Consider the following 56275-nt stretch of genomic DNA (forward strand, 5'->3'; position numbering starts at 1 on the left):
TACAACCTCCTCATCGCGCGCCGACGAGCCCAGGTCGAAACCACCTTCGCTACTCTCAAACGCCGCATGCGGCTGACCTGCATCCGCTACGTCGGTCTGATCAAGGCGACCGGACAAGTCCTGCTCGCCTCAATCGCCTTCAACATGAGGCGGTGGGCCACGATCGCCGCGTGAGCCGCCCTCCGAGGGCGACAACTACAGATATTGGCAGGTAATTGCCGCGACTAAGGCCTTCTCTCGTGACGTCTTCAGCCTCAAAAGCCAATAACGCAACAGGCCCACAAGGGGAGAGGGCACAGCTACGGGCCGCCGCGCGCCTCGAACGACGAGGGTGCTCTCGCTCCCCTACTCCCAATACCAGGCCGAGAAATCGCTCGCGAACTGCGGTATTTCTTGGAGATCGGCGCCCCTTCGATGTTCGCTCGCATCGGTACGCACTGAAGAATTCGCGCACTGACAGGCTGCTTCATTTTTCCCTGGGGCGCTGTGGCTTTTCCCTTCTCGCCGCCTGCGAGGTTCGGCTTGCGGGGGCCTCAAAGACCGCAATACGCCGATCGAGTTGCCATAGCTCGATGTCGTTGGCATCAACTAGCTGCGCAGCACGTTCCCGTGCTTCCTGCTCGTCGGCACACTGCAAATTGGCTACGCTTATAACGTGGTGGTGCTGATCCAAAAGGTAAGCCCTGTAGTGAGCCATCCCCACGCCTCCCAACGCCTGCGTTTATCGGATCATCACCTCAATCCTTCAATCAGCGTTCTCCAGCCGAACGCATCGTTCGCCGTCAGCAGCAAAGCGCCAAGCGTTCCCAAGTAGGACGGCAGTTCGCAATCGGGACGCGCGTTCATGTTGCCGACAAACGAGGCGACCGCCTTCTTGAGATCGCCTCGGTCCAGATGATCGAAGGCCCGTTGCTTGCAACGCTCGACATATTTATCGCGCGCCAGCTCCATTAACAGGGAACGTTCCATTTCGTCTCCCCCAAGCGATGACTGTCTTCAATCGTTGGGGAATTGGAACGGACCGAGCTTTTTCCGTCTGTTCGAAAAGCGACAAATGGATCTCTTTTGCTCGCAAGTGTGGGAATTGAGATACAGGCCGCTCGTTGATCGCAACGCAGCGGGGCGGCCTGAGCGGCCGGATGGGAGATGAAGCGGATCGTCACCTTCGACAGCTCGATCGCCGAGGCGTTGCGGTAGTCGGCCCATTTGTTGAGCGTGATCGAGGAGCCCTTGGCCCAGGCGCCGAGCTGGTACGACCCTGTCCCGACCGGCTGCGTGACATTGGTCGCCGTGCCCCTCGCTCGCGACACACCCTCGCGGGGCTATTTGCGCAGCATTAGCCCCGACGACACCGAGACACAGTGGGAAGCCGAGCATTTGAAATAAAAAGTGAAAAGAAGAGCGGGGATATTCCTCAAAGCTGACTTGATTTCTCTCTCCGCTCGCTCTCCTGGCGCAACTAATTGATGAGTAAGCAGTGATGACTGATCAGCAATTAGCCCTGGAAGCGATTAGCGACGCGCAACTCATACTGGAAGAATACCTTCAGCCCTGCCCCAAGGATAACGCGCTTATCCTTGAAAAGCTGGTGGAAGTCCTCGAACGGCCTGCCTTGATCGTTGCCGTAAGTCGATTGCAGCAACAGGCCAATTGAGCGCGCCCATGAGCAAACCGCTTCAATCGCTTGCTTTAACCGTTTGCATTGCTGCGCTCTCATCGCTCGAAATGACCAGCGTGCATGCCAAGCAACAATGCAGCACCGCAATGCCGCCAAATCCGCAAGGGCAATGGTGGTCCTATCGTCTCATCGACGGACGAAAATGCTGGTACGCGGGTAAGGCCATGCTGTCGAAAGCATTGCTGGAATGGCCTATGGAGCGCTCCCCCAAACTCAGTGCTCGCGGAGAAGCGACAGGCATTGTCATAGCTGGCAAGCCCGGTCCCCTGGATGCACGAGCGTTGGCACTGAAAGAGGGCCCTGACACTTTCGAAGTGCGATGGCGTGCCAGGATCATCTCCAGCTCAGACACAGGGCATGACTGACCGATACTAACGACCTGAGCGATCCTGCATCCCGCTTGTCGTTGGCGAGGACTTTCGAGCGCCTGTTCGCGGCCGTGCGCTTGGTTACATCATGCAATCACGCGCCTGAGTTCGTCCAGAACAACGCCCCTACGCAACTCGTGCGCAGTAGCCGTCAAATGAGAGCCTACGATCAGACCGAGCCGCCTTAAAGTCAGGAGAGCAACGGGGTCACACAGCTCGATAGAAAGCCCGGCTCCCAATATCGCAAGGGCGCGTTGCTCATCCGCATCGAGATCAGTCCACAAGATGCCTTCCATCGACGCGCTTAAAAATTGTTCCAAGGGTATCTCAGAACCCAAACGCGTGCCTGATCTGCCGCAGCATGATGATGGCCGCGTCGGTGTACCGACCGTTGGTTAGGAATTGATCCAGTTGCGCTGCGCTCATCAGCGCCACAACTGCCGTCGTAAAGCCCTTAAACATTGGGCCTCTCCTGAAAGAGACCGCCAACCGGGCGTGTTGAAATATCCAGCCGTTCTAGAATGCGCTGCCGCTTATGGCGACGAGCTATATGCAAATGGTGACACTGACGGGTAACCAGTTCCTTAACGAGCGCGATGTCTGGATGGGCCCGCCGTGGGCTGCGGCGAGGGCTCCAGAGACCGCCACTGGATGGCCGGCTCAGAATCGCGCTCTCCGCGAATTCAACTCGCGAGATTCGTGTGCGGAGACAGACCCCTCACCGGAGTGAGTCTGCGTCTACTGGCGTCGCTGCCCTCTCCCGCAGGGGGAGAGGGCACTGCAACGGGCAGCGCGCGCCTCGAACGACGAGGGTGCCCCTGCGCCCCCTACTCCCAATACCAGGTCGAGAAATCGTTCTCGAACTGCGGGACTTCCTTCCAGACGCCCTTCAGCTTCTTGTTGGTGATGGTGATGAGCTGCGGCTGGAACAGGTAGGCGGAGACGGCGTCGGTCGCCAGCATGCGCTGGGCGTCGCCGAGCAGCTTGGCGCGGGCGGCTTCATCCGGCGTGGAGACGATCTGCTTGTAGAGAGCGTTGAACGTCTCGTTGTTGTAGCCGAGGTAATAGTCCTGTTCGGTGATCTTGACGAGATCGAACGGCTCGACATGGCTGACGATGGTGAGGTCGAAATTGTGCGGACCATTGCCGGCGAATACCTGCGACAGCCATTGCGCCCATTCGACGTTCTCGATCTTGGCGACGATGCCGACCTTGGCGAGCTGGGCCGCGAGGATCTCGCCGCCCTGCCGCGCATAGGATGGCGGCGGCAGCTTGAGGGAGAGTTCGAGCGGCGTGGTGACGCCGGCTTCTGCCAGAAGCTTCTTGGCCTTCTCGGGGTCGTAGGGATTGATGCCGGTGGTATCGACATAGCCGAGCGATCCCGGCACGTAGAAACTGCCGATCGGCGTACCGAAACCATCGACGGCACCGTCGATCATGGCCTTGCGGTCGATCGCGGCGAGGATGGCACGGCGGACGCGGACGTCGTCGAGCGGCTTCTTGCGCTCGTTGATCGCGACAATGGTCTTGGCGCGGGAGCCGCCGACCTGAACGTTGAAGCGCGGATCGGCCTTGAACTGGCCGATGGTACGCTGCGCTGCGACACGCGGGAACGCGTCGACGTCGCCTGAAAGCAGCGCCGCGGTTTGCGCCGCCGGATCGGAGATGAAGCGGATCGTCACCTTCGACAGCTTGATCGCCGAGGCGTTGCGGTAGTCGGCCCATTTGGCCAGGGTCATCGAGGAACCCTTGGCCCAGGCGCCGAGCTGATACGGCCCGGTGCCGACCGGCTGCGTGACGTTGGTCGGCGCGCTCTTCGGCTCGACGATCGATCCGCTTGCCTGTCCCAGCAGGAACGGCAGGTTCGGCTCGGAATTCTTCAGCGTGATCACGACCGTGTCGGCGTCGGGCGCGGCAACGGACTCGAAGCTCTGGAACAGGCTCTTGTCCTTGTTGGTGCTGGTGGGCACCGCGTTGCGCTCGAACGAGAACTTCACCGCGGCGGAGTCGAACGGCTCGCCATTGTGGAATTTGACGCCCTTGCGCAGCTTGAAGGTGTAGGTCTTCAGGTCAGGCGATGCGGTCCAGCTCTCCGCCAGCAGCGGCGAGGTGGTGCCGTCCTCGTTGATCTTGGTCAGCGTCTCGTAGATGTTGTAGAGCGTGACCTCGGCGATCGCGGCAGCGGCTGCGTTGGTCGGATCGAGCCCCGGCGGCTCCAGCGACATCGCCATGACGACGCTGTCCTTCTTGCTCTGCGCCAGCACCGGCAGCGGCGCCGCGACGAACGCGGCAGTGAGTGCGACGATGGATAGTTTCCTGAACATGCGTAACTCCCCTGCCTTCTCAATTCCCAGTCTACGCCAATCCTGCGCCCGAGACTAACCCTCCGCGGCCGCTTGCGGCAACGCCATCACGGCCTCCGCCTTGTGACAGGCGGCGAGATGCGCCCCGCCCACCTTGCGTAGCTCAGGCAGGGCCTCGCGGCAATGCTGGTCGGCGAGCGCACATCGCGCGACATAGGGACACCCCGTGGCGGCAGCCGATTGCGAGGCGATCGCCTGCGCCCCGCGCCGGCGCCGGCCGCCGCCGGCGCGCGCCCGCGGCACCGCGTCCAGCAGCGCCCGCGTATAGGGATGGGCACAGCGCTCGAACAGATCCTCCGGCCGTCCCTGCTCGACGATCCGGCCGAGATACATCACCGCGACCTCGTCGCAGAGATAGTCGACGACGGCGAGGTCATGGCTGATCAGGACATAGCTCAGGCCGAACTGGTCCTGGAGATCCTGCATCAGGTTCAGCACCTGGGCCTGCACGGACACGTCGAGCGCGGAGACCGGCTCGTCGGCGACGATCAGCTTCGGCTGGGTGATCAGCGCGCGGGCGATCGCGATGCGCTGGCGCTGACCGCCGGAGAATTCGTGCGGATATTTGTCCATGTCGGCATCGCGCAAGCCGACCTGGCGCAGCACCGCGGCGACGCGTTCCCGGAACGTAGTGCGATCGGCGCCGTCTAGCACGGTCAAGGGTTCGGCGACGATGCGCGCGATGGTCTGGCGCGGATCGAGCGAGCCGTAGGGATCCTGGAACACCATCTGGAAGTCGCGGCGGGCGCGGCGCAGCTCATCGGCCGGGAGGCGGTTGAGATCGCGGCCGAGCAGCGCGACCTGCCCCGATGTCGGCCGCTCCAGCGCCATCACGACGCGCGCAAAAGTGGACTTGCCAGAGCCGGACTCGCCGACGATGCCGAGGCTCTTGCCGGCCTGGACCTGCACGCTGACGCCGTTGAGCGCGCGCACCTGCCCGGGCGGACGGAACAGGCTCTCGCGCGGCAGCGTGTAGCGCTGCTCGAGATCCCTGACGTCGAGAAGAGGCGCGGTGCTCATGCGGACAGCGCTCCGACGTTCTCGGCCATCGAGACATCGGTGCGCACGCAGCGCACGACGTGGCCGGGACCGACTTCGACCATCGGCGGCAGCGCCGCGCGGCACCGATCGATCACGAGCGGACATCGTTCGGAGAAGGTGCAGCCGGCTGGAAGATCGGCGAGCTCCGGCACCGTGCCCGAGATCGTCTTCAGCCGCGTCCCCTTGCGTGCGCCGAGCTTCGGACGGGCGCGGAACAGGCCCTGCGTGTAGGGATGGCCCATGCGGCGGAACACCTCGTCGGTCGGCCCGCTCTCGACGACGGTGCCGCCATACATCACCATCATCCGCTGCACGTTCTCGGCGATGACGCCGAGATCGTGCGAGATCAGGATCATCGACATGCCGCGCTCCCCGACGAGATCGGCGATGAGGTCGAGGATCTGGCCCTGGATGGTGACGTCGAGCGCGGTGGTCGGCTCGTCCGCGATCAACAGGTCGGGCTCGCAGGCGAGCGCCATCGCGATGGTGATGCGCTGGCGCTGGCCGCCGGAGAACTGGTGCGGATAGGCATCGACGCGCCGCGCCGGATCTGGCAGCCCGACGCGATCGAGCAAGGCAATCGTCTCTTTCCGCGCCTGCGACGCCGAGAAGTTCTTGTGACGCCGCAGCGGCTCGGCGACCTGGTGGCCGATCGTGTGCATCGGGTTGAGCGCGGTCATCGGCTCCTGGAAGATCATGCTGATGCGGTTGCCGCGCAGGCGGCAGTAATCCGCATCCGCAAGCCCGGCGAGCTCGCTGCCATCGAGCTTGATGCTGCCGGAGACCACGGCGCTGTCCGGCAACAGGCCCATCAGGGACATCGCGGTGACCGACTTGCCGCAGCCGGATTCGCCGACGAGCCCGAGCGTCTCACCGCGCTTGAGCGAGAAGCTGACGCCGCGCACGGCCTGCGCCGGGCCGCGGCTGGTGTTGAGGCGGACGCCGAGATTGGCAACCTCGATCAGCGGCATGGTGGAGCGCTCAGCCATCGTCATCGCTCCCGCGCCAGTCGTGGGTCGAGCAGATCGCGCAAGCCGTCGCCGAGCAAATTGAGGCCGAGCACGGCGACCGCGATTGCGGCACCGGGATAGACGGCGAGCATCGGCGACTGGAACAGCAGGGTCTGCGCATCGTTCAGCATCCGCCCCCAGGACGGCTGCGGCGGCTGCGTGCCGAGGCCGAGATAGGACAGTGCGGCCTCCGCGAGAATGGCGAGCGCGAACTGGATCGTCGCCTGCACGATCAGGATCGACAGGATGTTGGGCAGCACGTGCTCGATGGTGATGCGAAACTTGCCCTTCCCCGAGGCGCGCGCGGCCAGCACGAATTCGCGCGCCCAGATCGCGTTGGCCGAGCCGCGCGTCAGCCGGGTCAGCGTCGGGATCTGGAAAATGCCGATCGCGATGATCGAGGTCACCATGCCCGGCCCCACGACCGCGGCGAGCATGATCGCGGAGAGCACGGCCGGAAAGGCGAAGGTGAAGTCGGAGAAGCGCATGATGATCTCTTCGGTCCAGCCGCGCCGCGCCGAGGCGATGAGGCCCAGACAGACGCCGAAGGTGAGACCGATGCTGACCGCGATGATGCCGACCATGATGGTGGAGCGGGCGCCGGCGAGCAGCAGCGAGACGATGTCACGGCCAAAGGAGTCGGTGCCGAGCCAGTGCGCCGCCGATGGCGGCCGGAGCTTCGCGGCGATGTCGATCTCGTAGGGCGACCAGGGCGTCCAGACCAGCGACAGCACCGCCGAGACGAGCACCAGCAGGCTCAGCGCGCCGCCGAGGACGAAGCTGCGATGGCGCAGCGCGCGGCGCCAGAACGTGCGCGCGGGCAGCGGGCGCGTGGCGACCGGCGCATCCATCGAGGTGGTCAGGGGCGCGCTCACAGGTCGTGCACCTTGATGCGGGGATCGATGAAGGCATAGAGCACGTCGACCACGAAATTGACGATGACGACCATGGTCGCGAGCAGCATCACGCAATTGCGCACCACGATCAGGTCGCGGTTGGCGATCGACTGGAAAATCAGGCGGCCGAGGCCCGGCAGGTAGAACACGTTCTCGATCACGATGGTGCCGGCGAGCAGATTGGCGAATTGCAGGCCCATCACCGTCATCACGGGGATCATGGCGTTGCGCAGCACGTGGCGCCACAGCACCTCGCGCCTGCCGAGCCCCTTTGCGCGCGCAGTACGGACGAAATCCTCGCGCAGCACTTCGAGCACGGCCGAGCGCGTGACGCGAGCGAGGATCGCGGCCTGCACCACCGCGAGCGAGATTGCCGGCAGCAGCAGCGACTTGACCCCCAGCCAGATGCCGTCCTCCCAGCCGGCGAAGCCGCCCGCCGAGAGCCATTGCAGCCGCACCGAGAACAACAGGACCAGCAGGATCGCGAACCAGAAATTCGGCAGCGCGATGCCGACCTGCGTCAGCGACATCACGCCGACATCGCCGAGCTTGTTGTGGTTGGCCGCGGTGTAGACGCCGGCCGAGAGCGCCAGCGTCACCGTGATCGACATGGCCATGATCGCGAGCGGAATGGTCAGCACCAGCCGCTCCGCGATCAGGCTGGCGACCGGCGTGCCGTAGACATAGCTGTTGCCGAGATCGCCGACGAGCAGGCCCTTGATCCATTGCAGATAGCGAACCGCCAGCGGCTGGTCGAGCCCGAGCTTGACGGTGAGCGCGCGGACCGCGTCCGGCGACGCGTCGGCCCCCATCAGCATCTGCGCGGCATTGCCGGGAAGCGCATCCAGCACCAGGAAAATGATCAGGGATGCGCCGACCAGCGTCGCCAGCAAGGTCAAGACACGTCGGAGGACAAATACGCTCATGCGCTCACGAGCTCCGACGTCGTCCTGGCGAAGGCCAGGACCCCCGAGCGAGCGCTTCGCGCTCGTCGCGATAACCCCAGGGAGCGGTTTGGCGAAGACTGGTCGTTCGGTACTGGCACCGCCCGTCACCGATAAATTCCGCGGTATGGGTCCTGGCTTTCGCCAGGACGACACCGAGGGGGTTGCGGGCGCCATGCCGCATTGGGACAAATACGCTCATGCGCGCTCGGTTTCGGGACTCATCCGCGGCACGATCAACATGTCCGGACGGCGGACGCAAGTCCTTTGCGCGCAAGTGCCTAGCTGCATGCGCATGTCGTCATTCCGGCCAGCGGGACAGGAGGTCGGCGGAAGCCTCGAACAGCGCGCTCACACGCAGCAATTCCGCATCGCGCCGGAAGCGGCCGACGAGCTGAAGCCCGATCGGCAGGCCGTCGCGGCCGAAGCCCGAGGGAAGGCTGACGGCGGGATGCCCGGTCATGTTGAACAGCATGGTCCAGGGGAACCAGTGCGGCCGGACGCTGTCGAAATGCACGCCGTCGATCTCGATGGTGCCGAACAGATCCTGCTTGATCGGCAGCGCGGTGCGCGTGAGGGTCGGCATCGCCAGGAAGTGCCCGCGCGCAAGCAGCGATTGCACGCGGCGGAACAGCGCGGTGCGCGCGAACATCGCCTCCTGGTAGTCGACGCCGCTGACCTCGGTGGCGAGCGCGAGCTGCTTGAGGAAGGCCTCGCTCAGCTCGTCCTTGTGCTCGGCCGCGAGCTTTGCAAAGCGCGTGCGCCAGAGGGTGTGGTTGATGGCGCGCCAGATCGGCTCGATGTCGAAACCTTCGCCGGAGAATTCCTCGAGCTCGGCGCCGAGCCCTGCCAGTCGGTCGAGGCTCGCCCTGAAGCTGGCGGCGACCTCGGCGGACACCGGACGGCCCGGCGGCGTCAGGCAGTACAGGATCCTCTGCCCGCGCAGATCGCCGCGCGGGACGGCGGTGCCGACGAAATCGGGCACGGGAACACCGATCGACCAGGGATCGCAGGGGTCCTCGCCCGCCATCGCCTGCATCATCAGCGCGGTGTCGGCGACGGTGCGCGTGGTCGGCGTGACGTAGGTCTGGTTGCCGAACACATCCAGCGCCTGGCTGTGCGGGATGACGCCGTTGCTCTGCTTCAGCCCGACCACGCCGTTGCAGGCGGCCGGAATTCGCGTCGAGCCGCCGCCGTCGGTCGCGATCGCGAGCGGCGCGATGCCGCTGGCAACGGCAACCGCCGCGCCGCCGCTGGAGCCGCCCGAGGACCGGCAGGCGTCCCACGCATTTCGGGTGCGGCCGAACAGCGGCGAGTCGGTCAGGCACTTGCTGCCGAATTCCGGCGTCGTGGTCTTGCCGATCAGGATCGCGCCCTCGGCGCGCAGCCGCGCCACCGCCACCGCGTCCTCGGCCGGCACGTTGTCCTTGTAGGGAACGGCGCCGAAGGTGGTCTTCACCCCCTTGGTGTTGACGATGTCCTTGACGGTCACGGGGATGCCATGCAGCAGGCCGAGCGGCTCGCCGGCCATCATCTTGCGCTCGGCGGCGCGCGCCGCCGCCATCGCCTCGTCGCCGCAGATCGTGATGAAGCAGTTCAACTGGGGCTGGAGCGCCTCGGCGCGCGCGAGCACGGCCCGGGTGATCTCGACGGGCGAGATCCGCTGGTCGGCGATGAGGCCGCGCAGCTCGATTGCGGACAGCAGGCAGGGATCGCCGTTCATCGTCACATCACGCTCCGAAGCCGGCCCCCGTTGGCCAGCCATTGACAGCCAGAATGACAGTTTTGTTAACTCGCCGTCCAATACGATTTTGGACGTCAACCCATACGTTTTCGGTATGCCAATGGATCTTCGCCGGCTTCGCTATTTCGTCGCCGTCGCCGAGGCGCGCAGCGTCGGCAAGGCCGCCGAACGGCTGCGCATGGCGCAGCCTCCCCTCTCGATCCAGATCCGCAAGCTGGAAGCCGAGATCGGCGCGCCGCTGTTCCGCCGCGGCACGCGCGGCATGGACCTGACCGAGGCGGGCCAGGCGCTGCTGGCGCGCGCCGGCGAGGCGCTGGCGCTTGCGGCCGACGGCGCCGAAGCTGCGCGTGCGGTTGCATCCGGGCGGCGCGGCCGGCTGTCGGTCGGCTACATGTTCGTGCTGGCCAATGCGGTGCTGCCGCGCCTGATCCCGGAGCTGCGGCGGTCGATTCCCGGCGTAGACCTCGACTTCGCCGAGCTCAGCGCCTCGACGCGCGAGGCGCGGCTGCTCGACCGCAGCGTCACGGTCGCGCTATGCATGCCGGCGATCCACCACCCTGAAATCCAGGTGGCGCGGGTCGGCGCGCAACCGTTCATGCTGGCGATGCCGATCCGCTCGCCGCTCGCCCGTCTCAGCGCGGTGCCGATGGCGAAATTGCAGGGCCGCCCGCTGATCGCGCTGCCGCGGCCGGACCAGGACCCCGCCTCTTCCATGGTCGCGGCCCTGCTGCGGCGGCATCAAATCGTGATGCCGATCGCGAGCCGGGTGGAGACGGTGCATTCGGCGATGAGCCTGGTTCTCGCCGGCGAAGGTCTCGCCATCCTGCCGGCCTGCGCCAAGCTCGGCGCCCCGCACGGTATCGTGTTCCGGCCGCTGCGCGATGCGACCGACTCCATCGACATCGCGGTGTGCTGGCGGCGGGACTCGCACAGCCCGTTGATCCGCACCTTCCTCAAATGCGCCGAAAAGGTCGTCGCGCCGCTGTGACAGGCTACAAGGGCCAGGCGATCTCATGGCTCCAGGGCGGATCGGCGCCCGGGCGGGTGCAGGTGAGACCGGCGCAATTGGCGGCAAAGGACAGCGCGCGGCGGAGCTCGTCGGCACTGATCGCCTTCAGCTGCTGCCGCGCCAGGCGCCCCTGCTTGTGCAGTGCGAACAGCAGTGCCGCCTGAAAGCTGTCGCCGGCGCCGATGGTGTCGGCGACCTCGACCTTGGGCGCGGTGACCTCGATCTGCCCTGCCCCCGCGTGCCAGGCGATGGCGCCATTGTTGCCGAGGGTGATGACGACGAGGCTTGTGCCCTGCCCGAGCAGCATGTTCGCGCGTTGCTGATGGGACTCTTCGCCGAAGAGGTAGGCGAAGTCGATGTCCGACATCTTGATGAGATCGGCGCTCCTTGCGAACTCGGCCATGCGCGCGAGATAGGCCGGCTTGTCCTTGACGAGGTTGGGGCGGCAGTTCGGATCGAAGGAGATCGTCGAGGACGCGCGCGCGTCCGCGATCAGGGCTTTGGTTTCGGCCGCGCCTTGATCGTTGACCAGCGTGGTCGAGCCGACATGGAGGGCTTCAACGTCCGCGAAGGGAATCGACCCGCGCCGGTAGGTCCAGTTCCGCGTCGCCGTTTCGGCATCGTAGAAGGCGTAATGCGACTCGCCCGCGACGATGCGCACGAAGGCGAGCGTGGTCTGGTGATCGCTGCGGGTGGCAAGGCCGAGCTCGACATGCGAGGCGCTTGCGTGGTCGGCGATCATGCGGCCGAACAGGTCGGTCGAGATGCCGCCGATGAAGTCGGTCGGTGCGCCCAAGCGCGCCATGCCGATCGCGACGTTGAGGCAGGAGCCGCCAACCGCGGGCATCACCGCCTCGCGTCCTTCCGTGTTTCGCGTCGGCACGAAATCGATCAGCGCATCGCCGCAGGATATCAGCATTCGTTTCAACCTCTGGCGATGTCGCGCATCGCGGCACGGCTGCCGCGATCGAGCTCGCGCAGCAGCTTGTACACGTCGCGCTTGCGGGAATGAAACGCGGCCATGTCGGGCGCGGTCGGCTCGCTCTTGCGTCCCAGTGCCGACATCTTGGCCATGGTCTCGCCGATCGAGGCATAGGCGCCGCCGGCCACCGCCCCGAGCATCGCGGCGCCCAGCAGCACTGGCTCCCTGGTTTGCGGCAGCGCGACGGTGAGGCCCGTGGTGTCGGCCATGATCTGACGCACCAGCGGACTGCGGCTGGCGCCGCCGCCCATGATCATGATGCTGGAACGGACACCATGCGCGGCAAAGGCCTCGATCACCTCGGCAAGCCCATAGGCGAGCCCACAGAGACCGGCGACGAACAGCCGCTCCATCGAAGCGATGTCGGTGTCGAGATCAAGGCCGGCGATCACGGCGCGGGTGTCAGGATCGGCATAGGGCGAACGATTGCCGATGAATTCCGGGAGCACGTGGACGTCGCGGGCGAGCAGCGCGGCACGGCTGGCATCGCCGGCGCGTGCGACGATGCGACGCTCGAGGAACTCGATGAGGTCGAGGCCCTCGCTCCGCGCAGCCGCGCTCGCCTCGGCAAAGCCCGGATGCGACTCGAGCAGATGGTCGATCGCCGCGCCCGCGGCCGACTGCCCGCCCTCGTTGAGCCAGAAGTCCGGCACCATGCCGGAATAATAGGGACCCCACACGCCCGGCACGAAGCAGGGCTCCTTGGTCGTCGCCATGATGCAGGCCGACGTTCCCATGATGTAGGCGAGGCGGTCGCTGACATCGCTCGTCCCGCCAGACCCATCGCGGCCGCCGATCGCGCCGATGCCGCCGGCATGGGCGTCGATCAGCGAGGCACCGACCGGCGTGCCCGGCGACAGGCCGAGCTCGGCCGCGGCCGCGCCGGTGAGACCTGCGCCGAGCCGCGTGCCCGGCGCGACGATCTCGGTGCCGATGCGGGCGTATTTCTCGCTGACGAAGTCGGACAGCCCGATGCGCTTGAAGAAAGGCGCGCTCCAGCCGCCGCCGTCATGGGCGAGATAATTCCATTTGCAGGTGACGGTGCAGGTCGAGCGTTGCAGCGCGCCGGTCGCGCGCCAGGTCAGGTAGTCTGCCAGATCGAAGAAATGGCCTGCGGCGTCGAAGCTCGCGCGCAGATGCCGCTTCAGCCACAACAGTTTCGGCATCTCCATCTCGGGCGAGATCGAGCCGCCGACATAGCGCAGCACCGCATCCTCGGTCTCGTTGATCAGCCGCGCTTCGGCCGTGGCGCGATGGTCCATCCAGACGATGACGTTGCGCTGCGCCTCGCCCGAGGCGCTGACGGTGAGCGGCTCGCCCTGGAGGTCGAGCACCACGAGGGAACAGGTGGCGTCGAAGCCGATGCCGCCGACGCTGTCGGGCGCGATGGCGGCTTCCGCCATCGCCGCCCGCACGGATTTTACGCAGGCCTCCCAGATGTCCTGGGACGACTGCTCGACGATATCGCCGGCCTCGTGCCAGATCCTGATCGGGTGCCGGGCCGTCGCCAGCAGCGTGCCGGCCTCGTCAAACACCCCTGCCCGCGTGCTGGTGGTCCCCACGTCGACGCCGATATACGCTCGCGGCATTGTCGCTCCCGGTCGCTCTCGTCAGTTTTGACGCAAGCCTACCAGCAAGTGTAGCCGCCATCCACCAGCACGATGCTTCCGGTCATCAGGCTCGCGGCCTCCGAGGCGAGGAACAGCACGACGGAGGCGATCTCCTCGACCTGCCCCATCCGCGCCATCGGGGTTCCGCCGATCCAGGCGTCGTACATTCTCGGATTGCTCTTCACGAAGGCGTTGAGCGGCGTCTCGATATAGGTCGGCGCCACCGCGTTGACGCGAACCCCGCGCGCGCCCCATTCCGCGGCGAGCGACTTGGTCAGATGGTGCACGCCGGCCTTGGACGCATTGTAGAAGCACTGCTCCTGCGGCTTGTTGACGATGAAGCCGGACATCGAGCCGACATTGACGATGGCGCCGCTTTGCGCCTTCAGCATGTGCTTGCCGAACTCGCGGCAGCACCAGAAGGTGCCGTTGAGGTTGACGTCGATGACGTTGAGCCAGTGTTCGTCGGTCACGGTCTCCGCCGGCGTCTCGCTGCGGGCGATGCCGGCATTGTTGACGAGGATGTCGACCCTGCCGTGGCGGGCGACGAGGTCATTGGCCACCTCGGCGACGCGCTTGGTGTCGGTCACGTCCATGACCGCCGTCTCCACGTCGAACCCCTTCGCCTTCAGGCCGGCCTTGGCGCTGTCGGCGACCTTGCTGTCGCGGTCGCCGATCACGACCCTGGCGCCGGCCTCGGCCAGCGCCTCGGCGCAGGCGAGCCCAATGCCCTGCCCGCCGCCGGTGATGAACGCGGTCTTGCCGTTCAGCTTGAATTTTTCCAGGTACATGTTGGTTTTTCCGTCTCTTGCCGTCTCTTGCCGTCTCTTGCCGTCTCTTGCCGTTTCTTGCCGTTTCTTGCCGTTTCTTGCCGTTTCTTGCCGTTTCTTGTCAGCCGCGAAGAGCGTTGCCGCTCTCGTCGAAGCGGTGAATGCGCGCGGGCTCCGGCACCAGCGACACGTGATCGCCGGCATGCAGGCTCAATTCGCCGATGTAGCGTGCGGTCAGCATGCCAAGCGGGCCCGCATCGACATAAAGGAACGTGTCGCTGCCGAGATGCTCGGCGACCGCGATCGTCCCCTGCCAGCCGCCGGTCCCGTCGCGCTCGATCTTGAGATGCTCCGGCCGCACGCCAATGGTGGCCGCGCCCTGCTGCCTGGCGAGCTCGCCGGTGACGAAGTTCATCTTGGGCGAGCCGATGAAGCCGGCGACGAACAGGTTGGCGGGCTTCTCGTAAAGCTGCAGCGGCGAGCCATATTGCTCGATCTTGCCGCCGTTGAGCACGACGATCTTGTCGGCCATGGTCATGGCCTCGACCTGGTCATGGGTGACGTAGATCGCGGTGGTACCGAGCTGTTTCTGGAGCCGCGTCACCTCGATGCGCATCTGCACGCGGAGCGCGGCGTCGAGATTGGAGAGCGGCTCGTCGAACAGGAACGCCTTGGGCTCGCGCACGATGGCGCGGCCGATCGCGACGCGCTGGCGCTGGCCGCCGGAAAGCTCGCGCGGCTTGCGATCGAGATAGGGCGTGAGATTGAGCGTCGCGGCGGCCGCCTCGACCTTGCGGTTGGTCTCGTCCTTGGAAAGGCCCGCCATCTTCAGCCCGAAGCCGATATTGCCGCGCACGCTCATATGCGGATAGAGCGCGTAGGACTGGAACACCATCGAGAGCCCGCGCTTGGCCGGCGGCGTGTCGACGACGTTCTTGCCGTCGATCAGGATCTTGCCGCCGCTGACGTCCTCAAGCCCGGCGATCAGCCGCAGCAGCGTGGTCTTGCCGCAGCCCGACGGCCCCACGAACACCACGAACGACCCGTCCGCAATGTCGAGATCGGCACCCTTGATGATGTGCACGGGGCCGAAGGATTTCTGCACGTCCTGAAGTGTGATCTGACCCATGATCCGGCAGCCCTTCTTACTTTACCGCGCCGAAGGTGAGCCCGCGCACGAGCTGCTTCTGGCTGAACCAACCGAGGACTAGAATGGGCGCGATCGCCAGCGTCGAGGCCGCCGACAGCTTGGCCCAGAACAGCCCTTCCGGGCTCGAATAGGACGCAATGAACGTGGTGAGCGGCGCAGCGTCCGACGTCGACAAATTGAGCGTCCAGAACGCCTCGTTCCAGGCCAGGATCAGATTGAGCAGCATGGTCGATGCCAGGCCCGGGATCGCCATCGGCGTCAAGACATAGACAAGCTCGCGGCCGATGGTGGCGCCGTCCATGCGCGCGGCTTCGAGGATGTCGCGCGGGATCTCCTTGAAATAGGTGAAGAGCATCCAGATCACGATCGGCAGGTTGCCGAGGCAGAGGATGAAGACGAGCCCGATGCGGGAATCGAGCAGGCCGAAGGACTTGTAGATCAGGTAGATCGGCACGAGCACGCCGACCGGCGGCATCATCTTGGTCGAGAGCATCCAGAGCAGGATATCCTTGGTGCGCTTGGTCGGCGAGAACGCCATCGACCACGCCGCCGGGATCGCGATCAGGAGCGCGATCAGCGTCGAACCGCCGGCGATGATGATCGAGTTCATCGCATGGTGCAGATAGTCGCTGCGCTCCTGCACGGTGACGTAGTTCTCGGTGGTCCAGTGGAAGAACAGGAAGGACGGCGGAATGGCGAAGGCCTCGAGCTCGGTCTTGAAGCTTGCCAGCACCATCCAGAGGATCGGGAAGAAGATCAGGAAGCCGAAGAACCACGCCCCGATCGTCGATATCACCACCCGCTGCGTCGTTTCCTTCCTCGCCATTGTTCAAGCCTCCAGGTTGCGGCCGACGATGCGGACGAGGAAGAACGCAACGATGTTGGCGATCACGACGGCAACCAGGCCGCCCGCCGAGGCGCTGCCGACGTCGAACTGGATCAGCGCCTGCGCATAGATCAGGAACGCGATGTTGGTGGTCTGCAGGCCCGGCCCACCGCCCGTGGTGACGTAGATTTCGGCGAACACCGTCAGCAGGAAGATGGTCTCGATCAGGATCACCACCGTGATCGGACGCGCCATGTGCGGCAGCGTGATGTAGATAAAAGACGAGAGCGCGCTTGCACCGTCCATCTCGGCGGCTTCCTTCTGCTCCTCGTCGAGCGATTGCAAAGCGGTCAGCAAAATCAGCGTCGCGAACGGCAGCCATTGCCAGGCCACGATCAGGATCACCGCGAGCAGCGGCGCGTCGGTGAACCAGTCGATCGGCGTCAGCCCGACAAGCTTGGCGAGCCAGGCGAACAAGCCGGACACCGGATGCATCAACAGGTTCTTCCAGACCAGCGCGCTCACCGTCGGCATCACGAAGAACGGCGCGATCACCATCAGCCGCACGATGTTGCGGCCGATCACCGGCTGGTCCATCAACAGCGCCAGCGGAATGCCGAGCACGATGGTCAGCGCCAGCACCGAGCCGACCAGCACCAGGGTGTTCTGGAGCGAAGCCAGGAAGGCAGGATCGGTGAGGAAGTAACGGAAATTCTCAAGCCCGACGAACGCCTCGGAGCCGGGATCGAGCAGGCTGTAATGCAGCGTCGAGAAATAGAGCGTCAGCGCGAGCGGGACGATCATCCAGATGAACAGGAGCCCGACGGCCGGGGTCAGGAGCGCGCGCGCCAGAAACTGCGTCTGCCGGGTTGCCATCCCTGACTTCTCCTCTTGGGGAAGAAGGCGGCCATCCACCGGGGCTGGGCTGGTGGATGGCCGCCAGTTTGAGCTCAGGAGGGAGAGCTCGGGTTCACTTGATGTAGCCGGCGCGCTTCATCTCGCGCTCGGTCACGGATTGCGCCGCGGTGAGTGCGGCATCGACTGTCGTCGAGCCCGCGAGCGCTGCGGAGAACTGCTGGCCCACCTGGGTGCCAATGCCCTGGAATTCGGGGATCGCCGCGTATTGCACGCCGACATAGGGCACGGGTTTCACCGTCGGCTTGTTCGGATCGGCCGCGTCGATCGAGGCCAGCGTCAGCTTCGCGAACGGCGCGACCTTCAGATATTCAGGGTTCTGGTAGAGCGAGGTGCGCGTGCCTGGCGGCACATTGGCCCAGCCCTCCTTCGCCGCCACGATCTTGGTGTAGTCTTTGCTGGTCGCCCAGGCGATGAACTTCTCGGCGACGTCCGACTTCTTCGAGCCGGCAGGGATCGCGAGACTCCACGCCCACAGCCAGTTGGCGTTCTTGCCGAGCCCGGTGTTGGGCGCCAGCGCGAAGCCGACCTTGTCGGCGACCCTGGACTCCTTGGGATTGGTGACGAAGGACGCCGCGACCGTCGCGTCGATCCACATTGCGCATTTGCCGGCGTTGAACAGCGCCAGGTTCTCGTTGAAGCCGTTGGAGCTCGCGCCGGGAGGGCCGGCTTCCTTCATCAGATTGACGTAGGTCGTCAGCGTCGTCTTCCATTCCGGCGTGTTGAACTGCGGCTCCCACTTCTCGTCGAACCAGCGCGCGCCGTAGGAATTGGCCATCGCCGAGAGGAACGCCATGTTTTCGCCCCAGCCGGCCTTGCCGCGCAGGCAGATGCCGTAGGTGCCGCCGTTCTTGTCGGTGAGCTTCTTGGCCGCGTCGATCACGAAATCCCAGGTCGGCTTTTCCGGCATCTTCAGGCCGGCCTTGTCGAACAGGTCGGTGCGGTACATCACCATCGAGCTCTCGCCGTAGAAGGGCGCGGCGTAGAGCTTGCCGTCGACGGAGACCGCATCCTTGATCTTGGGCAGGAGGTCGGCGACGTCGTAATCGGCGCCGAGATTGGCGAGCGGCACCAGCCAGCCCTTCTTGGCCCAGATCGGCACCTCGTAGGTGCCGATGGTGAGCACGTCGAACTGGCCACCCTTGGTGGCGATGTCGGTGGTGACGCGCTGGCGCAGCACGTTCTCTTCCAGCGTCACCCATTTGACGGTGATGTCAGGGTTCTGCTTGGTGAATTCACCGGTCAACCCCTGCATGCGGATCATGTCGCCGTTGTTCACGGTGGCGATCGTCAGGGTGGTTTCGGCCATCGCGGGGACGGCCAGCAGCACAGACGCGCCGCAGACGGCGCCGAGGACGTATTTCACGGTGACCTCCCTCAAACTCGCGTTTTGAGCATATGCTCATGCGTTGAGCGTATGTTCACCTCACGGGCGGAGGATTGTCAAGCAGGCGCGCGGGCGTTTTGGCAACTTATGAGTGCTGCGGTGCGGGAGATGAGCCGAGCGATCGCCTCGCACTCAGTGTCATGCCCCGCGAATGCGGGGCATCCAGTACGCCATGTCGTCTATTGGTTTGCCCCAAGAGAAGCCGCGGCGTACTGGATCGTCCGCCTGCGCGGACGATGACACCGATGTAGGTGGAGAGACCATTCGCCTCGCTGACGCTGGAAGCGCTACCCCGCCTCAGCGCTCCAAAATCGCCCTTGCGGTCGCCTCGTCCGTGATCAGGCCGTTGATCAGGCCTCCGCTCAACGCCGCCGCGATCGCCGGGACCTTGGCGGCGCCGACCGCGGCGCCGATGGTCGTGGTCTTGGCCGGCACTTCCGGGGGAATGCTGGTGAGGCGCTTGTTGGTGCCGGCCTTGAGCATGCGGCCCTTGGCGTCATAGGCCCAGCCGGTGATCTCGCCGATCGCCCCCAGGCGCATCATCTCGAACAACTCGTCGCGGGTGACGAAGCCGTCGACGTGGACCTGCGCCTTCTGGTCCATCTGGCCGATGCCGACAAGGCGTAGATCGGCCTTGGCCGCGACCGCCTTCACCTTCGCGATCGGCTCGATGCGCACCATCTTGTTGCGCTCGTCCTCCGACGACATCAGGAACGGCAGCGGCATCGGGTAGTGCCGCGCGCCGGTGCGGTCGGCGAGCCGGCCGACGGTGTCGTAGAAGCTTGCCGAACCGTCGGCGGAGATGTTGCCGACCAGCGAGACGATCTGGTGATTGGGCCGGTCGATCGGCGTGACGCGCTCGACCGCTGCGCGCACCGCCCGCCCCGTGCCGAGCGCGACGATGACGGGCGTCTCCGAGCGCAGCGTGGAGTCGAGCAGATTGGCGCAGCGCTCGGCAATGCCAGCGGTCGCCTGCGGCGCGGCGGGATCTTCCGGCACCACCTCGCAATGGACGAGATCGAACCGCTGCTTCAGGCGCGCCGCCAATTCCATGCAGGCGGCGATGGGATGTTCGAGCCGGAAGGTGATGAGACGCTCGGCAAGGCAGAGCGAGACCAGCCGCTGCGCCGAGGCGCGCGAGACCTGGAGCATCTTCGCGATCTCGTCCTGGGTGTGGCCGGCGATGAAATAGAGCCAGCCGGCCCGCGCGGCGTCGTCGAGTCTCGATTTGTCGTTCTCGGCGGCCATGGCTGAAATCACGCCTCCCAGAAATCGCTCATGCGCGCGAAGACCCGATCGGCCCCGGCGGCGGACAATATAGCGCGGCCGTCGCGGCCGCGATAATGGCTGCCGCCGACAAATCCCCAGACGGTCATGCCGGCCGCCTTGCCCGCCTGCACGCCGCTGACGCTGTCCTCGATCACCAGCGCGCGCGCGGGCTCCGCGCCCATCTGCGCCGCCGCGTGGAGGAAGAGATCGGGCGCCGGCTTGCCGTGCCTGACCATCTGCGCAGTGTAGAGCCGCCCGCCGAAATGCGCCCGAAGATCGGTGACATCGAGCGAAAGCGAGACGCGGTCGATGTCGCTGGACGAGGCCACGCAGAACGGCGTGGTGAGTTTGGAGATCACCGCCCTGACCCCGGGGATCGGCTCGAGCGCGGCGGCAAACGTCTCCAGCACGCGCGACTTCAGGCGCGGCAGAAAGCCATCCGGCACGACCTGCCCGAGATCACGGTAATGCTGCTCGATCGCCTTGGTGCTGCGTCCAAGAAACAGCTCGAGCGCCTGCTCTTCGCTGAGTGCGAAGCCGAACTCGGCCAGCACCTCGGACAGGCACCGGCAGCTCAATAGCTCGCTGTCGACGAGCACGCCGTCGCAATCGAAGATGATGAGATCGGGTTTCGGCCGACTTTGGTCCATCCGGCCATTCGATCATATACCCATCAAGTGAGCAATAGCTCACCTGAGCATGGTGGCTCAGGCAGGTAATCGCATCTCTTGCGAGTGCGTGGAACATGGAAGCCTCCACATCGTCATGGCCGGGCTTAACGGCCCCCTTATGCGGTCGTGCTTGCGTCGCCGGGCTTTGCTCCGTCAATGCGCCACCTGCCGGTAAATCGCCGGCAGCGCCGCGGGCAAGCGCTTGATGTTGCCGACGATCGCATAGCCGCCGCGCCCGAACAGCGTCGGAAAGTAGGACTGCGCGGTCGCATCGACCGTCACGCCGAAGACCGCGATGCCGAGCCGGCGCGCTTCCTGCACGGATTTGCGGGTGTCCTCGACCGCAAAGCGCCCCTCATAGTGATCGACGTCGTTAGGCTTGCCGTCGGTGAGGACGAGCAGCAGCTTCTTGCGCTGCGGCTGGCGCGCAAGCTCGGCCGAGGCGTGACGCACCGCTGCGCCGATCCGCGTGTAGTAACCGGGCTTGAGCGCGCCGATGCGGCGCTCCACTGCGCCGCTCATCGACTCGCCGAACGCCTTGATCGTTTCGAGCCGCACCCAGGACCGCCGGCGCGAGGTGAAGGTGAGGATGCTGTGGTGGTCACCGCAGGCCGACAGCCCGTGCGCGAGCACGAGCAGCGCCTCCTTCTCGACGTCGATCACCCGATAGCCATCAACCCACGCGTCCGTCGAGAGCGAGACGTCGACCAGCAGGGTCACTGCGAGATCGTGCCCTTGCGGCCGCATGGCCATGTGGACGCGATCAAGACCGGCGCCATTGCCGCCAGCACGAAGATCGCACCGCGCGCGCACGAGTGCGTCAAGGTCGAGATCATGGCCATCAGCTTGCGCGCGCATCAATTCGTGACGCGGTCGCAAGATTTCGAAGCGGCGGCGCACCTGGCGGATGTGCCGGCGCATGGTCTCATCAGGCGTCCAACTCTCGCCGGTCTCGGAGGCAGCGCCGGCGAGCACGCGGCAATGATCGGGCAGATAGGAGCTGCTGCGATAATCCCATTCGGGATAGGTCAAATCCGCATTCAAGCGCGAGGCATCGAGGGCTTCCGGCGGCAAGTCGAGATCGAATTTGAAACGGCTCGCCGGCTTGCCGCTGCGGCGGCTAAGCGTGATCTCCTCGAGGTCGTCGGCCGCCTTCTGCGCATCTTCGTCCTCGCTGTCGTCGGCCGGACGGTCGACATTGACCATCTCGGCCATCGCGAGGATCTTCTCGAAGCGGTTGAGCACGAAGGGATCGCGGCGGTTGGCATTGTCCTCGCGCTCACGCTCGGCAAAGCGCTTGCGATTGTCCTTGGCCGCGGGCTCCGCGCCATCAGCGCACTCGTCCTCGCCTGCATGCGCGGGCGACAGCTCGCGGGTCCAGCAATCGCCCCAGAGCGGGCACGGCAGGATCGAACGATAGCCCGGCGGCGCTCTGTCCGGCAGCGGCTCCGTTCCCATCATCGCCGGCCACAATTTGCCCGCGGGCGCAGGTCCCGCTCCGAGCAGGGCGAGAACGATCTGCTCGACCTCCTGCTCGATGCGCGGCAAGGGACGCCGCGGCCGGGCCCCGGCGGTGGCCGCGGCAAGCCGCGCATAGTCGGCGACGAGCCCGGGAAACTGCGTGAGCACAAAGACCGCCGTCTCGGCGGCCCGGCGCAGCACCAGCAGATCGCGCCGGAGCGGGTCGGTCTCCACGATCGTCTCGATCGGTGCGACCGCGAACCATGCCGCGAGCCAGCGATAGAGAGATGCGTTCAGTTCACGGTCGGGAAAGATCGCGATGCGATCGGGCAGGAAGATGGTTGCGGCGTCGCGGCCCGGCTGCTCGAGGCGCTCGTCGCCGAGGCCGATGCGTTGCCGCCAGCCGAGCCGGTGCCCGGACTTGCGGGCGCCGGCGCTTGCGATCTGCACGCCGGCCTCGCCGCCGAGCGCACGGAACATCACCGCGATCCGGCCCCTCACCTCCGCAAGCGACACCGCGTGCTCGGCGTGAACCGGATAGCTCGCAGTGCCGCCGACCATCCGGTGCCAGGCACGGCCGACGGTCTCCTCCAGTTCGAGAAAGTCGAGCATCGGACCGGCCTCACCCGATCACGGCGCGCGCGACGTCGAGCAGCGCGGCCTTGACGTCGGCGTCGTCGGTCAAGGGCTCGATCATGCCGGCCAGCACGGCATCGGCAATCGACGCGCCTGCGGCAATCAGGGTGGCGCAATAGACGACGAGGCGGGTCGAGACGCCCTCCTCCAGATCGTGCCCCCTGAGCGCGCGCAGCCGGCCGGCAAGCGCGACCAGCGGCCGCACGCGATCCGGCGGCAGTCCGCTCTCGGCGGACACCACCGCGATTTCCTGCTCGGGCGGCAGGAAACCGAACTCGATGGCGACGAAGCGCTGCCGCGTCGAGGGCTTCAGCGCCTTGAGCAGCGTTTGGTAGCCGGGATTATAGGACACGACGAGCATGAAGCTCTTCGGTGCCGTGAGCTCCTCGCCGGTACGCTCCAGCGGCAGGATGCGGCGATCGTCGGTGAGCGGATGCAGCACCACGGTGACGTCCTTGCGGGCTTCCACCACCTCGTCGAGATAGCAGACGCCGCCCTCGCGCACCGCGCGCGTCAGCGGACCGTCGGTCCATACGGTATCGCCGCCCCTCAGGAGGTAGCGGCCGGTGAGATCGGCGGCGGTGAGATCGTCGTGGCAGGCGACGGTGTGGAGCGGCAGTCCGAGCCGCGCCGCCATATGCGCGACGAAGCGCGTCTTGCCGCAACCGGTCGGTCCCTTCAGCAGGACCGGGAGCTGATGCCGCCAGGCGTGCTCGAACAACGCGCATTCGTTGCCGGTTGCGACATAGGCCGGCAGCGCGGGCGCCGAGGTCACCGTGTGAAGGGCAGGTTTCATGATGTCTCTCCGGACTTTCCAGGAAGCAGGGGGCCGCGGCGAACCGCGGCCGCCATTTGCGTTTACTCAGCCGGCTGCAGCGCGGCAGGCATGGCCGCCTGCTTCTCGCGGCCCGGCACCAGCACGGCCCAGACGAACATCAGCGCGGAGATCGCCACGAACACGCCGGAGCCGAGCCGGACCCAGTAGAACACCGCGATCTGATCCTGCACGTCCATGTAGCCCTGGCCGAGCACGCGCTGGAGATGGACCTGGACCACGCCGGCGAAGGTCAGCGCGAAGGTCATCACCATCATGGCCGTGCACATGATCCAGAAGCTGGTCATGCTGAGCCACTGGTTGTAGGGCGCGCGTCCCTTGAGCTGCGGGATCGCATAGGCCATCACTGACAGGTTCAGCATCACATAGGCGCCGAAGAAGGCGAGATGGCCGTGCGCGGCGGTGACCTGGGTGCCATGGGTGTAGTAGTTCACCGAGGACAGCGTGTGCAGGAAGCCCCAGACGCCGGCGCCGAGGAACGCCATCACCGAGCAGCCGACCGACCACAGCAGCGCGGCGCGGTTCGGATGCTTGCGGCCGGCCTTCCAGGTCATCTGCACCGTGAAGATCACCATGGTGAAGAACGGCGCGACCTCGAGCGTGGAGAACAGCGAGCCGATCCACTGCCAGTAGCCGGGCGCACCGATCCAGTAGAAGTGATGGCCGGTGCCGAGGATGCCGGAGAACAGCGCGAGGCCGATGATGACGTAGAGCCACTTCTCCACGACTTCGCGGTCGATGCCGTTGAGCTTGATCATCAGATAGGCGAGCACGGAGGCCATGATCAGCTCCCAGACGCCCTCGACCCAGAGGTGGACGACGTACCACCAGTACATCTTGTCGACGGCGAGGTTCGCCGGATTGTAGAAGGCGAACAGGAAGAAGATCGCAACGCCCCACAGGCCGAACAGCAGGATGTTGGTGACCGTGGTCTTGCGGCCCTTGAGCGCCGTCATAGTCACGTTGAACAGGAACATCAGGCAGACCACGACGATGCCGACCTTGATGATGAAGGGCTGCTCGAGGAATTCGCGGCCCTCGTGATAGTGGAAGAGATAGCCGACCACGGCGACGCCGGCCGCGCCGAAGAACATCCAGAACTGGATCTTGGCCAGCAGCGGGCTGTACAGCTCGGTCTCGGTCTCTTCCGGGAGCAGGAAATAGGTCGCGCCCATGAAGCCGATCAGCGACCATACGATCAGCGCGTTGGTGTGGATCATCCTGACGATGTTGAACGGCAGGAGGGTCGACAAGGTGTTGGGCAGGACGTAGATGGTTCCGGCGAGCAGGCCGAACAGGACCTGGGCCAGGAACAGCGTCAGCGCGCCGTAGAAATACAGCATCGCGACTTTCTGGGTTTGGTATTTCATCTCGGGTTTCTCTCTGTCTTGAACGAGGCAAGGCTTGAAAGAGGCTGGCCTTGAAAGAGGCAGGCGCTTTAGCCCGCCTTGTTCGGCGGCCAGTCCTGGCGTTTGATCGTGCTCACCCATTGCAGGAAGTCGGCGAGATCGTTGAGCTCCTGGTCGGTCAGGTTGAACTGCGGCATCTGCCGCCGGCCCTCCGCGCCCGACGGCTGTGACTGCATCCAGGCCTTCAGCGTCTCGCGCGCAGCGGCCGGATCCTCCTTGCCGCCCCAGCGATCCCAGACATTGCCGACCTCGGGGGCGAAATAGGCGCCCTCACCGAGCAAGGTGTGGCAGTTGATGCAGGAGTTCTTCTCCCAGACATGCTTGCCGCGGGCGACCGACGACGTCAGCGTCGAAGCGTCGGTCGAGGTCGTGGCCATGTAGTAATGGCTGTGCGCCGTCAGCCCTATGAAGATGGCGAAGAAAAAAGCCGAGCCGCCGTAGAAGACGTTTCGAGCGGCCGACTTGGTCAGGCGTTCAGCCATTGCCAATCCTTTCCGGTTGATTCCTGTCGAGGTCCGATGCTGCGATTTATTGCCGCTTCGCCCGACCGGTTCTTTGTCAGGGCGCAATGAGCGCGTCAGATCAGGGCGACGATGGCCGACACGGACTAGGCAAACAGCAGGACGATGACGACCCAGGCGCTCACGAGGCCGCGCCAGAGCGCCGGCGCAGCGCGAAGATCGAGGAAATCGAGCACGATCCGGCGGCCCTTGAGCGCGGCGAAGGTCAGCAGCAGGGCGTTGCCGAGCAGCAGACGCGTCACAAGGGATGGCACCAGAACGGTCGCGAGCGCGAGGCCGATCAGCACGATCCATGTGAGGTCGAGACGATCCGGCATCATCAGCGCACCAGATACAGGATCGGAAACATGACGATCCAGAGCAGGTCGACCATGTGCCAGAAGGCGGCCCCCGTCTCGACGCCGATCACCTCCGCCCTCCGGGAAACCAGGGCCAGGATCACGATGCCGAGGCCGACATGCAGGAGATGAAAGCCGGTGAGAAGGAAGTACAGCGTGAAGAAGGGGCTGGTCTCCAGACCGTTTCCCTGCGCGATCTCGCCGCCATATTCGAACAGCTTGATCGCGATGAAGGCGCCGCCAAGGGCCATGGCACCGAACAGCCAGCCGCGCGCGGCCCGCTTGCGCCGTGCCCGTGCGGCCGCGGTCCCGCGGGCTGCGGCCCAGCCGCTGGTCACCAGGACAATTGTGTTGAGCGCGGCGAGATGCGCATCGAGCGTGGCCTGTCCGGCCGCGAACACGGCGGGATGGATGGCGCGGGCGACGATGAAGGCGCCGAGGAACAGGCCGAACGCGGCAAGCTCGCTGAAGATCAGCACCCAGATCATGGGATCACCGGGGAGATCCTCGAGGATGCCCCAGCCGGTTTCCTGTTGTTCGCAATCAGTCGCCGACATCGTCTTTCCGGATCAGGACACCGGACAGACTTAGCTCACCCGTCCCGATCCGAGTTTGTCGGCGGACAAATTACGGGACATGAGATCGCGGTAGAAAACCGCCTCAGCGTTCCAGGGAGTGGCGAACAACGATGAGCGATGCACAAATCGGGCTGATGACGGCAACGCCAATCATCATTGCGTTCGCCATTGCCCTCAGGCGAATGGGCGTGCTGTCGACGGTCGCGACCGTGTCGGCGGTAAGCCTCTCCGTCGCGATCGCGACGGTGCTATTCACGACGCAATAGCGACTGCCGATTTCGGACCGTAGCCCGGATGGAGCGTAGCGTAATCCGGGACGGTCTCACCAAACGGATAGAACCCGGATTGCGCTGCGCTCCATCCGGGCTACTGGCCCCTATCGCCGCTGGTTGTACACGTCGATGCACACGGCTCCCAGCAGCACCAGGCCCTTGATGACCTGCTGATAGTCGATGCCGATGCCGAGGATGGACATGCCGTTGTTCATCACGCCCATGATCATGGCGCCGACCACGGCGCCGCCGACGCGCCCCACTCCGCCATAGGCCGAGGCGCCGCCGATGAAGCAGGCGGCGATGACGTCGAGCTCGAAGCCGAGACCCGCCTTCGGCGTCGCGGTGTTCAGCCGCGCGGCGAAGACGAGGCCGGCGAGCGCGGCGAGCACGCCCATGTTGACGAAGGTGAAGAAGGTCAGCCGCTCGGTCTTGATGCCCGACAGGCTTGCAGCTTTCGCGTTGCCGCCGACTGCGTAGACCTGCCGGCCGATCACGGTGCGGCGGGTGACGAAGCCGTAGAGCGCGATCAGCGCGGTCATGATCACCAGCACGTTGGGCAGGCCGCGATGCGAGGCGATCAGATAGGTGAAATAGAGCACGGCGCAGGCCAGCAGAATGCTCTTGCCGAGGAAGAACGCGTAGGGCTCGACCTCGATGCCGTGCGCCTGCTCGCGCGACCGGCCCTTGGCGCTGGCATAGACGAGGCCGAGCGCCAGCAAGGCACCGATCAGCATAGAGGTCGGATGCAGCGTGCCGGCCTCGGGCAGGATCTCCGGGATGAAGCCTGAGGACAATTTCTGGAAGGTCGCCGGGAACGGCCCTAGCGACTGGCCCTGCAACACTGCAAGCGCAAGGCCCTTGAACACCAGCATGCCCGCCAGTGTCACGATGAAGGACGGGATCTTGAAATAGGCCACCCAATAGCCCTGCGCCGCGCCGATCGCCGCGCCCAGCAGCAGGCAGGCAATGAAGGCCAGCGTGTAGTCGACCTTCCAGGTCACCATCAGCACGGCGGCCACCGCGCCGACGAAGCCCGCGACCGAGCCGACCGAAAGGTCGATATGGCCGGTGACGATCACCAGCAGCATGCCGAGCGCCATGATGACGATGTAGCTGTTCTGGAGCACCAGGTTCGTCAAATTGAGCGGCTGGAGCAGCGTGCCGCCGGTCATGACCTGGAAGAACAGCATGATCGCGATCAGCGACATCAGCATGCCGTAATTGCGCAAATTGTTCTTGATGAAGCTGCCGTGCCGGCGCTCCTCGGGCAGCGAAACCGTCTTGTCGGTCATGGCTGCAATCCTCCCATCTCCGCGGCCTCAGGCACGCCGTTTCCGTTGCTTCTCTGGTTGCGCATGATGGCGCGCATGATCTTCTCCTGCGTCGCCTCGGCGCCCTTGAACTCTCCGACGAAGGCGCCGTCGTTCATGACGCAGATGCGGTCGCAGATGCCGAGCAGCTCGGGCATCTCCGAGGAGATGACCACGACACCGCGGCCGGCCTCCGCTAGCTCGTTGATGATACAGTAAATCTCGTATTTGGCACCGACGTCGATGCCCCTTGTCGGCTCGTCCAGGATCAGCACCTTGGGGTCGGTCATCAGCCATTTCGACAGGACGACCTTCTGCTGGTTGCCGCCGGAGAGCTGGCCGGTCTCCTGGTAGACGTCGGAGCAGCGGATGCGCATGCGGTTGCGATAGTCGCTGGCGACCTTCAGCTCGGCGATGTCGTCGATCACCCTCCCCGGCGCGACCTGGTCGAGGCTGGCGAGCGTGATGTTCTTGCGGACGTCGTCGGCGAGGATCAGGCCGAGCTGCTTGCGGTCCTCGGTGACATAGGCAAGGCCCGCGTCGATCGCGGCGGCGACGCTCGACAGCACGATTTCCCGGCCCTCGAGCCGGATCCGGCCGCTGATATTGGTGCCCCAGGAGCGGCCGAACAGGCTCATGGCGAATTCGGTGCGGCCGGCGCCCATCAGCCCGGCAATGCCGACGACCTCGCCGCGCTTCACGCCGAAATCGACGTTTTTGATCACCTGCCGCTCGGGATGGATGGGGTGATAGACCGACCAGTTCTCAACGTTGAGGACCGGTTCGCCGATCTTTGCGCTACGCTCCGGGAAACGGTGAGCCATATCGCGGTTGACCATGCTGCGGATGATGCGGTCTTCCTGAATCGGCTCGGCATGGCAGTCGATGCTGTCGACGGTCCGGCCGTCGCGCAGCACGGTGATGTGGTCGGCGACCTTGGCGACCTCGTTGAGCTTGTGCGAGATCAGGATCGAGCCGATGCCCTGCTCGCGGAACACCATCAGGCGTTCGAGCAGCGCGGCACTGTCGGCTTCGTTCAGGCTCGCGGTCGGCTCGTCCAGGATCAGCATCCGCACCCGCTTGGACAGCGCCTTGGCGATCTCGACCAGCTGCTGCTTGCCGACGCCGAGATCGGTGATCAGCGTGTCCGGCGATTCCTTGAGGCCGACCTGCGCCAGCAGCTCGCGCGTGCGCCGGTACACCTCGTCGCGATCGATCACGCCGAGTTTTGACGGCGGATGTGACAGAAAGATGTTCTCGGCGATCGACATCAGCGGGATCAGCGCAAGTTCTTGATGAATGATGATGATGCCGAGCGCCTCGGAATCGTTGATATCGCGGAAGTGGCGCTCCTCCCCCTCGAAGATGATGGTGCCCTCGTAGCTGCCGTGCGGATAGACGCCGCTCAGCACCTTCATCAGCGTGGACTTGCCGGCGCCGTTCTCGCCGACGAGCGCGTGGATCTGCCCGGCATGAACCGAGAAGTTGACGTCGCGCAACGCCTGGACGCCGGCAAAACTCTTGCTGACGTTGCGCATCTCCAGCATGGCGGTCATGGCTTCATATCCCATCCGTTACTTCACCTCGCCCCGCTTGCGGGGAGAGCATAGGCCGCTTTCAGCGGCCGTTTCTTAAGAACGCCGAAGCAAAGCTTCGGCTATAGAACGCCGAAGTAAAGCTTCGGCTATGCGCGAAGCGATCGGGTGAGGGGGAGTCTCCGCGAGGGCAGCAATCACCGTCCCCGTGGAGAGCCCCCCTCACCCTGACCCTCTCCCCGCGCGCGGGGAGAGGGGAAAGAGAGAATCCTACTGGAACTGCGCCTTCTTGTAGTAGCCGCTGTCAACCAGGACCTTCTCCCAATTGTCCTTGTAGACCACGACCGGCTTGAGCAGATAGGACGGCACGGTCTTGACGCCGTTCTCGTAGGTCTTGGTGTCGTTGACCGAGACCTGCTTGCCGGCGAGCGCCGCGTCGACCATGTCGGCAGTCACCTTGGCGAGGTCGCGGGTGTCCTTGAAGATGGTCGAATACTGATCGCCGCGCAGCATCGCCTTGATCGAGGGCACCTCGGCGTCCTGGCCCGAGATGACGGGCATCTTCTGGTCGGCACTGCCATAGCCCACGCCCTTCAGCGAGGAGATGATGCCGATCGACAGGCCGTCATAGGGCGACAGCACGGCGTTGACCTTCTTGTTGCCGTAGTAGGCGCTGAGCAGGTTGTCCATGCGGGCCTGCGCGGTGGCGCCGTCCCAGCGCAAGGTCGCGACCTTGTCCATCCCCATCTGGCCGGACACGACGACGAGCTTGCCGCTGTCGATGTACGGCTTCAGCACGCTCATCGCGCCGTTGTAGAAGAAGTAGGCGTTGTTGTCGTCCGGCGAGCCGCCGAACAGCTCGACGTTGAACGGACCCTTGCCGTCCTTGAGGCCGAGGCCCTGCACGAGCGACTCCGCCTGGAGCACGCCGACCTGGAAATTGTCGAAGGTCGCGTAGTAGTCGACGTTCGGCGTGCCGCGGATCAGGCGGTCATAGGCGATCACAGTGATGCCCTTGGCCTTGGCCTGCTTGAGCACGTCGGACAGCGTGGTGCCGTCGATCGCGGCGATCACAAGCGCCTTCGCGCCCTTGGTCACCATGTTCTCGACCTGCGAGAGCTGGTTCGGAATGTCGTCCTCGGCGTATTGCAGGTCGGTGTTGTAGCCGCGCTCCTTCAGCACCTTGACCATGTTGTTGCCGTCGTCGATCCAGCGCGCCGACGATTTGGTCGGCATGGCGATGCCGACGGTCGCCTTGTCCTGCGCGGAGGCGGGAACGCCTGCGGCCATCGTCGCAGCGCCGGCCAGCGCCAGCGCGAGGATTGTCGTCTTCAGTTTCAGCATGCTTCACTCCCTTAAGGTGTCAGACTGTTTCTTCGGTCGTAGCGAACGTCGGTCGAGTGCGTGGGGTCCTCCTATGCGAGCTTGACGTCGGGCTCCGCGCGACCATGCGCGGAGGCCTTCAGCAGAAAGGTGCAGCCGGCTTGCGGATCGGCGGCGCGCGCCGCCGCATCCATATCCTGCCAGGCCGAGGTAACGAGGAGACGCGACAGGTCGGGGCCGACGAAGGCCGGGCAACTCGCCTGCTTGGCCGGCACGCTCAGTGAGCGCAGCCGCTCGCCCTGCGGGCTGTAGACGTCGATACGGCTCGCGCCCCAGCAGGCATTCCAGATCTGCCCGTCGGCGTCGCACACCGAGCCGTCGAGACCGCCGATGCCGGTGTGGCGCAGCAGCACCTCCGGCTCGCCGCGCGGCAGGCCGGTAGCGGGATTGAGCGGGACGGCATAGAGCACCGCGCGCGCGGTGTCGGTGAAGTAGCCGGTGGCGCCATCCGGCGAGAAGCAGATCGAATTGGGAATGCTGATGCCCGGAAACAGCGTCGAGATCTTGCCGCGGTGAAGCGCGTAGATCGCGCCCGCGCCCCGCTCAGCCTTCTTGCCCATGGTGCCGATCCAGAACGTGCCGGACTGGTGCACGCGGCAATCATTGGAGCGCGTGGTGGGATTGTCCGCTTCGAGCGGACAGAACAGCGTCATCGCACCGTCGGCGAGTGCGCGGATGTAGAGGCCATCCTCCGCGACGACCAACTGCCGCTCGGCATCGATGCGTCCGAGCGCGCTCGCCATCCGGCCGAGCGCGTGGACGCGGATCGCGCCACTGCCGAGATGCGCCTCGAACAGGCGTCCTTCACGGATGTCGAACCACCAGGCGGTATCGGTGGTCAGATCATAGGTCGGCCCTTCGCCGAGATGACACTGCTCGGCAGAGAGAACGGTGGTCGGCACTTCTTCCATCATGACGCCCTCGCGGCAAAGCGATAGACAGTGTGATGCCGGTAGATTCCGCCGGGATCGAGACGCGGGCTCGGAAAATCCGGCCGGTTCGGCGCATCAGGCCAGATATGCGGCTCCAGGCACATGGCGTCCGATTGCCGGATCAGCTTGCCGCCCTTGCCCGAGATCGTGCCGTCGAGATAGTTGCCGGAATAGACCTGGATGCCGGGCTGATTGGTGAACAGCTCCATGATACGTCCCGAACGCGGGGCTTCCAGCCGTGCCGCAAGCGCGAGCTTGCCGTCGCGGCCGAGGCAGTAGGTGTGGTCGTAGCCCCTGCCGCTCTGCAATTGCCGATCGTTTTCGCGGATGCGCTCGCCGACGGTATGCGGGTTGCGGAAGTCGAACGGCGTGCCGGCCACCGCGCGCGGCGGCTCCGGCAACGGAATGGCGGTGGGATCGATCGCGAGGAAATGCTCGGCAGCGACCGTCAGCTTATGGTCGAGAATGGGCGTGCCTGATGTCGCGCCTTCCAGATTGAAGAAGCTGTGGTTGGTCAAATTGACGATGGTCGGCCGGTCCGTCCGCGCCTCCATCATCAGCGACAGCTCGGCCGGGCCGGTGATACGATAGGTCAGGCGCACATCGAGCCGGCCCGGATAGTTCTCCTCGCCGTGGGGGCTCGTATAGGTGAGCGTCACTGCGGGCTCGGCGCCCTCGTCGATCCCGGCGATCTCCCAGAGCTTGCGGTCGAAGCCGTCGAGGCCGCCATGCAGCGCATTCGGGCCATTGTTGACGGGGAGCTGCACCGTCTCGCCATCGAGCGAGAACCGTCCCTTGGCGATACGGTTGGCGTAGCGGCCGACGGTGGCGCCCAGGAATTTTCGTTCGGCGAGGTAGCCGGCGAAGGCATCATGCCCGAGCACGACATCGTCATAGCCGCCTTTGGCGTCCGGCGCGATCAGCGCCTGGATCACCGCGCCATGGGTGATGATGCGGGCCTCAAAGCCGCCCTCCCCGCGCAGCACGATGCGCTCGACATTGCGGCCGTCCGGCAGCGTTCCGAAAATGTCTTTTGTGATTTTCGAGCCAGCCATGTTCAGTCCACAAAAGGTTCGACGATCGTGCGCCTGCCGAGCAGGAAGGCGTCGGCGACGAGACGCAGCGGCGCCAGATCGACATCGCTTGCGCCGGTTGCCGCAAGCGCGACAAAGCGCCGGTAGAGCTCGCAATATTCCTGATCGGGCGCCTCGGCAATGGCCTTGCCGTCGACAGCCATCCGACGCCCGCCGCCGGACAAGGTCATCCGGCCCTGGTCGGTTTCCACGACGATATCCCAGCTCTGCGGCCCGGTCTGGCGGAAATCGAATTCGGCGGTGATGGGCAGGCCGTTGATGTCAGTCAGATTCAGGTTCGCGGCAATCGGCGCCTGGCAGTTGGCGGGAAAGGCAAGATCCGCCGCGGTGACGAACACCGGCTTCGGCAGGATGCGGGTCAGGATCGACAGCGCATTGATGCCTGGATCGAACACGCCGAGCCCGCCCGGCTCCCAGATCCAGGCCTGGCCGGGATGCCAGACGCGGACGTCTTCCTTCCAGTTGATGTGCACGGACTTGATCCGGCGCGTCGCCAGCCATTCGCGGGCCGGCTCGACCGCCGGCGCATGGCGCGAATGCCAGGTCGCAAACAGCGTGCACTTGGCATCGGCCGCCATGGCAATCAGCGGGTCCAGCTCGGCAACGCCGGTGCCCGGCGGCTTTTCCAGCATGACGTGCTTGCCGGCGGCGAGCGCTGCGGCGGCCTGGGCGCGCCGCACCTGCGGCGGCGTGCAGAGCGAGACCGCGTCGATCGCCGGGCCCTTCTCCAGCAGCTCCTCGATGGTCGCAAAGTGCGGCAGCTGCGGCAGCGAGGCATTGCGGCTGGCAACGGCCGCGAGCGTCGCGCCCGGTACCGCTGCGATCGCGCCGACATGCTGGTCGCGCGCGATCTTGCCGAAGCCGACGATGGCGATGCGAAGGTCGGTCACGCTTATTCTCCAGTATCCGCTGATGGCAGCGCATCGGCCGGGGCGGTCTCGATCACCGTATCCTCGTGGCGGTGCATGCCGTTGTGAATGACATAGATCATGGCCTCCGATGCCGCCTCGGCATCGCCGGCCTCGATCGCGTCGACGATCTTCTGATGCCAGAGCAGCACGGTGTCGCGGTCCTCCGGCTCGACCGGCGCGCTGAGCAGAAAGGAGGCGCGAAGAGCGGCCTCGATGACATGCCCGATCGAGCGCATGAACAGATTGCCGGAGGCCCGCGCCACGGCAACGTGGAGCGCGAGGTCGGCATCGGCAAAGCCCACCGAGTCGGAGGCTTCACGGCGCATGCGCTCCATGCTGCGCCGGAGCTCGACGAGGTCCTCCTCGGACCGCTGCTTCGCTGCGAGCTCGGCCGCGCGCGGCTCGACCGCCAGACGGATCTCGGCGAGGTCGTTGAGGAAACGCTTGTCGATGCCGGCGTCGAGATGCCAGGCCAGCACGTCGGCGTCGAACATGTTCCAGGCCGCGCGCTCGCGCACGACGGTGCCGACCCGCGCCTTGGTGGTGAGCAGGCCCTTGGCCACCAGCGTCTTCACGCTCTCCCGCAGCACCGGCCGCGACACGCCGAACATCGCGATCATCTCGGCATCACCCGGCAGGCGTGTCCCCTCCGCGTAGCGCCCGGCGATGATGTCGACGCCGATCGAGCGGGCCACTTCCGCGTGGTTGGAGTGAGCCCGGCGCGTCGGGATGACGACGATGCGCGAGGTCATGTGGCAGCTCCCGCGCGTTTGGCCACGGGCCGGCGCGCAAGCGCAACCAGCCCCTGCTGCAAGGCAATGAAGGCGAACAGCAATACGCCGGTCGCAATCTTGGTCCACCAGCTCGACAGCGTGCCGTCGAAATTGATGTAGGTCTGGATCAGGCCCTGGATCAGCACGCCAAGGAAGGTGCCGATCACAGAGCCCTGCCCGCCCGTGAGCAGCGTGCCGCCGATCACGACGGCGGCGATGGTGTCGAGCTCGACGCCGACGGCGGAGAGCGAGTAGCCGGCGCTGGTGTAGAACGAGAACACGATGCCGGCGATTCCTGCGAGCAGGCTCGACAGCATGTAGATCTTCACCGTCATCTTGCCCACGGCGACACCCATCAGGCTCGCGGTCGTCCGGCTGCCGCCGAGCGCATAGACATTGGCACCGAACCGGGTGAGATGCAGCAGCAAGGCGCCGCCGATCACGATCACAAGCATGATGATCGCGATCGCCGTCAGCCGCCCGCCGCCGGGCATGCGCAGCGCGAAGTCCGACACGGTGGAGTAGACCGGCGCGGTGATCGGCACCGATTCCGTCGAGAGCAGGAAGCTCGCGCCGCGGGCCAGGAACATCCCGGCCAGCGTCACGATGAACGGCGGCAGGTCGAAGACATGAATGACCGCGCCCATCGCCGCGCCGAACGCCGCCGAGAGCGCGAGGATGGCGACGAAGGCGACCAGCGGCGGCACGCCCCAGCGCTCGATCGCCAGCGCGACGAAGACGGTGGTGAAGCCGATCACCGAGCCGACCGACAGGTCGATGCCGCCGGAGATGATGACGAAGGTCATCCCGGTCGCGACGATGCCGAGGAAGGCGTTGTCGGTGAGGAGATTGCCGACCACGCGGGTGGAGGCGATGTTGGGGAATTGCATGGCGCAGAGCGCGAAGCCCGCGACGAGCACGATGGCCGTGATCAGGACGGGCGGCAGGCCTTTCATGCTTTCGTCCTCCGCAGCCGCGCAGCGATACCGGCAAGTCCCGAGAATTTCGGAGATTGCAGCAGCAGAACAGCGAGCACAACCACCGCCTTGACCAGCAGGTTGAATTCCGGCGGATAGCCTGACAGCAGGATTCCGGTGTTCATGGTCTGGATGATCAGCGCCCCCAGCACCGCGAGCACAAGACTGAAGCGGCCGCCGAACAGAGACGTGCCGCCGATCACCACGGCCAGGATGGCGTCGAGCTCGAGCCAGAGGCCGGCATTGTTGGCATCCGCCCCCATGATGTCGGCCGCGGCGATCACGCCGGCCAGTGCGGCGCAGACGCCGCACCAGACATAGACCGACAGGATCATCGCCCGCGTGCCGACGCCGGCAAGCTCGCTCGCCCGCGCATTGCCGCCGGTCGCCTCGATCAGGAGCCCGAGCGCGGAACCGCGCACCACCGCGCCGGTGAGGATCAGCATGCCCAAGGCGATCGCGACCGGAACCGGCAGGCCGAGGATGGCGCCGTTGCCGAGCCAGACCAGGTCGGGCGAGGAAAACGTCACGATACGCCCTTCGGTGATGAGCTGGGCGATGCCCCGCCCCGCCACCATCAGGATCAACGTCGCCACGATCGGCTGCATGCCGAGCACGGCGACGAGAAATCCGTTCCACAAGCCGCAGACGAGGCCGGCGCCAAGCGAGGCCGCCAGCACGACCGGAAGCCCGTGACTGTCAGCGAGGCTGGCCGCAATTGCGCCCGAGATCGCCATGATTGCGCCGACCGAGAGGTCGATGCCGCGCGTCGCGATCACCAGCACCATGCCGAGCGAGAGCAGCGCCACCGGCGTGCCGCGGTTGAGCACGTCGATCAGGCTGCCGAACAGACGGCCGTCCTGGAGGCGCAAGTCGAAGAATTGCGGCGACACCACGCGGTCGACCGCGAGGATGACGATCAATGCGAGGATCTGGGCAAGGCCGCGGCGCGGCAGCAGCGCTGTCATGCCCGCCCCTCATGCGCGATGGCGGCGCCGTCGGCCGCGATGGCCGCGAGAATGTTGCCGACATCGATCGCCTCGCCCGCGAGCTCCTCGATATGGGCGCGGTCGCGCAGCACCACGACCCGATCCGAATAGGTCACGATCTCATCCAGCTCCGAGGAGATCACGAGCAGCGAGAGCCCATCGTCACAGAGCTCGCGGATCAGGCGGATGATCTCGGCATGCGCGCCGACGTCGATGCCGCGGGTCGGCTCGTCCAGCACCAGCAGCCGCGGCGAGGTCGCGAGCCAGCGCGCCAGCAGCACCTTTTGCTGGTTGCCGCCGGAGAGCAGGCCCACGGGGCGTTCCGGATCGGGCGGACGGATGTCCAGCATCTTGACGTAGCGGCGCGCGATCTCGTCCTGCTCGCGGCGCGACAGCGGGCGATGCAGCCCGCGCTTGGCCTGGAGCGCCAGCACGATGTTCTCGCGCACGCTGAGCTCGGCGACGATGCCGTCGGTCTTGCGTTCCTCCGGGCAATAGCCAAAGCCGTGGCGCACGCCGTCGCGCGGCGAGTGCAGCCGCACGGGCGCGCCTTCCACCTTCGCCTGCCCGCGATCGGCGCGCTCGGCGCCAAACACCAGCCGCGCCGTCTCGGTGCGGCCCGAGCCGAGCAGGCCGGCGAGGCCGACGACCTCGCCATGACGCAGCTCGAGATTGAACGGCGCGACATAGCCGGATTTGCCGTAATTCTCGAAGCTCGCGCAGATCTCGCGCGCCTGATGCTCGCGCGTCGCCGCCCGCGCACTGGTGGTCTCCGCAAGCTCGCGGCCGAGCATCATGCGGATCAATTCGATCCGCGGCAGCGACGCGGTCTCGCGCTCGCCGACCAGCCGGCCGTTGCGCAGCACGGTGATGCGGTCGGAGATCTCGTAGACCTGGTCGAGGAAGTGGCTGACAAAGACGATGCCGATGCCGCGCCCCGCGAGCTGGCGCATGATGCCGAAGAGGATCTCGACCTCGTGACGGTCGAGGCTCGCGGTCGGCTCGTCCAGGATCAGCACGCGCGCGGACAGATCGACGGCGCGCGCGATCGCGGTGACGTGCTGCACGGCGACGGAATAGCTGCCGAGCGGCGCTGATACGTCGATGTCGAGGCCGAAGTCGGCGAGCAGCGTCCTGGCGCGGCGGCGCATCTCGCCGTCGCGCACCATGCCGAAGCGCATCGGCTGGCGGTCGAGAAACAGGTTCTGCGCCACCGAGAGGTTCGGAAGCAGATTGACCTCCTGGTAGACGGTGGCGATGCCGGCCTGAAGCGCGGCTTTGGCCGAGCGCGGCGCAACCTCCTCGCCGCCGAGCCGGACGATGCCGGCATCGCGCGGGAATACACCGGTGACGACCTTGATCAGCGTGGACTTGCCAGCGCCGTTCTCCCCGAGCAGCGCATGGATCTCGCCGGCGCGAAGCGTGAAGTCGACCTCCTGCAACGCACGCACAGCACCGAAGCTCTTGCTGATCCCGCGCACCTCCAGAAGGGGCGAGGCAGGATCGGGGCCGCTCTCCATAGCAACGTCACTCCCACCGGCGCCCGCTGATGACGCGGACACCCAGCCTATTCGTTCGCGCAGCGGTTTCGAAGGGGGGCGCCGGACCACGGGGAGCGGCCCGGCGCGGCACCCGCCTCAATAACCGAGGCCCTTCTTGCTGTCGTAGATCTTCTGCGGATCGTCGGCTGCTGTATAGAGCTTGGACTCGGTCTGGATCCACTTCGGCGGAACGGTGCCCTTGTCCTTGAAGGCCGCGATGGCATCGAGTGCGGGGCCCGCCATGTTCGGCGTCAGCTCGACCGTGGCATTGGCTTCGCCGGCGGCCATGGCCTTGAAGATATCGGGGACCGCGTCGATCGAGACGGTGAGGATCTCCTTGCCGGGCTTGAGGCCGGCTTCCTTCATCGCCTGGATCGCACCGACCATCATGTCGTCGTTATGCGCATAGACCGCGCAGATCGACTTGCCGCCGCCTTCAGCCTTGATGAAGCTCTCCATCACCTCCTTGCCCTTGGCGCGGGTGAAGTCGCCGGTCTGGCTGCGCACCACCTTCAGGTTCGCATGCTTGGCGATGGCGGTGTCAAAGCCCTTCTTGCGATTGGCGGCGACGCTCGCGCCGACCGTGCCCTGCAATTCGACGATGCTGCAGGCCTTGCTGCCGACGGTCTTGGCCAGCCAGTCGCCGGCGACCTCACCTTCGTGCACGCTGTCTGACGTCACGGCGGTGAGATAGAGCTCCTTGCCGGAGGGATCGATGTCGCGGTCGAGCAGCACGACCGGGATCTTGGCCTCCTTGGCTTCCTTCAGCACCGAGTCCCAGCCGGTCGAGACGACGGGCGCGAGGAAGATCGCATCGACGTTCTGCGCGATGAAGGAGCGGATCGCCTTGATCTGGTTCTCCTGCTTCTGCTGCGCGTCGGCGATCTTGAGATTGACCTTGCGCTTGGTGGCCTCCTGCTTGGAGACCGAGGTCTCTGCCGCGCGCCAGCCGGATTCCGATCCGATCTGCGAGAAGCCGATGGTGAGCTCGGCGGCCTTCGCCGGCAGCGCGAGCAACAACGCGGCGGTAGCGGTGGCCGCAAAGAGGGCTTTAGGGGTCATCAGGCGTGTCTCCCAAGAGTGATCTTGTGTTTATCTCGGGCGCCGATTGGTAGCATGGCACCCGCAAACCGCCCTTTGCGGGCGGCGGAGGGGACTATTTCACAGAAGATCGGTTCCGACTAGTCATATTATTTTACTATTTGGAGCAAACCACACCTTGGCGGGATGGGGTGGCTCTATGACACGCCCAGCGCGATTTTGTTCTAGCGATGCAACGAGGGGATGAAGGAAATGATGCGGGGGTCGGCTGCGGCCGCACCGTCATGGCCGGGCTTGTCCCNGCCATCCACGCCTCACCCGCGGGACAAAGAACGTGGATGCCCGGGACAAGCCCGGGCATGACGACCTGCTACAAATTCGCGGGCGCGAGTTGAAGTCGGACCAGCGCTAGATCAGCTTCCGCTGCGCGAGGTTCTTCATCAGCGCACTGAAGCCGAAGGTCCAGGGCTCACACTCGTCGCTGGTGCGCATGCGGTTGACGAGCTTGCCGAGCTGGGGCGCGGCGATCGTGACGATGTCGTCGCGCTTGTGGGTGAACCCCTGCCCCGGCGCGTCGCGATCCTTGACCGGCGCGAACATGGTGCCGAGGAACAGCACGAAGCCGTCGGGGTATTGATGGACCTTGCCGATGGTCTGTTCGACGAGGTCGGTCGGATCGCGGCTGATCTTGCTGATCGAGGAATGGCCGTCGAGGACGAAACCGTCCGTCCCCTTCACGTTCAGGCTGATGTCGAGCTTGCGCGCGTCATCGAGCGAAAAACTCTCGTCGAACAAGCGCAGCAGCGGGCCGATCGCGCAGGACGCATTGTTGTCCTTGGCCTTCGACAGCAGCAGCGCCGAACGCCCCTCGAAGTCGCGCAAATTGACATCGTTGCCGAGCGAACCGCCAACGATCCTGCCGCGGCTCGAAACGAACAGCACGAGCTCCGGCTCGGGGTTATTCCAGGTCGACTTCGGATGCAGGCCCGCGTCCATGCCGGTGCCGACCGAGGACAGGGTCGGAGCCTTGGTGAAGACCTCGGCATCGGGGCCAATGCCGACCTCGAGATACTGGCTCCAGGCGTTCTGGTCGATCAGCACCTGCTTCAGATGCATCGCCTGGTCCGAGCCCGGCTTGAGCTTTGACAGATCGTCACCGATCAGCCGCGTCACCTCTTTCCGGATCGCTTCGGCCGAGGCCGGATTGCCCTTGGCCCGCTCCTCGATCACGCGCTCCAGCATCGAGATGGCAAAGGTGACGCCGGCCGCCTTCAGGGTCTGGAGATCGACCGGCGCGAGCAGCCACGGCTTTTTCGGGTCGCGCCCATCGGGGGCCGTATTGGCCACGATGGCGTCGAGATCGCCGATGCGTTCGCCCTTGGTCGCGGCAAGCGCCTTGGCGGGATTGTCCTCCTCGCAGAGCGCGCTGATGGTCGGGAATTTGGCGGTGACGTCGAAGACGCCATCGCTGCGCACGGCCACCACGGCCGGACCATTGACCTGCGGCAGCCAGACGCGGCCGACGAGCGTTCCCCGCGTGCCATCCTCGGGGAGAAGGTCTTTGACAGTCAATGTCGTCATGGCCGGCGTCCTCGCTGTTTCTAAGGACCGGCCGCGTTCACGGCAGCCGATCCCATTGGCGAAGACCAATAAACGTCTGGCAGGGGAAGTCCAGACCGGCGGCGAAGGGCCGCTATGCTCCTGCCCCGCGCCTCTATGCGCCTGCCCGCGCCTTGCGGGCCGCGATCTGCTGAAGCGCCCAACGCGCGTTCTTGCGCACATCAGGGTCGGCATCGTCGGCGATGACGGCCAGGAACGCCTCGCCGTCGGGATGGGCGATCTCGCCGAGCGCGGCGGCCGCTTCCTTCCGCAAATTGGCCTGGTCGTGGTTGATGCAATTGCCGATCGGGCGCACCGCACGCTCGATCTTCATCCTGCCGAGGCTGCGGATCGTCTTCAGCCGCACCTGCCAGAATTCGTCGGCGAGGCAGGCGATCAGTTGGTCGGCCGCGAGCGAACCGTTGACGTTGAGGCCCAGCGTCTCCGCCGCCATCTCGCGCACCATCCAGTCCGCATCCTTCAGCGCGCGCGTGATCGTCTCCGCCGCGGGCTTCATCTGCGAGAACGCCAGCGCGCTGACTGAGGCGCGGCGCACATGGGCGTCGGGATCGTTGATCAGCGCGGTCAGCGCGGGGATGGATTCCTCCAGCTTGAGGAAGCCGATCACGCCGATCGCCTGCACGCGCACGGCGGCATCCGCATCCTGGAGCGCTTCTAGCGCCGGCTTCAGCGTGTCCTTGCAGCGCAGTTCCTTCAGCGCGCGCAGCGCGCCCATGCGGACGAAGGCGTGGGCATGCTTGACCAGCGGCAGGATGATCTCGGCACAGGCCGGATCCTTGAACTCGGCCATGCTGTCGGCGGCGGCCGATGCGACGATTCTCTCAGGATCGACCAGCAGCTTGACGAGCGCGCTCGCCGCTTCCGGCCCGTCGAACTCGCCGAGCGCCATCGCCACCTGCTGGCGCACGCCGGCATCGGGATCTGCGACCATGTTGGCGAGATGGCCGACGGCGGCGGGATCGCCGGAATGGCCGAGCGCGATGATGGCGACACGGCGCTCGGCGGGATCGGCGGCCTGAAGCCGCTCGTCGGCGTCTTCGAGGTCGTCGTAGGACTCGAACGGGCTCGACATGATCACCTCAACAGATAGGGAATGTTGACGGTGACGGCGCCGGTCGGGCAATCGGCCTCGCAGGGCATGCAGTACCAGCACTCGTCATAGGCCATGTAGGCCTTGTTGGTCATCTCGCTGATGCGCAGCACGTCGAGCGGGCAGACGTCGACGCAGACGGTGCAGCCCTTGTCCGCAATGCACTTGGCGTCGTCGACGACCACCGGAACCGATGTCTGATAGGAAGCGAGAGGCATAAGATGTCTCCTGTTGCTATGGTCTGGTGGATCAGGCGGAGGCGCGGATGCGCTGCTTGTCGTAGAGGTCCTTCTCGTCGTCGGCGATCGGCACGACGTACGGTTCGACGGCGCGCTTCTCGCTGGTCATCTTGCCGTCCCGCTTGCTCAGCAGCGTGTGGCAGAACCAGTTCTCGTTGTCCTTCTCCGGGAAATCGGTGCGCCAGTGGTAGAGGCCCCAGCGGCTCTCCTCGCGGTAGAGCGAGGCATGCACCGCCATGTCGGCGCAATCCATGATCGACTGCACCTCGAGGGCGCGCAGCAGCTCGTGCGCGTTGCGCGCGATCATGCGCTCCTGCATGTCCTCCCGCGCCTCGGCGAGGCGGCGCATGCCGAGCTCGTATTTGCGCGTGACCTTCGGCGGCTGGAGATAGTCGTTGACGAGACGGCGGGTCTTGTACTCGACCTGGTTCGGCGGAATGCCGTCCTCGCGTTTGGTCGGCGCCATCACGCGATCCCGTTCCAGCGCGACATCGGCGGCGTCGAATTCCGCAAAGTCGTGGCTGTCGGCGAACTCCATCGCATCGATGCCGGCGACCGAGCCGTTGGTGAAGGCGCCGAGCATGTAATTATGCGGCACGCTCGCCATGTCGCCGGCGGCGTAGAGGCCGGGCACGGTGGTGCGGGCATTGTCGTCGACGAACACGCCGGAGGCGCTGTGGCCGGAGCAGAAGCCGATCTCGGAGATGTGCATCTCGATCGATTCGCTGCGGTAGTCGACGCCGCGCCCCTGCTGGAACAGGCCGCGCGTGGGACGCTCGACCTTGTGCAGCGTGGATTCGATCTCCGAGATGGTGTCGGGGTGAAGATGCTTGAGCTGGAGGAACACCGGACCCTTGCCGGACAGAAGCTCGTTGTAGAACTCCAGCATCATCTGGCCGGACCAGTAGTCGCATTCGATGAAGCGCGAGCCCTCGTTGTTGGCGGTGAATGCGCCGAAGGGACCGGCGACGTAGGCGCAGGCCGGGCCGTTATAGTCCTTGATCAGCGGATTGATCTGGTAGCATTCGAGGTTCGCGAGCGCGGCGCCGGCGTGATAGGCCATGGAGTAGCCGTCGCCGGAATTGGCGGCGTTCTCGTAGGTACCGAACATGTAGCCGGAGGTCGGCAGGCCGAGGCGGCCGGCGGCGCCCATGCACAGGATCACGGCCTTGGCCTTGATCACCAGCATTTCGGCGGTGCGGGTGTTGACGCTGATCGCACCGGCAATGCGTCCGTCTGCGGATTTGAGCAGCCGCGTCGCCATGTAACGGTTGGAGATCAGGATGCGGGCGCGGCGGAGCTGACGGTACAGCGCCTTCTTCACGGTCTCGCCGTTCGGCATCGGCAGCACATAGGTGCCGATGTGATGCACCTTCTTGACGGCGTAGTCGCCGTTCTCGTTCTTCAGGAAGCGGATGCCGAAACTGTCGAGCTCTTCGATGATCTTGTAGCAGTTCTGGGCGTACTTATAGACCGCCTTCTGGTCGACGATGCCGTCATTGGCGATGGTGATTTCCTTGGTGTACTGCTCCGGCGTCGCGTAGCCGGGGATGACGGCGTTGTTCAGCCCGTCCATGCCCATCGAGATCGCGCCGGAGCGCTTGACGTTGGCCTTCTCGAGCAGGACGACATTGGCCTTCGGGTTCTTCAGTTTCGCCTTCAGCGCCGCCATCGGGCCGGCCGTGCCGCCGCCGATGACCAGCACATCGCAGGAAACCTCCGAAAGTCCGTCGACGATCTCATCTAGTGCCATCGCTTGCTCCTGGTTCGCCGATAGCCGGCGCCTTTGCATCAGATTTGTTCAGGGGGCTGTCCGGCGATAGCAATTAGTTGTCGCCGGGATGCGATTTGGCCTCAGCGCTCGACAAAAGCCTTTTCGATCACGAAATGGCCGGGCTGGCTGTGATTGCCCTCGACAAAGCCGCGCGCCGAAAACATCGCAGGGAGTTCCTCCAGCATCGCCGGGCTGCCGCAGAGCATGATGCGGTCGGTCTCGATATCGAGGCCGGATAGCCCGATGTCGTCGAACAGCTGGTTCGAGGCGAGCAGATCGGTGATGCGGCCGCGGTTTTTGAACGGCTCGCGGGTCACGGTCGGGTAGTAGACCAGCTTGTTGCGGATCAAGGGACCGAAGAATTCGTGGTTGCGCAGGCCTTCGACGAGGTGCTCGCCATAGGCGAGCTCGGAGACCTGGCGGCAGCCATGGGCGAGCACGATGGTCTCGTAATTCTCGTAGACATCAGGGTCCTTGATCAGGCTGGCGAACGGCGCGAGTCCCGTGCCGGTCGAGAGCAGCAAGAGGCGCTTGCCGGGAATGAGGTTGCCGGTGATCAGCGTGCCCGTGGCCTTGCGGCCGACCAGGATGATATCGCCTTCCCTGATCTTCTGGAGGCGCGAGGTCAACGGCCCGTCCTGCACCTTGATCGAGAAGAACTCGAGCGCCTCCTCGTGATTGGCGCTGGCCATGCTGTAGGCCCGCATCAACGGCTTGCCTTCGACCTCAAGCCCGATCATCGCGAACTGGCCGTTCTGGAAGCGGAAGCCGGGATCGCGCGTCGCGGTGAAGCTGAACAGGCTGTCGGTCCAGTGCCTGACCGACAGAACCGTTTCCTTCTGAAATGCGCTCATGGTCTCTCCTTGGCCATCGATGGCGCCCAAGGTTTCGGAGAGAGCAGAGTCCGGCAATTCGTAAGTGAAATTCCCGGTCGATTAGTTTCACATTTCGCGCGGTGACTGAAGAGGAGGCAGCGAAGGTCAGGCGGGCGCACTCGCGCTGGCAATTAGTTGCTATCGCAGCGGCGTCACGACGACGTAGAGAGGATCCGGAGGTTCGTCATGACCATGACTTTGGTGGCACCGACCGTAGCCAACTATGAGGCCAGCGCCGATCTCGCCGCGCTCCTCGTCCGCACCACGCAGGACGACGCGTTGAGCCTGCCGGCCGAGCAGCTTCGCCTCTCCTGCAAATGCGCCCACTGCACCCGTGCCCGCTTCGACGGCCGCTTCCCTGAAGCGTTTCCGGGTATCGCCATCATCGAGATCGGCGATCTCGGCTACGGGCTGAACATCTCGTTCTCGGATGGACATAACCGGGGGATTTACCCGAAGGCGTATTTGTTGAGTTTGGCGGGACGCTGACCCAACATTCGATGTCGTCCTGGCTTTCGCCAGGACGACGCTGGAGAGACGCTTCAGCCAAGCAACGGCCACCGCTGTCATTCCCCGCGAAGGCGGGGAATCCAGTACGCCGCGGCCTCTCGATAACTCATTGACGTCTCTGGAATACTGGATCGCCCGCCTTCGCGGGCGATGACAGCTGTGTGAGTGCCCCACCCCATCTGGCACGGACATTGCTCCTCTTTAGAACGACTTGAACGTTCCGGAGGCAGAGATGTTGCAGGCGGCCAATGTGGTTCGCGGGGTTGTTCCCCCAGCAGTCCGGCCTGCCGGAAGCTCCTCGCTGCTGCTCACCGAGAACCAGCAATGGATCGGCGGACCGCCGTCGCTGATGGACAAGCTCTCACCGCGCGAGCGGGAACTGGTGCTGAAGCAGGGCCGGCGAAAAGTGCTCAACCGCGGCCAGACGCTGTTCAGCCAGGGCGGCAAGCATGACGGCATCTGGCTGATCGAAAGCGGCCGCATCCGTGTGTTCTATACGTCCCCGCTCGGACGCGAGATCACGCTGGCCTATTGGCATGTCGGCAATTTCGTCGGCGGGCCGGAAGTATTCGAAGGCACCGTGCATCAATGGTCCGGCGTCGCATCCAGCAATTGCAGCGTGGTGCACCTGCCCGGAAGGGAACTGCGGTCCCTTGCCTTGGAGATCCCGAACCTCGCGATCGGCCTGATCGAAGGTCTCACCTTCAAGGGCAAATGCTATTCGGCACTGGCGCAGATGCTGGGAACGCGATCGATCACGCAGCGCCTTGCGCATCTCCTGCTGCATCTCGTCGAGCTCTACGGCGTCGCGGACGCCGACGGCACCGTGATTGCGGCGGCCTTCACCCATGCCGACATCGCCCACATGGTCGGCGCGACCCGGCAATGGGTCACGATCAGCCTCAAGCGCATGCAGGAGAAGGGAATCGTCGTGACCAAACGCTCGCAGATCGTGGTGTGCCGCACCGACGTCCTGGAAGAGATGCGCGGCCAAGCGTCCGATTAAGGGAGCCCGCGGCCAGGGCCGCTGCACAGGCAAGCGGCTTTATAGTGCAGGACTGCCCAAGGAGTATGCAATCAGCTTTTCCCGGCAACTAATCGACTGCGGCGGTCATTCCGGATTTGCCCTGCCCGTGCCCTCACCCAATCATGGCAACCACAGCACATCCAACCGAATGAGGATGAGAATGGTCCGCCATCTTCCCACACTCTCGATCGCGATGTCGGTGACGTCGCTGGCGCTGATCCTCGCGCAGCCGGCTTCGGCGGAAACCGTAACGCTCGGCATCGGAACGCAGGACACCACGACCAACACGGTGACCGCCGGCGTCGTCATCCGCCAGCTCCATCTCCTCGAAAAATACCTGCCGAAGGACGGCAAATACGCCAACATCAAGTTCGAGCTGGAGTGGCAGAATTTCACCTCCGGCCCGCCCGTCACCAATGCGATGATGGCGAACAAGCTTCAGATCGGCATGATGGGCGACTATCCGCTGATCGTGAACGGCTTCACCTTCGAGAGCAATCCGGAGAGCAAGAGCCGCCTGGTCGGTGTTGCCGCCTACAGCCTGTCCGGCTCCGGCAATGGCCTCGTCGTCCACAAGGACTCGCCCTACTACGATCTTGCCGATCTCAAGGGCAAGCTGGTCAGCGTGCCATTCGGCTCCGCCGCGCACGGCATGGTGCTCAAGGCGATGCAGGACCGCGGCTACGCGTCGGACTTCTTCCAGCTCGTCAGCCAGAGCCCGGAGGTCGGCTCGACCAATCTCCAGGAGAAGAAGATCGACGCGCATGCCGACTTCGTCCCCTTCGCCGAGCTCTTGCCGTTCCGCGGCTTCGCGCGAAAGATCTTCGACGGGGTCGAGACCAACCTGCCGACCTTCCACGGCATCGTGGTCCGCACCGACTTCGCCGAGAAATACCCTGAAGTCGTCGTCGCCTACTTCAAGGCGCTGATCGCCGCCAACCAGTGGCTGCGCGACGATCCCAAGCTCGCCGCCGAGAAGGTCCAGGAATGGACCGGCATCAACAAGGAGGTCGTCTACATCTTCCTCGGCCCCAGCGGCAACATGACCACTGACCCCACGGTCAAGCCGGCACTGATTGATGCCGCCACGACCGACGTCAAGGTGCTCCAGAATCTCGGCCGCATGAAGGAGTTCGATCCGAAGAAGTGGGTGGACGACAGCTACATCCGCAAGGCCTATGCCGAGATGAAGCTCGACTATGACGCGCAGCTTGGAAGCACGAAGAATTACGAGATTTCCGGCGAGGACGCTTTCTGCAAGAAGCCGATCACCGATCCGCGCAAGGCCGGTGAGATCTGGGTGGATGACGCCGGCATCCTGCCGTTTGCGTCCGCCGCCTGCACGCTCGGTGCCTATGCCGACTTCAAGGCCAAGGGCAAGAAGATCAACGTCGCCTATGTCTTCGACACCACCCGCGGCATCAAGCTGTTCGCCGACCAGGCCTTCTTCGCGGTCGGCAATGACGAGGTCGCGCCGTTCCTGCTGAAGAAGGATGCCGAAGCCCATGCCGCCAAGATCAGTGGCAAGGTGCTCGGCTTCGACGACGCGGTGAAGGCGGCGGTCAGCGGAGGCAAGACGTGAGCAGTCCCGCCCTCCTCAGACATCCCGAGGACAGCATGCCGGCAACAGCAATCGCAGAGGCGGGCCCAGCGCCCGCCGCTCCGCCCAAGACACCTCCCAAGACACCGCCCAAGATACCGCCCTCCTTCGGCACGCTCGCGCTGCGCTGGTACCGGCTGAACCAGGGCCGGCTGCGTGCCACTGCGATCGGCATCGCCTCGCTGATCGCGTTCCTTCTGGTCTGGCACCTGCTCACGACCTACCGGGTCGTGTTCTTCGTGCGCTTCACCAACGTGCCCTCGCCGCTCGCGGTCTATGCCAGCTTCACCAAGGCGATCCACGATCCGAAATTCCTGATGCACATCGTGCTGAGCTGCCGGCGCATCTTCATCGGCTTCTCGCTTGCGGCCATCGTCGGCGTGCCGCTCGGCCTGATCATGGGCCGCTTCAAGCTGGTGCATGAGATCATCTTCCCCGTCGCGGAGGTGCTGCGGCCGATCCCGGCGATCGCCTGGGTGCCGATGGCGATCATGCTGTGGCCGACCAACGAGCAGAGCATCGTCTTCATCACCTTCCTCGGCTCGTTCTTTCCGATCCTGGTCAACACGCTGCACGGCATGTCGCTGGTCGATCCGGTGCTGGTGCGCGCCGCGCAGTGTCTCGGCGCGCGCGAACGCTCGATCTTCCGCGAGGTGTATTTTCCGGCCTCGCTGCCCCACATCTTCACCGGCCTCACCGTCGGCATGGGCGTCGCCTGGGTGTCGCTGATTGCCGCCGAGATGATCTCGGGCCAGTACGGCATCGGCTACTTCACCTGGGAGGCCTATTCGCTGGTCCAGTATGCCGACATCGCGCTCGGCATGATCGCGATCGGCGTGCTCGGCCTTGGATCGAGCCTGTTGATCCGCGGCGCGGGGCAATTGGTGATGCCGTGGAGGTCGACATGAGCGAGATGCTCACGAACCCGTCGAAGGGCCATATCGAAGTCCGAAACTTCTCGCTCAGCTATGACAGCATCGAGGGGCCGGTCCAGGCCGTCACCGATACGCAGATCCATGTGAAGCCCGGCGAATTCGTCTCGATCGTCGGCCCCTCCGGCTGCGGAAAGTCGACGCTGCTCAACGCGGTCGCGGGATTCCTCAAGCCAACCACCGGTGTAGTCACCGTCGACGGCGAACGCGTCAACGGCCCCAGCGCCGAGCGCGGCATGGTGTTCCAGCAATATTCGCTGTTTCCCTGGAAGACGGTGCGGGAGAACGTCGAGTTCGGCCTGAAGATGCGCGGCATGCCGCGCTCCCAGCGCGAGCGCGCCGCGCGCACACTGCTCGGGCTCGCCGGGCTCGAGGCCTTCGAGAAGCACTATCCGGAAAAGCTCTCCGGCGGCATGAAGCAGCGCGTCGGCATCGTCCGCGCGCTCGCGACGGGGCCGAAGGTGCTGCTGCTGGACGAGCCGTTCGGCGCGCTCGACGCGCAGACCCGTGTCATCATGCAGCAGATCCTCACCAACATGTGGCAGCGGCTGAAGATCTCGGTGCTGTTCGTCACCCACGACATCGACGAAGCCATCTTCCTGTCCGACCGCGTCTACTGCATGACCGCGCGCCCCGGCTCGATCAAGGCGGAGATTCCGATCCCGCTGGAGCGGCCGCGCCAGCAATCGATGATGATGTCGTCGGAATTTCTGGCGCTGCGCCGCGGGCTGATGTCGCTGATCCGCGAGGAGAGCCTGAAGGCGATGGGCGGCGAGATCACCGACATGGGCATGCAGGGGCTCAACATCGAGCTGCACGGGCATTCGCTGGCGGATGTGATTTAGCGATCGCTCGAAGCGCTCTCCCTTTCCTTCTCCCCTTGCGGGAGAAGGTGGCGCGCGCAGCGCGCCGGATGAGGGGTCTGCTTCCACAGGCTTCCCTCTCCCTATTCGAACTCGCGGATAGAACCCCTCATCCGGCGCTTCGCGCCACCTTCTCCCACAAGGGGAGAAGGAAGAGGAGTTCGCAGCCGCAGCTTTGCCTACTTGAACCAGTGCACCAGCGCGATGCTGATGCCGAGCAGCAGCATCAGCGACAGCGTCACCGCGGCCGTCACCCTGCCGCCAACATTGGCGAGCACGCGGACGTCGACGCCGAGGCCAAGTGCGGCCATCGAGACGACCGTCAGGAAGCTGGTGATCTTCGTCACCGGTCCGACCACCGTGCTAGGGACGATCTCCAGCGAGCGCAGCGTCGCCAGCGCGAGGAAGCCGAGGATGAACCACGGGACCAGGCGGAAGAAGCCGACATTGGTCTTCTTGGCGTCGCTCTGCCAGCGCGAGGCAACGAGGGACAGGCCGACGACGACGGGGCCGAGCATCAGCACGCGCATCAATTTTACCAGCGTGCCGATCTGCGTCGAGACGAGGCCGGCCGGCACCGTTGCGGCGAGCACCTGCGGCACCGCATAGACGGTCAGGCCGGCGAGGATGCCGTATTGCGTTGCGGAGAGTTGCAGCAGCGGAATCAACAGCGGCAGGCCCAGCACCATCATGACGCCGAGGATCGCCGTGAAGGAGATCGAGGATGCGATCTCGTCGTTGTTGGCGCCGATGATCGGCGCCACGGCCGCGATCGCCGAATTGCCGCAGATCGAGTTGCCGCAGGCGATCAGGATCGACAGCCGCGTCGACAGGCCAAGCAGCCGGCTGAGACCGAAGGAGACGCAGAGCGCGATCACGACGACCGCGGCGATCGATGCGAGCAGCGCGATGCCCGAGGCAGCGATGGCCGCGAAGCTGATCGAGGCTCCCAGCAGCATCACCGCGACTTCAAGCAGCTGTTTTGCGCTGAAGGCGATGCCGGCCTGCCAGCGTGGCGCGGGCTTCCAGAAGCTGCGCAGGGCCATGCCGAGCAGGATCGCCATTACCAGCGCCTCGACATAGGGATGCTCGAACACGCCCAGTTCCGCCCGCTCGAGCAGGGCCGAGACGCCGGCAACGGCGATGCAGAGGAGGATGCCCGGAATCAGCGCCGCAATGCGGCTCATGGCGGTGGCCGGCTTGGCATCGGCCGGGCTGGATGCTTGATTCTGCGACACAAATCTCTCCCAGAGGAGAAAGATTTATACGCAGCACGATCCAATTGGGAAATAAGTTTTCGACATATCAGGGCCGAGGGAAGTTCTGTCCTCGACCCGGAATAAACCGGCTCAGAAGATCAGGTTCTTGGCCAGCGAGGCGACGCGGCTGAAGCCGTCATAGATGCCCGGCTCGAAGAAGGCCGCGCGCGCAAGCACGATGCCCGCAACCAGCGACCAGAACAGCGTGGTTCCGGCCCGCAATAGGAGCTTCGAGGCGCGCGACTTCGGCTGGGTGTCGGTCGCGGACACCAGCTGCTCGCCGAAGGGTTCAAATCCAGTGCGTTCCATAGCTTGCGCCAATCCATCAAATTCTGAACGGAATGTCGTCGTTTCGGCCTCAAACGGCAATGGAAGCGATTGGCGTTTTTGCGCCTCGACGGGGAAACTCCTTCCGTCGAACGCCCCCGGGACAACAGTTTTCTTCTTCCGGCCTATTTGGACACCGGCGCCCACCGGATTGCGGCATTGGCCCTCACCTCGTCGATTCCGGCGGCATAGAACGTCTGGCCCTTGCCGACGACCGTGGCGTGGTTCGCCAGTCCCGTGCAGAATGCGCGTCCCATTCGGCGATCTCCGCCCATCCCAAGCTGTATCCGGAGATCAGGAAACGCCCATGAACATCGTATCTCCCCGCCAGCCGCTCGATATCGCCTCCGCGATCGCCGAAGGCGACATCCGCTGCCTCCTGATGGTGCTGGTGCACATGACCGGCGAGGCGCGCTGGCTCGAGCCGCCCTACCTGCCCAAGCGCGACATCCGCCTCATTCCCGATCCCGAAGCCGGCATGCCCCAGGAGATCCAGGACGAAATCCGCGCCGCAGTGGTCAACCTCTTCGCCAATGGCGCGCCGCAGCCGGTTATCACCGACCCCGGCGAAGAGCTGCTCCTGAAGATGATGCGCGCCTGCCTCGGCGAGCATGTCGCGCCGGAATATGCGCCCCTGATGCGCGAGGAGATGGGCTTTGTGCCGCGCGAGACGCGGTGGACGGTGCGTCCCTCCGACGACAAGCTCGCGGAACAGCACGTTCTGATCGTCGGCGCCGGCGTCTGCGCCATCGCGCTCGGCGTGGCGCTCGGCCATCTCGGCATCCCCTACACCATCGTCGAGAAGAATGACGAGCTCGGCGGCACCTGGTGGATCAACCGCTATCCCGGCTGCGGCGTCGATACGCCGAACCACTCCTATTCGTATTCGTTCGGTTCGCGCAACGCATGGACGCGCTATTTCTGCCAGCGCGAGGAGCTGCTCGGCTATCTCCTGAAGGTCGCCGATGAATACGGCATCCGCAAGCATCTGCGCGTCAACACCGAGCTGACCTCATCGCGCTGGGACGAAGGCAAGAAGCGCTGGATCTCGACGCTGAAGACCGGGAACGGCGAAGAGACCTTCGAATCCACCGCGCTGGTCTCGGCCATCGGCCAGCTCAACGATCCCTCCCGTGCGCACTTCAAGGGCGAAGAGGACTTCAAGGGCACGATCCTGCATTCGGCGCTATGGTCCGGCGATATCGATCTCGACGGCAAGCATGTCGCCGTGATCGGCACCGGCGCGACATCGATGCAGCTGGTGCCGGCGATTGCCGGCCGCGTCGCCTCGGTCACCGTCTATCAGCGCAGCGCGCAATGGGCGCGGCCCGTGAAGGGCTATTCCGACCCGATCAGCGAGGGCGCGCGCTGGCTGCTCGCGCATCTGCCGTTCTATGTGCAGTGGTATCGCTTCAACATGTTCTGGCGCTACGGCGACGGCCTCCTGCCGTTCCTGCGCAAGGACCCGGCCTGGCCGCATCCGGAGCGCGCCGTCAACAAGGGTAACGACCGGCACCGGCAGGAGCTGACCGACTTCATCCTCACCGAGCTGAAGGACCGGCCGGACCTGATCGAAAAATGCGTGCCGACCTATCCGCCTTACGGCAAGCGCATCCTGCTCGACAACAACTGGTTCAGGACCTTGAGGCGGGACAATGTCGAGCTCGTCACCGACGCAATCGACCGTTTCGACCAGAGCGGCATCGTCACCGCAGACGGCAAGCACCGGTCCGCCGACATCATCGTCGTTGCGACCGGCTTCAAGGTCACGGAGATGGCGGCGCGCCTCAACATCAGCGGCCGCAACGGCAGGAATTTGCGCGACGCCTGGGGCAACGACAACCCGACCGCGTTCCTCGGCCTCACCGTGCCTGATTTCCCCAACTTCTTCTGCATGCTCGGCCCGAACTCGGGCCCGGCGCATGGCGGCAGCGTCATCTTCCAGTCGGAGTGCCAGAGCCGCTACATCTCGGCGTGTCTCGCCGACATGATCGAGCGCGACGTCGCCGCCATCGACGTCCGTCCGGACGTGCACGACGACTATGTCCGCAAAGTCGATGCCGAGCACGAGGCGATGATCTGGACCCATCCCGGCATGACGACGTATTACCGGAACAGTAGCGGCCGCGTGTTTTCCGCGATGCCCTGGCGCTTCGTGGACTACTGGCACATGACGCATGACCCGGATCTGGGGCAGTACAGGCTGACGAAGGGGTAAGCGCTGGGACCTTGAGGCGTTGATCGTGTGGCGATGACGCTGCACCCTCTCCCCACATCGTCATTGCGAGCGCAGCGAAGCAATCCAGAATCTTTCCGCGGAGATACTCTGGATTGCTTCGCTACGCTCGCAATGACGGAACTGGCGACCGGTCAGGCCGCCAGCCCGCTTTCCACCGGCGCGAATTCCAGCCCGAGGCTTTCCGCCACCGCCTTGTTGGTGATGCGGCCCCGATGCACATTCAGTCCATTGCGCAGGTGGGGATTTTCCAGCACCGCCGCAAAACCCTTGTTCGCGAGCATCAGGCCGAACGGCAGCGTGGCGTTGTTCAGCGCCTGGCTCGACGTGACAGGCACCGCGCCCGGCATATTGGCGACGCAATAATGCACGATGCCGTCGACCTCGTAGGTCGGGTCCGTGTGCGTGGTCGCATGCGAGGTCTCGAAGCAGCCGCCCTGATCGATGGCAACGTCGACCAGCACCGCGCCCGGCCGCATCGATTTGAGCATCGCGCGCGTGACGAGTTTGGGCGCGCTGGCGCCCGGCACCAGCACCGCACCGATCACGACGTCGGCGGCAAACACCTCCTCCTCGACCGCTTCGATGGTTGAAAAGCGGGTGCGCACCCGTCCGAGAAAGACATCATCAAGCTCGCGCAGCCGGGGTATGGAGCGATCGATCACTGTGACCTCCGCGCCAAGGCCCGCGGCCATGCGCGCGGCCTGTGTTCCCACCACGCCGCCGCCGAGCACTACGACGCGCGCCGGCTGCACGCCGGGCACGCCGCCGAGCAGCAGCCCGCGACCGCCGGCCGACCGCCTGAGCGCGGCGCCGGCGGCCTCGATGGCGAGGCGGCCGGCGACTTCGCTCATCGGCGCAAGCAGGGGGAGGTGACCGGCCGCGTCGGTGACGGTTTCATAGGCGATCGCCGTACAGCCGGAGGCGAGCAAACCCTTCGCCTGTTCGGGATCCGGTGCAAGATGGAGGTAAGTGAACAGGATCTGGCTTTCGCGAAGCTGGGTCCATTCGCTCTTCTGCGGCTCCTTCACCTTCACGATCATGTCGGAGTTGGCGAAGACGTCGCGGGCGCTCCCGGCAATCGCCGCCCCTGCCCGCCGATAGACCTCGTCCGAAGCGCCGATGCCGCTGCCGGCGCCGGTCTCGACTGTCACCTGGTGCCCGGCCGCGACGTATTCGCGAACGGCGCCCGGGGTGAGCCCGACGCGATATTCCTGCACCTTGATTTCCTTGGGCACACCGACACGCATCCTGGGCTCCTTCCAACGTTTTGATTCACCTCGTCATGGTAGCGACGGGTCCAGTTTGGTTTCGTGCAAATATCAGCTAGTTTCGCCATCTCCGCGCCGGTTTCCGGCGCGCAAACGCTCTTTCACGCTGGAAACGAAACATTGGCCCTCGACCGGAAAGACCTCGCCATCCTCGCGGAACTCACGACCAATGCACGGGCCAGCCACACCGAGCTCGCCAACAAGGTCGGGCTATCCAGCACGGCGCTGGCGCGGCGCCAGAAGGCGCTGGAGGACGACGGCTTTATCCAGGCCTATCAGGCCGCGCTCGACCTGGCGCAGTTCGGCCTCACCACGACGGTGCTGGTGCGCATTGCGCTGGAGAGCCAGAGCGACGAGGCGCTGAAGGCGTTCGAGGCGGAGGTGGTGAAATGCCCCTCCGTCGTGCGCTGCTTCCTGATGTCGGGCACCGATGACTACATCCTGATCGTGCTCGCCCGCGACATCCAGGATTTCGAGCGCATCCACCGCACCGAACTGTCCCGCCTGCCGCGCGTCGCGCGGGTGCAATCGAGCTTCGCGCTGCGCGAAGTCGTCAACCGCGCCGTGCCGACGGTGGTGTTCAGCGAGGCCAAGCGGTAGCGATTCCCTCTCCTGCGAGCGCCGCGAAGGCCATCCCGCGCCGCAGTCGGGCTGCATCGGGCACCAAGCTGACTGGTGCCCGATCCGGTCTGCACGTTAAGTTTGGCTTTACCCTAAGTTGCACTTTACCCAATGAGCTTAGGGTAGCTCAGAGCTATTCGCTTATCCTCGCAACTTAAGATCGTTTTGCTGGAGGGGCTCCCACCGGCGCGCAGGGGCACGAATTGTGGCACTTCATTCCAAGACGCAGCTTTCTCCAATCGAAGCGCCGACCACGTTCTTAAGCCTGATCGATCGGAGGTTCCTCCTTGGCGCCTATGGCTCACAGGCACGTATCCACATGGCTGTGGCATGGCTAGCCCGGACGATCGTCACAGCCAGCTTTATTGCAGGCCTCGCCTGCCGATATGTTGCCCTCGATCAGGTGACCAGCGATACGACCGAGTTCCTGCTGCCCTGGTATGAATTCGCGCACAGCCACGGTCTTGCCAGTCTCGGGCACACATTCACGGATTACACCCCGTTTTACAGCTACCTTTTGGTTACGGCGACCGCGTTCCATGGGCTGTTCGAACCATGGCACCTGATCAAAGGAATTTCTTTCATCTTCGAATTCGGCTGCGCGCTGATGGCAGCACGCCTGGTCGCGTCCGACAAAGAACGTATCTACAGTCCATCCGTTGCATTTGCGGCCGTCTGGCTAGCACCGACCGTTCTGTTCAACGGTGCGGTCTGGGGTCAGTCCGACGCGATCTGGACGTTCTTCATTTTGCTGTCGGTATATTTCATTTCCCGAGACAGACCTCGGGCCGGTCTCGTTTCATTCGCCGTCGGATTTTCTGTCAAGGCCCAGGCAATATTCCTTTCGCCCTTGATCTTC

General features: G+C 65.0%; 56 protein-coding genes and 1 pseudogene (1 of these 57 cut by a window edge). 13 read left to right on the forward strand and 44 right to left on the reverse strand.

What is annotated here, in order from left to right; translation table 11 throughout:
• Window positions 1-174, forward strand: a 174-nt coding sequence (locus A3M7_RS44875; protein ID WP_156936947.1) for a transposase, incomplete at its 5' end; no start/stop codon positions are given.
• A 558-nt stretch (window positions 175-732) separates the two neighbouring features.
• On the opposite strand, the gene A3M7_RS0124425 is transcribed toward A3M7_RS44875, so the two are convergent.
• Together A3M7_RS0124425 and A3M7_RS50635 are read right to left on the reverse strand one after the other, a co-directional pair.
• Window positions 733-969, reverse strand: coding sequence for a hypothetical protein (locus A3M7_RS0124425; protein WP_049823658.1), 237 nt, complete (start codon window positions 967-969; stop codon window positions 733-735).
• A 146-nt stretch (window positions 970-1115) separates the two neighbouring features.
• Window positions 1116-1298: pseudogene (locus A3M7_RS50635) on the reverse strand (ABC transporter substrate-binding protein); the annotation flags it as partial.
• A 182-nt stretch (window positions 1299-1480) separates the two neighbouring features.
• Here A3M7_RS50635 and A3M7_RS49840 point away from each other — a divergent pair.
• Both A3M7_RS49840 and A3M7_RS47110 read left to right on the forward strand, forming a co-directional pair.
• Window positions 1481-1654 carry a hypothetical protein gene (locus A3M7_RS49840; RefSeq protein WP_177234701.1) on the forward strand — a complete coding sequence of 58 codons (174 nt, stop codon included), beginning with the start codon at window positions 1481-1483 and terminating at the stop codon, window positions 1652-1654.
• A gap of 8 nt (window positions 1655-1662) precedes the next feature.
• Window positions 1663-2043, forward strand: a complete 381-nt coding sequence (locus A3M7_RS47110) for a hypothetical protein (protein WP_245284313.1) — start codon at window positions 1663-1665, stop codon at window positions 2041-2043.
• A gap of 330 nt (window positions 2044-2373) precedes the next feature.
• Here A3M7_RS47110 and A3M7_RS51070 read toward each other — a convergent pair whose 3' ends face one another.
• From A3M7_RS51070 to A3M7_RS0124475, 7 genes are all read right to left on the reverse strand, one after another.
• Window positions 2374-2508 (reverse strand): hypothetical protein, encoded by a 135-nt coding sequence (locus A3M7_RS51070; RefSeq protein WP_256374879.1) that lies wholly within the window; start codon window positions 2506-2508, stop codon window positions 2374-2376.
• A gap of 365 nt (window positions 2509-2873) precedes the next feature.
• Window positions 2874-4370 carry an ABC transporter substrate-binding protein gene (locus tag A3M7_RS0124450; RefSeq protein ID WP_027546263.1) on the reverse strand — a complete coding sequence of 499 codons (1497 nt, stop codon included), beginning with the start codon at window positions 4368-4370 and terminating at the stop codon, window positions 2874-2876.
• Between the two features lie 54 nt (window positions 4371-4424).
• Window positions 4425-5429, reverse strand: coding sequence for an ABC transporter ATP-binding protein (locus A3M7_RS0124455; protein WP_027546264.1), 1005 nt, complete (start codon window positions 5427-5429; stop codon window positions 4425-4427).
• Window positions 5426-6439: an ABC transporter ATP-binding protein gene (locus A3M7_RS0124460; RefSeq protein WP_027546265.1), complete on the reverse strand. Its 1014-nt coding sequence runs from the start codon at window positions 6437-6439 to the stop codon at window positions 5426-5428. Before A3M7_RS0124460 ends, A3M7_RS0124455 begins: the two co-directional genes overlap by 4 nt.
• A gap of 2 nt (window positions 6440-6441) precedes the next feature.
• Complete coding sequence (locus A3M7_RS0124465) at window positions 6442-7335, reverse strand: ABC transporter permease (protein ID WP_027546266.1); 894 nt, start codon at window positions 7333-7335, stop codon at window positions 6442-6444.
• Window positions 7332-8282 carry an ABC transporter permease gene (locus A3M7_RS0124470; protein WP_027546267.1) on the reverse strand — a complete coding sequence of 317 codons (951 nt, stop codon included), beginning with the start codon at window positions 8280-8282 and terminating at the stop codon, window positions 7332-7334. The genes A3M7_RS0124465 and A3M7_RS0124470 overlap by 4 nt, the downstream gene beginning before the upstream one ends.
• A 319-nt stretch (window positions 8283-8601) precedes the next feature.
• Complete coding sequence (locus A3M7_RS0124475) at window positions 8602-10023, reverse strand: amidase (RefSeq protein ID WP_027546268.1); 1422 nt, start codon at window positions 10021-10023, stop codon at window positions 8602-8604.
• Between the two features lie 121 nt (window positions 10024-10144).
• On the opposite strand from A3M7_RS0124475, the gene A3M7_RS0124480 reads away from it, so the two are divergent.
• The gene (locus A3M7_RS0124480; RefSeq protein ID WP_027546269.1) at window positions 10145-11032 is read left to right on the forward strand and encodes a LysR family transcriptional regulator; all 888 of its coding nucleotides are present in this window, start codon (window positions 10145-10147) and stop codon (window positions 11030-11032) included.
• A gap of 4 nt (window positions 11033-11036) precedes the next feature.
• Here A3M7_RS0124480 and A3M7_RS0124485 read toward each other — a convergent pair whose 3' ends face one another.
• From A3M7_RS0124485 to A3M7_RS0124555, 15 genes are all read right to left on the reverse strand, one after another.
• Window positions 11037-11972 carry a carbohydrate kinase gene (locus A3M7_RS0124485; protein WP_027546270.1) on the reverse strand — a complete coding sequence of 312 codons (936 nt, stop codon included), beginning with the start codon at window positions 11970-11972 and terminating at the stop codon, window positions 11037-11039.
• A gap of 5 nt (window positions 11973-11977) precedes the next feature.
• Window positions 11978-13624 (reverse strand): FGGY-family carbohydrate kinase, encoded by a 1647-nt coding sequence (locus A3M7_RS0124490; protein WP_027546271.1) that lies wholly within the window; start codon window positions 13622-13624, stop codon window positions 11978-11980.
• A 38-nt stretch (window positions 13625-13662) separates the two neighbouring features.
• Window positions 13663-14436, reverse strand: coding sequence for an SDR family NAD(P)-dependent oxidoreductase (locus tag A3M7_RS0124495; RefSeq protein ID WP_027546272.1), 774 nt, complete (start codon window positions 14434-14436; stop codon window positions 13663-13665).
• A 100-nt stretch (window positions 14437-14536) separates the two neighbouring features.
• Window positions 14537-15544, reverse strand: coding sequence for an ABC transporter ATP-binding protein (locus tag A3M7_RS0124500; protein WP_027546273.1), 1008 nt, complete (start codon window positions 15542-15544; stop codon window positions 14537-14539).
• A gap of 16 nt (window positions 15545-15560) precedes the next feature.
• Window positions 15561-16391, reverse strand: a complete 831-nt coding sequence (locus tag A3M7_RS0124505; protein ID WP_027546274.1) for a carbohydrate ABC transporter permease — start codon at window positions 16389-16391, stop codon at window positions 15561-15563.
• Between the two features lie 3 nt (window positions 16392-16394).
• Entirely contained in the window at window positions 16395-17267 is an 873-nt protein-coding gene (locus A3M7_RS0124510; RefSeq protein WP_027546275.1) for a carbohydrate ABC transporter permease, read from the reverse strand.
• 94 nt (window positions 17268-17361) lie between these two features.
• Entirely contained in the window at window positions 17362-18672 is a 1311-nt protein-coding gene (locus A3M7_RS0124515; protein ID WP_027546276.1) for a sugar ABC transporter substrate-binding protein, read from the reverse strand.
• Between the two features lie 318 nt (window positions 18673-18990).
• Window positions 18991-19941, reverse strand: a complete 951-nt coding sequence (locus A3M7_RS0124520) for a sugar-binding transcriptional regulator (RefSeq protein ID WP_027546277.1) — start codon at window positions 19939-19941, stop codon at window positions 18991-18993.
• Between the two features lie 8 nt (window positions 19942-19949).
• Complete coding sequence (locus A3M7_RS0124525) at window positions 19950-20612, reverse strand: HAD family hydrolase (protein ID WP_027546278.1); 663 nt, start codon at window positions 20610-20612, stop codon at window positions 19950-19952.
• 174 nt (window positions 20613-20786) lie between these two features.
• Window positions 20787-22706, reverse strand: coding sequence for a nitric oxide reductase activation protein NorD (locus tag A3M7_RS0124530; RefSeq protein WP_027546279.1), 1920 nt, complete (start codon window positions 22704-22706; stop codon window positions 20787-20789).
• A gap of 10 nt (window positions 22707-22716) precedes the next feature.
• A complete protein-coding gene (locus A3M7_RS0124535) occupies window positions 22717-23526 on the reverse strand; it encodes a CbbQ/NirQ/NorQ/GpvN family protein (protein ID WP_027546280.1) in 810 nt (269 codons plus the stop codon).
• 62 nt (window positions 23527-23588) lie between these two features.
• Entirely contained in the window at window positions 23589-24935 is a 1347-nt protein-coding gene (locus A3M7_RS0124540) for a cbb3-type cytochrome c oxidase subunit I (RefSeq protein WP_027546281.1), read from the reverse strand.
• A gap of 68 nt (window positions 24936-25003) precedes the next feature.
• Window positions 25004-25456, reverse strand: a complete 453-nt coding sequence (locus tag A3M7_RS0124545) for a cytochrome c (RefSeq protein WP_027546282.1) — start codon at window positions 25454-25456, stop codon at window positions 25004-25006.
• A 125-nt stretch (window positions 25457-25581) separates the two neighbouring features.
• Window positions 25582-25812, reverse strand: coding sequence for a cytochrome C oxidase subunit IV family protein (locus A3M7_RS0124550; RefSeq protein ID WP_371090216.1), 231 nt, complete (start codon window positions 25810-25812; stop codon window positions 25582-25584).
• 2 nt (window positions 25813-25814) lie between these two features.
• Window positions 25815-26390 (reverse strand): cytochrome c oxidase subunit 3 family protein, encoded by a 576-nt coding sequence (locus tag A3M7_RS0124555; protein WP_027546284.1) that lies wholly within the window; start codon window positions 26388-26390, stop codon window positions 25815-25817.
• Between the two features lie 131 nt (window positions 26391-26521).
• Between A3M7_RS0124555 and A3M7_RS47115 the strand changes: the two genes are divergently transcribed.
• Window positions 26522-26677 carry a hypothetical protein gene (locus A3M7_RS47115; protein WP_085965373.1) on the forward strand — a complete coding sequence of 52 codons (156 nt, stop codon included), beginning with the start codon at window positions 26522-26524 and terminating at the stop codon, window positions 26675-26677.
• Window positions 26678-26787: 110 nt separating this feature from the next.
• On the opposite strand, the gene mmsB is transcribed toward A3M7_RS47115, so the two are convergent.
• From mmsB to A3M7_RS0124640, 16 genes are all read right to left on the reverse strand, one after another.
• A complete protein-coding gene (gene mmsB / locus A3M7_RS0124565) occupies window positions 26788-27978 on the reverse strand; it encodes a multiple monosaccharide ABC transporter permease (protein WP_027546285.1) in 1191 nt (396 codons plus the stop codon).
• Window positions 27975-29552, reverse strand: a complete 1578-nt coding sequence (mmsA, locus tag A3M7_RS0124570) for a multiple monosaccharide ABC transporter ATP-binding protein (RefSeq protein ID WP_027546286.1) — start codon at window positions 29550-29552, stop codon at window positions 27975-27977. The genes mmsB and mmsA overlap by 4 nt, the downstream gene beginning before the upstream one ends.
• Window positions 29553-29801: 249 nt before the next feature.
• Entirely contained in the window at window positions 29802-30875 is a 1074-nt protein-coding gene (gene chvE / locus A3M7_RS0124575; protein ID WP_027546287.1) for a multiple monosaccharide ABC transporter substrate-binding protein, read from the reverse strand.
• A 71-nt stretch (window positions 30876-30946) separates the two neighbouring features.
• Window positions 30947-31825 (reverse strand): SMP-30/gluconolactonase/LRE family protein, encoded by an 879-nt coding sequence (locus A3M7_RS0124580; RefSeq protein WP_027546288.1) that lies wholly within the window; start codon window positions 31823-31825, stop codon window positions 30947-30949.
• Complete coding sequence (locus tag A3M7_RS0124585) at window positions 31825-32901, reverse strand: aldose epimerase family protein (protein WP_027546289.1); 1077 nt, start codon at window positions 32899-32901, stop codon at window positions 31825-31827. The genes A3M7_RS0124580 and A3M7_RS0124585 overlap by 1 nt, the downstream gene beginning before the upstream one ends.
• 2 nt (window positions 32902-32903) lie before the next feature.
• Window positions 32904-33830, reverse strand: coding sequence for a Gfo/Idh/MocA family protein (locus A3M7_RS0124590; RefSeq protein WP_027546290.1), 927 nt, complete (start codon window positions 33828-33830; stop codon window positions 32904-32906).
• A gap of 2 nt (window positions 33831-33832) precedes the next feature.
• Complete coding sequence (locus A3M7_RS0124595) at window positions 33833-34603, reverse strand: FadR/GntR family transcriptional regulator (RefSeq protein ID WP_027546291.1); 771 nt, start codon at window positions 34601-34603, stop codon at window positions 33833-33835.
• Window positions 34600-35580: a galactofuranose ABC transporter, permease protein YjfF gene (gene yjfF, locus A3M7_RS0124600; RefSeq protein WP_027546292.1), complete on the reverse strand. Its 981-nt coding sequence runs from the start codon at window positions 35578-35580 to the stop codon at window positions 34600-34602. Before yjfF ends, A3M7_RS0124595 begins: the two co-directional genes overlap by 4 nt.
• Window positions 35577-36569, reverse strand: coding sequence for an ABC transporter permease (locus A3M7_RS0124605; RefSeq protein WP_027546293.1), 993 nt, complete (start codon window positions 36567-36569; stop codon window positions 35577-35579). The genes yjfF and A3M7_RS0124605 overlap by 4 nt, the downstream gene beginning before the upstream one ends.
• Window positions 36566-38110 carry a sugar ABC transporter ATP-binding protein gene (locus tag A3M7_RS0124610; protein ID WP_027546294.1) on the reverse strand — a complete coding sequence of 515 codons (1545 nt, stop codon included), beginning with the start codon at window positions 38108-38110 and terminating at the stop codon, window positions 36566-36568. Before A3M7_RS0124610 ends, A3M7_RS0124605 begins: the two co-directional genes overlap by 4 nt.
• 117 nt (window positions 38111-38227) lie before the next feature.
• On the reverse strand, window positions 38228-39193 hold the full coding sequence (gene ytfQ / locus A3M7_RS0124615) for a galactofuranose ABC transporter, galactofuranose-binding protein YtfQ (RefSeq protein WP_027546295.1): 966 nt from the start codon (window positions 39191-39193) through the stop codon (window positions 38228-38230).
• 387 nt (window positions 39194-39580) lie between these two features.
• Window positions 39581-40753: a fumarylacetoacetate hydrolase family protein gene (locus tag A3M7_RS0124620; RefSeq protein ID WP_027546296.1), complete on the reverse strand. Its 1173-nt coding sequence runs from the start codon at window positions 40751-40753 to the stop codon at window positions 39581-39583.
• Window positions 40754-40886: 133 nt separating this feature from the next.
• Window positions 40887-41864: a HEAT repeat domain-containing protein gene (locus tag A3M7_RS0124625; RefSeq protein ID WP_027546297.1), complete on the reverse strand. Its 978-nt coding sequence runs from the start codon at window positions 41862-41864 to the stop codon at window positions 40887-40889.
• A 2-nt stretch (window positions 41865-41866) separates the two neighbouring features.
• On the reverse strand, window positions 41867-42100 hold the full coding sequence (locus A3M7_RS0124630; RefSeq protein ID WP_011085981.1) for a ferredoxin family protein: 234 nt from the start codon (window positions 42098-42100) through the stop codon (window positions 41867-41869).
• Window positions 42101-42131: 31 nt separating this feature from the next.
• Window positions 42132-43874: a fumarate reductase/succinate dehydrogenase flavoprotein subunit gene (locus tag A3M7_RS0124635; RefSeq protein WP_027546298.1), complete on the reverse strand. Its 1743-nt coding sequence runs from the start codon at window positions 43872-43874 to the stop codon at window positions 42132-42134.
• A gap of 101 nt (window positions 43875-43975) precedes the next feature.
• On the reverse strand, window positions 43976-44749 hold the full coding sequence (locus tag A3M7_RS0124640; RefSeq protein WP_027546299.1) for a ferredoxin--NADP reductase: 774 nt from the start codon (window positions 44747-44749) through the stop codon (window positions 43976-43978).
• A gap of 213 nt (window positions 44750-44962) precedes the next feature.
• Here A3M7_RS0124640 and A3M7_RS0124645 point away from each other — a divergent pair, with 213 nt between their 5' ends.
• From A3M7_RS0124645 to A3M7_RS0124665, 5 genes are all read left to right on the forward strand, one after another.
• Window positions 44963-45259 carry a gamma-butyrobetaine hydroxylase-like domain-containing protein gene (locus A3M7_RS0124645; RefSeq protein WP_027546300.1) on the forward strand — a complete coding sequence of 99 codons (297 nt, stop codon included), beginning with the start codon at window positions 44963-44965 and terminating at the stop codon, window positions 45257-45259.
• A 253-nt stretch (window positions 45260-45512) separates the two neighbouring features.
• Entirely contained in the window at window positions 45513-46286 is a 774-nt protein-coding gene (locus A3M7_RS0124650) for a Crp/Fnr family transcriptional regulator (protein ID WP_027546301.1), read from the forward strand.
• Window positions 46287-46467: 181 nt separating this feature from the next.
• Window positions 46468-47889: an ABC transporter substrate-binding protein gene (locus A3M7_RS0124655; RefSeq protein WP_027546302.1), complete on the forward strand. Its 1422-nt coding sequence runs from the start codon at window positions 46468-46470 to the stop codon at window positions 47887-47889.
• The gene (locus A3M7_RS0124660; protein ID WP_027546303.1) at window positions 47886-48815 is read left to right on the forward strand and encodes an ABC transporter permease; all 930 of its coding nucleotides are present in this window, start codon (window positions 47886-47888) and stop codon (window positions 48813-48815) included. The genes A3M7_RS0124655 and A3M7_RS0124660 overlap by 4 nt, the downstream gene beginning before the upstream one ends.
• A complete protein-coding gene (locus A3M7_RS0124665) occupies window positions 48812-49684 on the forward strand; it encodes an ABC transporter ATP-binding protein (protein ID WP_027546304.1) in 873 nt (290 codons plus the stop codon). The genes A3M7_RS0124660 and A3M7_RS0124665 overlap by 4 nt, the downstream gene beginning before the upstream one ends.
• Window positions 49685-49881: 197 nt before the next feature.
• Here A3M7_RS0124665 and A3M7_RS0124670 read toward each other — a convergent pair whose 3' ends face one another.
• The 3 genes from A3M7_RS0124670 to A3M7_RS51075 all read right to left on the reverse strand — a co-directional run bounded on the left by A3M7_RS0124670 (window position 49882) and on the right by A3M7_RS51075 (window position 51545).
• Window positions 49882-50940 carry a YeiH family protein gene (locus A3M7_RS0124670; protein WP_027546305.1) on the reverse strand — a complete coding sequence of 353 codons (1059 nt, stop codon included), beginning with the start codon at window positions 50938-50940 and terminating at the stop codon, window positions 49882-49884.
• Between the two features lie 111 nt (window positions 50941-51051).
• Window positions 51052-51270, reverse strand: coding sequence for a hypothetical protein (locus A3M7_RS49845; protein ID WP_027546306.1), 219 nt, complete (start codon window positions 51268-51270; stop codon window positions 51052-51054).
• Between the two features lie 143 nt (window positions 51271-51413).
• Window positions 51414-51545 (reverse strand): hypothetical protein, encoded by a 132-nt coding sequence (locus A3M7_RS51075; protein ID WP_256374881.1) that lies wholly within the window; start codon window positions 51543-51545, stop codon window positions 51414-51416.
• Window positions 51546-51595: 50 nt separating this feature from the next.
• On the opposite strand from A3M7_RS51075, the gene A3M7_RS0124685 reads away from it, so the two are divergent.
• Window positions 51596-53506, forward strand: coding sequence for an NAD(P)/FAD-dependent oxidoreductase (locus A3M7_RS0124685; RefSeq protein ID WP_027546307.1), 1911 nt, complete (start codon window positions 51596-51598; stop codon window positions 53504-53506).
• Window positions 53507-53658: 152 nt separating this feature from the next.
• Here A3M7_RS0124685 and ald read toward each other — a convergent pair whose 3' ends face one another.
• Window positions 53659-54774: an alanine dehydrogenase gene (gene ald, locus A3M7_RS0124690; RefSeq protein ID WP_027546308.1), complete on the reverse strand. Its 1116-nt coding sequence runs from the start codon at window positions 54772-54774 to the stop codon at window positions 53659-53661.
• Window positions 54775-54915: 141 nt separating this feature from the next.
• Here ald and A3M7_RS0124695 point away from each other — a divergent pair, with 141 nt between their 5' ends.
• Both A3M7_RS0124695 and A3M7_RS44885 read left to right on the forward strand, forming a co-directional pair.
• Window positions 54916-55395, forward strand: a complete 480-nt coding sequence (locus A3M7_RS0124695) for an Lrp/AsnC family transcriptional regulator (RefSeq protein WP_027546309.1) — start codon at window positions 54916-54918, stop codon at window positions 55393-55395.
• A gap of 226 nt (window positions 55396-55621) precedes the next feature.
• On the forward strand, window positions 55622-56275 hold the beginning of the coding sequence (locus A3M7_RS44885) for a glycosyltransferase 87 family protein (protein WP_049823659.1). Its footprint extends 663 nt past the window's final position; the window shows 654 of its 1317 coding nt (coding positions 1-654); it begins with the start codon at window positions 55622-55624; the stop codon falls past the right edge of the window.

It is taken from the genome of Bradyrhizobium sp. WSM2254, from assembly GCF_000472645.1.
Taxonomy (GTDB): Bacteria; Pseudomonadota; Alphaproteobacteria; order Rhizobiales; family Xanthobacteraceae; genus Bradyrhizobium; species Bradyrhizobium niftali.

Bases quoted from the DNA above. Each gene is read 5' to 3' on its own strand.
- A3M7_RS0124425 (WP_049823658.1), bottom strand. From the start codon at position 969: ATGGAACGTTCCCTGTTAATGGAGCTGGCGCGCGATAAATATGTCGAG.
- A3M7_RS49840 (WP_177234701.1), top strand. From the start codon at position 1,481: ATGACTGATCAGCAATTAGCCCTGGAAGCGATTAGCGACGCGCAACTC.
- A3M7_RS47110 (WP_245284313.1), top strand. From the start codon at position 1,663: ATGAGCAAACCGCTTCAATCGCTTGCTTTAACCGTTTGCATTGCTGCG.
- A3M7_RS51070 (WP_256374879.1), bottom strand. From the start codon at position 2,508: ATGTTTAAGGGCTTTACGACGGCAGTTGTGGCGCTGATGAGCGCAGCG.
- A3M7_RS0124450 (WP_027546263.1), bottom strand. From the start codon at position 4,370: ATGTTCAGGAAACTATCCATCGTCGCACTCACTGCCGCGTTCGTCGCG.
- A3M7_RS0124455 (WP_027546264.1), bottom strand. From the start codon at position 5,429: ATGAGCACCGCGCCTCTTCTCGACGTCAGGGATCTCGAGCAGCGCTAC.
- A3M7_RS0124460 (WP_027546265.1), bottom strand. From the start codon at position 6,439: ATGGCTGAGCGCTCCACCATGCCGCTGATCGAGGTTGCCAATCTCGGC.
- A3M7_RS0124470 (WP_027546267.1), bottom strand. From the start codon at position 8,282: ATGAGCGTATTTGTCCTCCGACGTGTCTTGACCTTGCTGGCGACGCTG.
- A3M7_RS0124475 (WP_027546268.1), bottom strand. From the start codon at position 10,023: ATGAACGGCGATCCCTGCCTGCTGTCCGCAATCGAGCTGCGCGGCCTC.
- A3M7_RS0124480 (WP_027546269.1), top strand. From the start codon at position 10,145: ATGGATCTTCGCCGGCTTCGCTATTTCGTCGCCGTCGCCGAGGCGCGC.
- A3M7_RS0124485 (WP_027546270.1), bottom strand. From the start codon at position 11,972: ATGCTGATATCCTGCGGCGATGCGCTGATCGATTTCGTGCCGACGCGA.
- A3M7_RS0124490 (WP_027546271.1), bottom strand. From the start codon at position 13,624: ATGCCGCGAGCGTATATCGGCGTCGACGTGGGGACCACCAGCACGCGG.
- A3M7_RS0124495 (WP_027546272.1), bottom strand. From the start codon at position 14,436: ATGTACCTGGAAAAATTCAAGCTGAACGGCAAGACCGCGTTCATCACC.
- A3M7_RS0124500 (WP_027546273.1), bottom strand. From the start codon at position 15,544: ATGGGTCAGATCACACTTCAGGACGTGCAGAAATCCTTCGGCCCCGTG.
- A3M7_RS0124505 (WP_027546274.1), bottom strand. From the start codon at position 16,391: ATGGCGAGGAAGGAAACGACGCAGCGGGTGGTGATATCGACGATCGGG.
- A3M7_RS0124510 (WP_027546275.1), bottom strand. From the start codon at position 17,267: ATGGCAACCCGGCAGACGCAGTTTCTGGCGCGCGCGCTCCTGACCCCG.
- A3M7_RS0124520 (WP_027546277.1), bottom strand. From the start codon at position 19,941: ATGGCCGCCGAGAACGACAAATCGAGACTCGACGACGCCGCGCGGGCC.
- A3M7_RS0124525 (WP_027546278.1), bottom strand. From the start codon at position 20,612: ATGGACCAAAGTCGGCCGAAACCCGATCTCATCATCTTCGATTGCGAC.
- A3M7_RS0124530 (WP_027546279.1), bottom strand. From the start codon at position 22,706: ATGCTCGACTTTCTCGAACTGGAGGAGACCGTCGGCCGTGCCTGGCAC.
- A3M7_RS0124535 (WP_027546280.1), bottom strand. From the start codon at position 23,526: ATGAAACCTGCCCTTCACACGGTGACCTCGGCGCCCGCGCTGCCGGCC.
- A3M7_RS0124540 (WP_027546281.1), bottom strand. From the start codon at position 24,935: ATGAAATACCAAACCCAGAAAGTCGCGATGCTGTATTTCTACGGCGCG.
- A3M7_RS0124545 (WP_027546282.1), bottom strand. From the start codon at position 25,456: ATGGCTGAACGCCTGACCAAGTCGGCCGCTCGAAACGTCTTCTACGGC.
- A3M7_RS0124550 (WP_371090216.1), bottom strand. From the start codon at position 25,812: ATGCCGGATCGTCTCGACCTCACATGGATCGTGCTGATCGGCCTCGCG.
- A3M7_RS0124555 (WP_027546284.1), bottom strand. From the start codon at position 26,390: ATGTCGGCGACTGATTGCGAACAACAGGAAACCGGCTGGGGCATCCTC.
- A3M7_RS47115 (WP_085965373.1), top strand. From the start codon at position 26,522: ATGAGCGATGCACAAATCGGGCTGATGACGGCAACGCCAATCATCATT.
- mmsB (WP_027546285.1), bottom strand. From the start codon at position 27,978: ATGACCGACAAGACGGTTTCGCTGCCCGAGGAGCGCCGGCACGGCAGC.
- mmsA (WP_027546286.1), bottom strand. From the start codon at position 29,552: ATGACCGCCATGCTGGAGATGCGCAACGTCAGCAAGAGTTTTGCCGGC.
- chvE (WP_027546287.1), bottom strand. From the start codon at position 30,875: ATGCTGAAACTGAAGACGACAATCCTCGCGCTGGCGCTGGCCGGCGCT.
- A3M7_RS0124580 (WP_027546288.1), bottom strand. From the start codon at position 31,825: ATGGAAGAAGTGCCGACCACCGTTCTCTCTGCCGAGCAGTGTCATCTC.
- A3M7_RS0124585 (WP_027546289.1), bottom strand. From the start codon at position 32,901: ATGGCTGGCTCGAAAATCACAAAAGACATTTTCGGAACGCTGCCGGAC.
- A3M7_RS0124595 (WP_027546291.1), bottom strand. From the start codon at position 34,603: ATGACCTCGCGCATCGTCGTCATCCCGACGCGCCGGGCTCACTCCAAC.
- yjfF (WP_027546292.1), bottom strand. From the start codon at position 35,580: ATGAAAGGCCTGCCGCCCGTCCTGATCACGGCCATCGTGCTCGTCGCG.
- A3M7_RS0124605 (WP_027546293.1), bottom strand. From the start codon at position 36,569: ATGACAGCGCTGCTGCCGCGCCGCGGCCTTGCCCAGATCCTCGCATTG.
- A3M7_RS0124610 (WP_027546294.1), bottom strand. From the start codon at position 38,110: ATGGAGAGCGGCCCCGATCCTGCCTCGCCCCTTCTGGAGGTGCGCGGG.
- ytfQ (WP_027546295.1), bottom strand. From the start codon at position 39,193: ATGACCCCTAAAGCCCTCTTTGCGGCCACCGCTACCGCCGCGTTGTTG.
- A3M7_RS0124620 (WP_027546296.1), bottom strand. From the start codon at position 40,753: ATGACGACATTGACTGTCAAAGACCTTCTCCCCGAGGATGGCACGCGG.
- A3M7_RS0124625 (WP_027546297.1), bottom strand. From the start codon at position 41,864: ATGTCGAGCCCGTTCGAGTCCTACGACGACCTCGAAGACGCCGACGAG.
- A3M7_RS0124630 (WP_011085981.1), bottom strand. From the start codon at position 42,100: ATGCCTCTCGCTTCCTATCAGACATCGGTTCCGGTGGTCGTCGACGAC.
- A3M7_RS0124635 (WP_027546298.1), bottom strand. From the start codon at position 43,874: ATGGCACTAGATGAGATCGTCGACGGACTTTCGGAGGTTTCCTGCGAT.
- A3M7_RS0124640 (WP_027546299.1), bottom strand. From the start codon at position 44,749: ATGAGCGCATTTCAGAAGGAAACGGTTCTGTCGGTCAGGCACTGGACC.
- A3M7_RS0124645 (WP_027546300.1), top strand. From the start codon at position 44,963: ATGACTTTGGTGGCACCGACCGTAGCCAACTATGAGGCCAGCGCCGAT.
- A3M7_RS0124650 (WP_027546301.1), top strand. From the start codon at position 45,513: ATGTTGCAGGCGGCCAATGTGGTTCGCGGGGTTGTTCCCCCAGCAGTC.
- A3M7_RS0124655 (WP_027546302.1), top strand. From the start codon at position 46,468: ATGGTCCGCCATCTTCCCACACTCTCGATCGCGATGTCGGTGACGTCG.
- A3M7_RS0124665 (WP_027546304.1), top strand. From the start codon at position 48,812: ATGAGCGAGATGCTCACGAACCCGTCGAAGGGCCATATCGAAGTCCGA.
- A3M7_RS49845 (WP_027546306.1), bottom strand. From the start codon at position 51,270: ATGGAACGCACTGGATTTGAACCCTTCGGCGAGCAGCTGGTGTCCGCG.
- A3M7_RS51075 (WP_256374881.1), bottom strand. From the start codon at position 51,545: ATGGGACGCGCATTCTGCACGGGACTGGCGAACCACGCCACGGTCGTC.
- A3M7_RS0124685 (WP_027546307.1), top strand. From the start codon at position 51,596: ATGAACATCGTATCTCCCCGCCAGCCGCTCGATATCGCCTCCGCGATC.
- ald (WP_027546308.1), bottom strand. From the start codon at position 54,774: ATGCGTGTCGGTGTGCCCAAGGAAATCAAGGTGCAGGAATATCGCGTC.